Origin of the sequence: Polymorphum gilvum SL003B-26A1 (assembly GCF_000192745.1) — a bacterium.
In the GTDB taxonomy this organism is placed as follows: domain Bacteria; phylum Pseudomonadota; class Alphaproteobacteria; order Rhizobiales; family Stappiaceae; genus Polymorphum; species Polymorphum gilvum.
In genome coordinates this window covers 3,970,085-4,026,251 of the sequence record NC_015259.1, presented here as the reverse complement: position 1 = coordinate 4,026,251, position 56,167 = coordinate 3,970,085, and the positions used below count along the sequence as shown (strand labels likewise).

Below are 56,167 nucleotides of genomic sequence, written 5' to 3'. Positions count from 1 at the left end.
GACGGGCCGCTCGCGGCGGGCCTTTGCGGCGATCCGGATCTTGTCGCCGACCCAGTCCCAATGCGGCGCCTGCTCGGGAAAAACCCCGACATGGCGGAACGACATGAAGCGACCGAGATAGCGCACCGGGCCGTAGGTCATCTCCCAGGTTTCGGGCACCGATCCGGAAAAGCGCCAGCGTCCGGGCCCTTCCTCTTCGACATCGCCGGTGAAGACCGCATCCGCGCGATCCCAGGCCGCTGGCGTCAGACGCGGGCTTCCCATCGCCTGCGGTTCGGGGCGAATGATCGTGAAGCGGCCGTAGCGTTCCAGTTTCCGCCCGCGTCCCATGTCGAGCAGCGCGTAGTCCTTCCAGCCGCAGGTTTCGAGAATGAGCGGCCAGCGTGCGGCCGGGGCGCGGCCGGGCGGGGTGAGGTCCGGCGCGATAGGCATCTCGGCCAAGGTTCGTTCTCGCTTCGAATGCTGAGTCTCCATTTCCAAGCCATTAGGCAAGGTTATGCCGGCGGTCAATGGAAGGCCGCGACCGGCTTGCGGTTGGGCGGTTGCGGCGCAGCGGAGACAGCGACGGGACCGCCACGCGCCAGCCGGGCTCGGTCGGCAATTGGTCCCGGGATCTGCGAAACTCTTTGACAAGGCGCCCGCGTTTTGGTCGGCTTGAACAATAAGGTATGAGTAGGCATTCATGTATTGGGAGGAATAGATGATGCTGACGGCTCATACGACCGGTTTGCGCCACGCCGACAGGGTCGCCGCGACGGTCCAGGAAAGCGCCAGCGCTGCTCGCTCCGTCGTCGCCGCGTCCTGGCGTCGGTCGATGATGTACCACGGCCTTGACCCGAGCATCCGCCGCACGCCGCTGCGCGTCGAGGCGCCGGAACTGCACCGGGCGCGCGAGCGCAATGGCCGGCTGCTGGAGATCGCCGAGCCGACGCTCGAGCGGTTGTTCGCCACCGCCGCCAGCGCCGGCTGCTGCGTCGTTCTCACCGATGTCGAAGGGCTCATCCTCACGTCCAATAGCGCGCCCGGCGACGAGGGGGATTTCGACGCCTGGGGCCTGAGTGCCGGCGCCATCTGGAGCGAGGCGAGCGAAGGCACCAACGGCATCGGCACCTGCGTTGCCGAGAAGCGTCCGGTGATCATCCATCAGGACCAGCATTTCCGGACCCAGAACACCGCCATGAGCTGCATGGGCGCGCCCGTCTTCGACCACGCTGGGCGGATGGTCGCGGTCCTCGACGTATCGAGCTGTCGGCGTGATCTGACCCTGTCTTTCGCGCAGGTGCTCGGTCTCGTCGTGACCGAGAGCGCCCGGGCCGTCGAGAGCGATCTGTTCCGGACCGCTTACACGGGTTCGAAGATCGTCGTCGCGGAAGGACACGGTGCCGGAGGTGTCTCGCTATTGGCGGTGGACGGCGACGACCTTGTCGTCGGCGCCACGCGACAGGCGCGCAAGACCCTCGGCCTGTCCGAGGAGGCACTCAGCCTGTCGCCGTCGCTTCACGAGGTGCTCGGGGCGCCCGCTGCGGTGCGCAATCCGCACGGCACGGAGCGCTCGGCGATTCGCCGCGCGCTCGCCCGCGCGCGCGGTAATGTCTCGGCCGCGGCCCGTGATCTCGGCGTCGGCCGGGCGACCATGTACCGCAAGATGGCCCGATACGGGATCGAAGCCTGACCTGCCACGCGGTCCTGCTGGCCCCGCGGGTGTCTCACGCGTGAGACAGTTTCGCCCGACGGTTTTGCGCCGCCCCTTCTGATCGTCATCCGGATTTGGCACGCTCGGGATCGGGCTTTCCCGGACGCGGAGGCGTCTCGTGAGGCCTGAGGGAGGAAAAGGTGTCGGCACGAGGCCGAGACGTCGGTGCGTGGGGCTCTGAGAGCCTGCTGCGGGCAGGTCGCGTCCTCGGCATCGAGCGTCCGCTTCGGTGACAATTCTTTTTCTTCCTGAACCTTGTCAGGCGTCGGGCACTCCGACAATCTACGTACCGGGAGATCGGGCGATCGCCGGTCCGTCCGCGCCATACACAAGAGGAATAAAGAGGTCGAGACAGCCATGGATATGACAGGGGAATACCGGATTCTGGCGCCAAGAAATGACGTCTGGAATGCCCTCAACGATCCTGAAGTGTTGAAGGCGTGCATCCCCGGCTGCGAAGAGTTGGAGATGACGTCTCCGACCGAGATGAATGCCACGGTGACGTCGAAGATCGGTCCGGTGAAGGCGAAGTTCAAGGGCGCGGTGACGCTCGAGAACATGAACCCGCCGGAGAGCTACACCATTGTCGGCGAGGGCAAGGGCGGCGTCGCCGGCTTCGCGAAGGGGTCGGCGGACGTGCATCTGGCCGAGGACGGCACCGGCACGATCCTCACCTACACGGCCAAGGCCCAGGTCGGCGGCAAGCTGGCCCAACTCGGCAGCCGGCTGATCGATTCCACCGCCCGCAAGATGGCAGACGACTTCTTCGGCAAGTTCTCCGAAATGGTCGGAGGAGCGGCAGTCGCGGCCGACGTGGATGTGGCCGTGGTCGAAGAGGCCAAGACGATCGCCATGCAGCAGGCGGGCGAAGCGGCACTGCATGCCGTGGAAGAGGTCGAGCATCGGATAGAGGAAGTCGTCCACGAAACCGAGGAGAAGGTCGAACAGGCGGCGGCACGCGGCGCATTCGGCGGACCGATGGTCTGGGGCCTGGTCGTCCTGGCGGCGATCATCGCCGTGCTGGCGGTTCTCAGTTCTTGACGCAACGCACCATCCGGGCGACGCGGCCCAGAGGGATGGATCCATGAGGGAGGTAACACGATGGCGAAAGTAACCATGACGGTGAACGGCAGGAAGGTCTCGGCCACGGTCGAAGACCGCACCTTGCTCGTTCATTTCCTGCGCGAGGCGCAGAACCTGACCGGCACCCACGTCGGCTGCGACACTTCGCAGTGCGGTGCCTGCGTGGTTCACGTCAACGGCAAAGCGGTCAAATCCTGCACCATGCTGGCCGCCCAGGCCGACGGCGCGTCGGTGACGACGATCGAGGGCCTTGCCAATGGCAACGAACTGCACCCGGTGCAGGCAGCGTTCCGCGAGCATCACGGTCTGCAATGCGGCTTCTGCACGCCGGGCATGATCATGGCCGCGGTCGACATGATTGAGCGCTACGGCGCCCGGCTCGACGAAAAGACAATCCGGCACGAGCTGGAAGGCAACATCTGCCGCTGCACCGGCTATCACAACATCGTCAAGGCGATCAAGGCGGCCGCCGACCAGATGGCGGCGATGAAGACCGCGGCGGAATAAGCCCGGCGCATCGCCACATAACGCCACATAACGCCACTGCAAGACCGTTCAGGGATTGGAAGCTGTCCGAGGGAGACACGCCATGGGAGTTCAAGGCATTGGGGCGAGGGCCCTGCGCAAGGAAGACAAGCGCTTCATCACCGGCAAGGGCCGCTATACCGACGACATGACGCTGCCGCGCATGACCTATGCGGCCTTCGTGCGCTCGCCGCACGCCCACGCGAAGGTGAAGGGCATCGACGCCAGCGCCGCGCTCGACATGCCCGGCGTCGAGGCCGTTCTGACCGGCGAGCAACTGGTCGGTGACGGTGTCGGCAACCTCATCTGCGGCTGGATGATCCATTCCAAGGACGGCACGCCGATGAAGATGGGCGCCTGGCGGGCGCTCGAGCCGGAAACCGTCCGCTTCGCCGGCCAGGCCGTTGCCGTGGTCATCGCCGAGACGCAGGCTCAGGCGCGGGACGCCGCCGATGCCGTTGTGGTGGACTATGAGGAACTGCCGGCCGTCGTCGATCCGATCGCGGCCATGGCCGACGGCGCGCCGCAGCTGCATCCGGAGGCGCCGGGCAACCTGATCTACGACTGGGAGATCGGCGACGAGGCCGCCGCCAATGCCGCCTTCGCCTCCGCCGCCCATGTCACCCGGCTGGTCGTGTCCAACAACCGCCTCGTGCCGAACCCGATGGAGCCGCGCGCCGCCCTGGCGGATTACGACACGGCCGAGGAGCATTTCACGCTCTATACCACCTCGCAGAATCCGCATGTGGCGCGCCTCGTGCTCTCTGCCTTCTACAACATCGCGCCAGAACACAAGCTGCGCGTGATCGCGCCCGACGTCGGCGGCGGCTTCGGCTCCAAGATCTACATCTATCCGGAGGAAATGGTCTGCCTGTGGGCGTCCAAGCGGGTCGGCCGGCCGGTGAAGTGGGTCTGCGACCGCACCGAAGCGTTCCTGACCGATGCACACGGCCGCGACCATCGCACCGAGGCCGAACTGGCCCTCGACGCCAACCACAAGGTCACCGGCTTCCGGGTCAGGACCGTGGCGAATCTCGGCGCCTACATGTCGCTGTTCTCGTCCTCGGTGCCGACCTACCTCTATGCGACTCTGCTGTCGGGCCAGTACGACATCCCGGCGATCCACTGCAACGTCAAGACGGTCTACACCAACACCACGCCGGTCGACGCCTATCGCGGCGCCGGGCGTCCGGAAGCGACCTATCTCGTCGAGCGGATCATGGAGACGGCCGCGCGCGAGGTCGGGCTCTCCCCCGCCGAGTTCCGGCGCCGCAACTTCATCCGCACCTTCCCGCACCAGACGCCGGTCATCATGTGCTACGATGCCGGCGATTATGACGCCACCCTCGACGCGGCGCTGAAGGCCATCGACTACGACGGCTTCCCTGCGCGCAAGGCGGAAGCCGCGAGCCGGGGCAAGCTGCGCGGCATCGGGCTGTCCTGCTACATCGAGGCCTGCGGCATCGCGCCTTCGGCCGCGGTCGGCTCGCTCGGCGCCGGCGTCGGCCTGTGGGAATCGGCGGAGGTCCGCGTCAATCCCGTCGGCACCATCGAGGTGCTGACCGGCGCGCACAGCCACGGTCAGGGACACGAGACGACCTTCGCCCAGCTGATCTCCGAACGCTTCGGCGTCGACACCGAGGCGGTCTCCATCGTCCACGGCGATACCGACAAGGTGCAGTTCGGCATGGGCACCTACGGCTCGCGTTCCGGTGCAGTCGGCATGTCCGCGGTCGTCAAGGCGCTCGACAAGGTCGAGGCTAAGGCGAAGAAGATCGCCGCCCACCTGATGGAAGCCGCCGAGGGCGACATCGTGTTCGAGGGCGGCGAGCTGAAGGTTGCCGGCACCGACAAGTCGATGCCGTTCTTCCAGGTCGCGCTTGCCGCCTACACGGCCCACAACCTGCCGGCAGGCATGGAGCCGGGTCTTAAGGAGGGTGCCTTCTACGACCCGACCAACTTCACCTTCCCTGCCGGCACTTATGTCTGCGAGGTGGAGATCGATCCCGACACCGGCAAGACGGAGATCGTCAACTTCGTGGCTGCCGACGATTTCGGCAAGATCATCAACCCGATGATCGTCGAGGGGCAGGTCCATGGCGGCCTCACTCAGGGCATCGGTCAGGCGCTGTTGGAGAACGCGTCCTACAGCGACAGCGGCCAGCTTCTGACCGGATCGTTCATGGACTACGCCATGCCGCGCGCCGACGACGTGCCGTCCTACACGCTGATGACCACCGAGACCATCTGCCCCGGCAATCCGCTCGGCATGAAGGGCTGCGGCGAGGCCGGCGCGATCGGCTCGCCGCCGGCGGTCATGAACGCGATCACGGACGCCATCGGCACCAACGACCTGTCGATGCCGGCGACGCCGGAAAAGGTCTGGCTGGCGATCCAGGCATCCAGGATGCCGGTCGCAGCCGAGTGAACGGACAAGCAAGGCCGGGCGCCGCGTCCCAAGGACGACGGTGCGCCCGGCTCCCCCGCTGCGACAGCGGCGCCGGAGAATTGAGGGAGAACGATCGACATGTATGAAACGACCTATCGCAGGGCGGGTTCGGTGGCCGAAGCGGCCCAGTTCATCGCCAAGGCCGAGGACGGCAAGTTGCTTGCCGGCGGCCAGACCCTGATCCCGACCATGAAGCAGCGCCTTGCGGCGCCGAGCGACCTGGTCGACATCGGCGGCATCGCGGACCTGAAAGGCATTTCCGAAAGCGGAGGCGCAGTGCGTATCGGCGCCGGCACCAGGCATTCCGACGTCGCCGGCTCCGACGTTGTCAAGCGGCTGTTTCCCGGCCTCGCGAAGCTTGCCGGCGGCATCGGCGATCCGCACGTGCGCCACATGGGAACGATCGGCGGCTCGGTCGCCAACAACGACCCGGCGGCAGACTATCCCTCGGCGCTCGTCGCCTTGCGCGCCACCGTGATTACGAACAAGCGTGAGATCGCCGCGGACGACTTCTTCACCGGGATGTTCGAGACGGCGCTTGAGGACAACGAGATCATCATCGCGGTCAGCTTCCCGGTGCCGGAAAAATCGTCCTACGCGAAATATCCGAACCCTGCCTCGCGTTACGCCATGACTGGCGTCTTTGTCGCCAGACACAAGGACGGCTCCGTCCGGGTCGCCGTCACAGGGGCCGGCCAGGGCGGCGTCTTCCGCGTCGAGGCGATGGAGCGGGCCCTTGCCGCCCATTGGGATCCGTCTGCGGTAGAGGGTATCCCGGTGGATCCGAACGATCTGTTGTCGGACATCCACGGATCGGCGGTCTACAGGGCGAACCTGATCACGGTGATGGCCAAGCGTGCGGTCGCAGCGGCTTGAGCCGGTTGACGAAGTCCGATCCGGTTGGTCGATAGAAGAAGGGCGGAGCCTTTGCTCCGCCCTTTGTCGGTGACAAGTTGCCGTGCCTCAGGCGGCCGCCACGGTCGCGACGAAACGGTCGAACGCGGCGCGCAGGCGGTCGGTTTGTTCGGACACCCGTGAGGATGCCGTCAGGACCATAGAGGCCGCCTCGCTGGTCTGGTTGACGGAGGACGACAGGCTGTGGATGTCCTGCGAGACGTCCTGGGTGCCTCTGGTCGCCTGCTGGACGTTGTGGCTGATCTCGTTGGTCGCCGCGCCCTGCTGCTCGACCGCCGCGGCGATTTCCGCCGTGTAGCCGTCGACCTTCTGCATGGTCGCCGCAATATCCTGGATCGCCTTGACCGCTTCGCCGGTCGAGGCCTGGATCGCCGAAATCTGCGAACCGATCTCTTCCGTTGCCTTCGAGGTCTGGTTGGCCAGTTCTTTGACCTCGGCGGCGACGACCGCGAAGCCCTTGCCGGCCTCGCCGGCACGCGCTGCCTCGATGGTCGCGTTCAGCGCCAGAAGGTTGGTCTGCTCTGCAATCGCCTGGATCAGCGTGACGACCTCGCCGATCTTGTTGGCCGCTTCCGCCAGCGAGGACACCTTCGCGTTGGTTGCCTGCGTGTTCTGGGTCGCCTGGGCGACGATGTCGCTGGTCCGGGCGACCTGGCTGCTGATTTCGGAAATCGAGGCGGACAGTTCCTCCGCCGCGCTGGCGACGGACTGGACGTTGTTCGATGCCTCGGTCGACGCACTGGCCGCGGTGGTCGTGCGCTCCGAGGACTCACGGGCGATGTTGGATAGTGTTCCGGCCGTGGCGTTCATTTCGTTCGCGCTCTCCGACACGGCGCCGAGCAGCTGCTGCACCGTAACGCGGAAATCGGCGACCGCGGCCTCGACGCGCTGCTGGCGTTCGAGCTGGGCGCTCTGTTCGCGCGTCTGAGCCGCCTCGAGCTTGCTGCGTTCGACGGCGTTGTCGCGGAACACCTGGACCGTCCGGCTCATGTCTCCGATCTCGTCGCCCCGCTCGATGCCCGGGATGGCGATGTCGTGTTCGCCGTCGGCCAGCGCCTGCATGGTGTTCTGCAGGCTGCGCAGCGGGCGCGTGATGCTGCGCACGACGAAGAAGGCGGCGACCGCCAGCAGGGCGAGCAGGGCGAAGTCCATGATCAGGCGCGCCGTGAAATCGGACCAGAAGATCGCCGATAGGTCGTCGGTATAGACGCCGGTCAGAATCAGGACGTTCCAGGGCTTGAAGCCCTCGAAATAGGAGATCTTGCCGACCGGCGCGTCGCTGCCCGGCTTGGGCCAGACGTAGTCGATGTAGCCCTTGCCGTCGCGCCGCGCGATGTCGCCCATCATCTTGGCGAACGGCTTGCCGTTAGCGTCCTTGAGATTGCGCTGGTCCTTGCCGACCAGTTCCATGCGGACCGGGTGCATGACGACGGCCAGGCTTTCGTCCATGAGCTGGACGACGAAGTAGTTGTTGCCACCGTAGCGCATGCTGCCGATGGCCTGATAGGCGCGTGCTTGCGCTTCCTCGAGGGACAGCGTGCCGTTGTCGACCATCTTCTGGTGATCGGCCATGACCGCCACGGCTGATTCGGTCAGGCTGCGCAACTCCGCGAGCTTCTGCGTGTGGAGACTCTCGTACTGTTTCCAGGATTCGACAGCCATCAGGGCCGCGAGGCCGAGGGCGAAAAGGGCGAGCAGGCTATAAAGACGAAAACCGATGGAAAGTTTGGTGCCAGTAGGATTCATGATGTTCACCCCAAGGAAATGCGGCACTGCAATAAATGCCGGAGCGAAGTTAACGGGTCTCTAATTTGCGATCTATTTTCGAAAATAAATAACAAAAGAAGATGAACGGGAATGGAGGTCGCTTCGCAATGCAACTCTGAGAGTGCGAACCAGCCCGAACGCGGCGGAGCCCCTGACGTCGGATCGATGAGGTGACGTCGGGATTTGCCCCCGAGGCGGTCGCCCCACGTCGGAGGCGCCGTCTCGGCGTATCCGACGCGGGCTGCAGGCCGGGCGCCTTATGCCGCCGCGACCTCGTCGAGGAAGCTGTCGATTTCGCCGTGCAACTCGCCGGTCCTCTCGGCCAGTGCCCCGGACGCCGTCAGCAGGGTTTCGGCGGACTGGGCCGTATGATCGACCGCATTCGACAGGTCCGACATGTTGTGTGACACGGAAGTGGTGCCCTGCGCCGCGCGCTGAACATTCACCGAGATCTCGGTTGTTGCCGCACCTTGCTGTTCGACGGCCGCGGCGATGGTGGCGGTGTAGGTATTGACCTCTTCCATCGTTCTCGTGATGCCCGCGATTGCCTCGACGGAGGCACGGGTTGCACCCTGGATCGCGGCGATCTGGGCGCCAATCTCCTCGGTCGCCTTGGAGGTCTGGTTCGCGAGTTCCTTCACTTCCGCCGCGACGACCGCGAAGCCGCGTCCCGCGTCGCCGGCGCGCGCCGCCTCGATTGTGGCGTTCAGCGCCAGAAGGTTGGTCTGCTCGGCGATCGCCTGGATCAGCGTCACCACTTCGCCGATCTTGGCTGCCGAAGCCGCCAGGCCTTCGACCTTCTCGTTGGTCATGCGAGTGCCTTCCGTCGCGCGGTTCACGACCTCGCTTGTCTGGGCCACCTGCCGGCTGATTTCCGCGATCGAGGCGGCCAGTTCCTCCGCCGCGCTTGCGACGGTCTGTACGTTGCTGGTCGCTTCGTCGGAGGCGTTCAGCGTATCGCTCGCCCGGCCCGAACTGTCGCGTGCGATCTGGGTCAGCGACCGGGCCGTGTCGTCCAGCCCCTGGGCCGTCTCGCCGACGGAGGCGAGCAGCGTCTGCACGGTGGCTCGGAACGACTGGATCAGTTGTTCGATGCGTTGCTGGCGTGCGGTGCGCGCGCTTTCCTCGCGCGCGCTGGCTTCCTGAAGCCGCAGGCGCTCGATCGCATTGTCCTTGAAGATCTGGACGGTCCGGCTCATGGCGCCGATCTCGTCGCCGCGCTCGATGCCCGGGATATCGACGTTCAGGTCGCCTGTTGCCAGGCGCGACATGACGTCGGTCGTCTGGCGGATCGGCCGGGTCACCATCAGGCTCAATCCGAAGGCAAGGGCGGTGCCCGCCAGCACTGCGGCTAGAACCGCCACGCCGATGGTGCCGAGCGCCGTCCGGCTCGACTGGCTCGCCGACGCGGCCTGTTCGGTCGCCAAGTCGGAAATGAGGCTGCGTACGGTGTCCGATAGCCCGTTCAGTTCCTGGACCTTTGCATCCAGCAGCGCCCGGCCCTCGGCCATGTCGGCGAAGGCGGTCTCGAGCGTGCCGATCGAGGTGGTGATCGAGTCCGCCTGGCTTGCCACGACGGCGAAGCCGACGGAGTTCCTCTTCAGCGTGTCATCGTGGGCGCGCAGTTCGCTCAGGCGCGACGCTACGGTAGAACGCTTCTTGGTACTCGGGTCGGCGAGGAAGTCGAGCACCGCTGCCTGGACGGCAAGGGCCCGGATCCGGATCGCCGCCGTGTCGGTGGCAATGGTCTCGATGGCGGAAAGCTGGGAGTTGGCCTGCGCAGTCTTCGCGTCGACGTTCTCGACTGCGGAGAAGGTCTGGTTGCGCACGTCGCGCGCCTGCGCCGCGAGGGCATCGAGCAGCGTCTGCGTTTCCGTCCGCAGGGTGTAGGCCTCGCCGAAGCCCGACGCGCTCGTCAGGCGTCCCAGCCTATCGGCGAGGTCGCTTGCTTGGGTTGCAAGCGCGTCGATCCCGCCCGGATCGATTCCCTCGATGATGGCGTCCTTCATGCCCGCGGCGGCCGGCACGAGGGCCTCAGCCAGCTTCCAGGCCTCGATCATCTTGTCGTTATCGAAGGTTTCTTCGGCTTCCTTGAACAGGTCGCGGATTGCCAGTGTCTCCTCCTGCAGGGTCGCCGCGGTACGGCCGATCCGGTTGGCTGAGAGCAAGGTGTTGCGGGCGGTCGTCGCAGCCTCTCCGGCGCTGCCGCGCAGCTTCCCGACGCTGGCGTCGATGGCGCGCGCAAGGACATCGAGTTCGGAAAGGGCGCCGTCGAGAATCATGCGCTGACGGGCTTGGTCGCCGAACAGGTGCCGGACGTCGTCGAACGTGGACCCGAAGCGGGTCACCGCGTCACTGGCCTCGGCAACCCCGGCTTCGCCGGCGGCATTTCCCGCGAGCCGCGTCTTGAGTTCCTCAAGGCCCACACTGAGCGCATCGAGGGCTTCCGCCGTCTGCTGCGCCAAGTCGCGTTCGCCGCGCACCATGAACGCTTGCCGCTTGGCGTCGGCGTCCTGCAGCATCGCCATCACGGCGGTGGATTGTTCGGCCACGTGGAAGCGGCCGGACAGGTTGAGCACCGAGTAGGCGCCGACGGCACCGACGGTCGCCGTCAGCAGCAGCACGGCGGCAAAACCGCCGCCGACTTTCACACCGAACTTGAGGTTTGCAATCCAGCCTGTGGCACGTTTCATCGTCTAGTCCACCCCGTTGACGCGAGTTCCAAGATCGAAGGCGCTCGCCAGCCCCACGCCACAGTGTCTAGCGTGCAAGCGTGAAGGGGGGGTAAACCGCTGCGTGTCGATTCGATCGAGCGGGCACGTCAGACGTGCTGGCCGCCGTTGATGTGGATCTCCGCGCCGGTGACGTAGGACGACGGCGACGTGCAGAGGAAGAAGATCGTGTCGGCGACCTCGTCCGGCCTCCCCAGGCGACGGAGCGGGATGTCCTCGATGAGCTTCTCGGTGCCGGGCGAGAGGATGGACGTGTCGATCTCGCCCGGTGCGATCGCGTTCACCCGGATGCCATGCGGCCCGAAGTCCGCGGCCATCTCACGGCTCAGCGAGGCCAGCGCCGCCTTGGACGTGGCATAGGCGGTTCCAGCGAAGGGATGCACGCGCATGCCGGCGATGGAGGTCACGTTGACGATCGATCCTCCGGCGTTCTTCAGTTCCTTGAACAGTCCCCGGGCGAGCATGATCGGGGCGAAGAAATTGACCTGGAACACATGGCGCCACACATGCATCGGGGTGGTGAGCGAATCGAGGCGCTGTCCGGCATCGTCCTTCGGGCTGATGCCGGCGTTGTTGACGAGCGCATGCAGCTTGGAGCCGTTGGCTTCCAGCCGCTTGCGCATCTCCTGGACCGCGTAGCCGAGGTTCTCAGGATCGGACAGGTCGACCTGGATATGGTCTTCCGGGCCAGATGGCCAGGGACATTTGTCGGAGAAAGCGTGCCGGGAACAGCTGATCACCCGCCAGCCGGCGGCCGAGAACCGCTTGACCGTTGCATGGCCGATGCCCCTGCTGGCGCCAGTCAGGACGATTGTCTGGCGTTCGTCGAGCGGAGGTGTGTCGGTCATGGACTGGAGGCCTCGGTCGGATGGCGCGGAAAGGAGAAAAGTTGACTCTTGTTTGGAACTTTAGTTTATGCCCACGACCATTGTATGCCAGAATTGAGCGGCGAAACGAACCGCCAAAACTGTAACCGGCGCCCAAGACCGTCGAATGATCATCTGCTCGTGTAACGTGTTGTCCGACAGCCAGCTCCGCAAGGCGGCTGAAGAGATGCGGCAAGACCCGGACGGCAAGCTGCCGACGCCCGGGTCGGTGTTCCGCAAGCTCGGTTGCCGCCCGCGTTGCGGCGGATGTTTCCCTTCCGTCATCGACCTGATCCACGAAAAGCCGGAGGAGGCCGCAGGCCGCTCTGGATATGGCGGCAAAAGCGCTGTAGATCGGGACGAGGCCGGGACGAGGGAGACGGTTGGATGAAGGGCGAAGACAAGGTCATCGAGTATCTCAACAAGGCGCTGCGCCACGAGTTGACGGCCATCAACCAGTACTGGTTGCACTATCGCCTGCTGTCCGACTGGGGCTTCACGAAGCTGGCCAGTAAGGAGCGCGAGGAATCGATTGAAGAGATGCAGCACGCCGACAAGCTGATCGAGCGCATCATTTTCCTTGAAGGGCTGCCGAACCTGCAGAGCCTCGATCCCCTGCGCATCGGCCAGTCGCTCAAGGAATGCGTGGAGTGCGATCTCGCCGGCGAATATTCCGCCCGCGCCCTGTACCAGGAAGCCCGTGAGGTTTGCCGCGAACATGGTGACTATGTGACCATGCACCTGTTCGAAGAGCTCATGGCCGATGAGGAAGGGCATATCGATTTCCTCGAGACCCAGTTGCAGCTAATCGAGCAGATCGGCATCGAGCGCTACGGCCTTCTGCAGGCAGAACCGGCCGACGCAGCCGGCTAGGTCGGAACGGCGACCTAGACCTGGCGGCGGCCCGCGCTCGACCTAGGTGCCGAGGTCGACGATCCGCCCGCCGGCCGCTCGGGCATCCTCCGGATCGTGGGTCACGAGCAGCACCGGCAGGCCCCGCTCGCGCGCCTTGGCGAAAACGACCTGGCGCATCTGTTCCTTGAGCGCGGCGTCGAGGCTGGAGAACGGTTCGTCGAGCAGCAGGGCCCGCGGCTTCGACAGCAGCACGCGCATCAGCGCGACGCGCGCCTGCTGGCCGCCGGAAAGAGCTGCCGGATCCCGGTCTCCGAGGCCGTCCAGCCCCGCCTCTTCCAGCGCCGCTTCGGCCAGGGCCATGCGCTCCTGCCGGGAGCCGGCCCCGGACGGAATGGCAAACAGCAGGTTGCCGCGCACCGAAAGGTGGGGAAACAGCAGCGGCGCCTGGAACAGCAGGCCGACCCGCCGGGCATTCGGCGGCTTTCTCGTCACCGTTTCGCCGTCCAGCCGCACCGTCCCGCTGGCCGTGAACGCCGGATCGAGGAAGCCGGCGACGAAGGCGAGCAGGCTCGACTTGCCGCTCCCGCTCGGCCCCATCACGGTCAGGGCGGTTCCCGGTGCGACAGCGGCAGACAGCCGCAGCAGCATTCGCGTGCCGAGGCGGATCTCGACGTCGTTCAAGGTCAGGCCGGCCTCGGCCGCCGCTGGGTGGTTGGTCACGAGACAGCCTTCAGGGTTTGGCGGTTGCGGAACAGCAGCGCTGGAATGGCGGTCGCCGCCATGAACCCGGCAAGGGGCAGCAGCATCTGCAGAACCGCGTGGACGGCGATCAGCGGGCGGCTGCCGCCGCTGGCCAGGGCTACGCTTTCCGTCGTGACGGTCGGAAAGCGTCCGCCGCCGATCAGCACGGTCGGCAGGTATTGCGCGACCGACACGGCAAATCCGATGGCCGCCGCCGTCAGCACGGCCCGCAGCAGCAGCGGCAGGCGCACCAGCCAGAACGTCCGGGATTCCGATGCTCCGAGCGTCAAAGCGACCTGACGGTAGCGCGGGTCGAGGGCGTCCCATGGATCTGCCAGCGACAGGAACACGTAGGGCAGCACGAACACGAGATGGGCGACCGCCACCGCGCCGAAGCTCGCGTCGAGGCGGAGGGTCAGGAACAGGACCTGTAACCCGAGCAGGAAGGCGATCTGCGGCACCAACAGCGGCATGAACAGAAGAACGCGGGCGCGCGACGGACCGCGCCGGCCGGACCGCGTGCGCATGTCGAGCACCGCGGCCGACAGGGCAGCCGCGGTGAGGCAGACCGGGCCGCCGATCAGCAGGGTGGTCAGCAGAGGCAGTGCGACCAGCGGTGCGGCCGCCGTCCAGTGGCCCACCGTCAGGCTGCCGGGAAGGGCGTCGGGAAAGCGCCACGGGCCGGCGACGGACCACAGGGCGAGCAGCGCCAGTGCCGTCACCGCCGTGCCCGCGACGAGGGCCATGGCCGCAAGGCCGGCAAGCCGGACGCCACGGTCACGGGCGCCGCGCGCCCCGGCGGTCGCCCACGCCGCACCGCTGCGCTGCAGGACCCGCTCCATCACGATCCACAGGCCGATCGCCGCGCCGCTCAGCGCCAGTTGCACCAGCGCTCCGGCGGCGGCCTTGAGTCTCAGCGACAGGTCCGGGTCGCCCATCCAGGCGAGGATGCGCGGCGCGAGGGGCGCAGGCGTTGTCGGCCCGAGAATGAGAGCGACGTCGACCACCGAGGTTGAATAGGCGAGCACAGCCAGCACCGGCAGCCGAATCTGGGCGTAGACCAGTGGGAACACGGCCTTCAGCCAGGCCGTCGTCTTGCCGTAGCCGAGGTTCTCCGCGACCCGCGACAGCCGTGCCCCGTCCGTTTGAGGCAAGGCGGCGAGGGTCATCAGGAACAGAAACGGCACTTCCTTGACGACCAGCCCGGCGGTCATGGCCAGACCGTAGGGATCGTTGACCACCAGCAGGTCCGGCGGTCGGTCGAAGCCGGTCGCCCAGGGCGAGACAAGACGCATCAGGAAGCCGGAGGGAGCAATGAGAAACGCGAGCCCGAAGGCCGCAGCCGCATGCGGCACGGCAAGCAGCGGAGAGATCAGCCGCCGCAGTCGGGCAAAGGCGCGCGTGTCGTGCCATGCCGCGGTGAAGGCGATCACGATCGCAAGAGACAGCGCGGTGGCGGCCAGCCCCGTCCCAAGGCTGAGCCCTATCGATTGCACGATGCCCGGGGTGGCTAGAACGCTACGCAGAGGGGCGAGCGACAGATGCTCGGCACCGAGCGCCGGGAGGTAGCCGAATGCCGGCAGCAGCGTCCCCGCCAGTCCGAGCGCCACCGGTCCAGTCAGCAGCAGGACCACGAGCAGGAGCGGGAGTCGCCGCATCGTTGGGCCGGCGTCCCGATCACGGCGCGCCGTAGCGCGCGATCCAGGCATCTTCCAGCCGGGTCATCCAGGACGGATGCGGTTCGGGGAGCGTCGGACCGAGGTCCGCCGGCGAAAGCGTCGCCACGCCGAGATCGAGCGCGTCGAAGCGGGCGCGATCCTCTGCAGACAGGCCAGCGACGTCGAGCACGGTCGGATCGCCCCAGACCGCTGGATCCTGCTTGCGCGCCTGGGCTTCTGGCGACAGCAGGAAGTCGGCGAACACGAGCGCGCCGGCCTTGGCCTTGGCGTTGAACGGGATGGCGACGAAATGGGTGTTGCCGATCGTGCCCTCCTCGAACACGAAGGTGCGGACCGTGTCGGGCAGTTCTCCCGCCGCGATGGCGCCGGATGCATCGTTCGGGTTGAAGCTGAACGAGATGTCGATCTCGCCGTCCGCGAGCATCTGGCGCATCGCCGCCGCGTTCTGCGGGAACGCGCGCCCCTGGCGCCACAGGTTCGGATGCAGCGCGTCGAGGAAGGCGAACAGCGGTGCCGTGTCGGCGTCGAAGCGTGCCTCGTCGACCGGCATCTGGAGCTTCTGCGGGTCGTCGATCAGCGTTGTGAGCGCCTGCTTGAGGAACGTAGAGCCGTGGAAGTTGGGTGGCTGGGGATAGGTGAACCGGCCGGGATGGGCGGCCGCATGGTCGGCGAGGTCCTTCAGCGACCGCGGCGGCCTGGTCATGATCGCGGTGTCGTACAGGAACACCAGCTTGGCCATGCCCCAGGGGCTTTCCAGGCCGTCGGTCGGCACCGTGAAATCGGTGACGACGGTCGGCTTGCCGGAGACGTCGACGTGTTTCCAGTTCGGCAGCGTGTCGGCCCAGCCCTCCGCGGCAAGCAGGTTCTGGCGTTTGAGCGCCTGGAAATTCTCGCCGTTGATCCAGACCAGATCGACCGCTCCCTCCTCGGTCTTGCCGACGCTCTTTTCCGCGATGATGCGGCTGACCACGGTCGCCGTGTCGTCGACCTTGACGTGCCGGACGGTCACGCCGTAGCGCTCCGACACCTGTCCGGCCGCCCAGTCGATATAGGCATTGATGCGCGGCTCGCCGCCCCAGGCATGAAAATAGACGGTCTGCCCCTTGGCTTCCTCGATCACGGCCGTCCAGTTTGTCGGATCGGCTGCGATGGCGGAGCCGGCAAGGGCGAACGTCGTCGCGGCCGCCGCGGTCAGTCTGGTCAGTCGTCTCATCGGCTTCCCCCAGAAAATGAGCGTTCGAGTCTGTCGATCCGGTCGTGCCGTGTCCGGTCCCTGACGGTCAAGACAAGCGTTCGTGACGGTGTCGGAACCTGCGGCTCAGGCCCAGAGCGGCAGCACGTGCGTGTCCTTGACGTCCTCCATGACCGCATAGGTATGGGTCTCGCGCACCCCCGGCAGATTGAGGATAACGTCGGCAAGGAAGCGCCGGTAGTGGGTCATGTCCCGTACCCGGCTCTTGATCAGGTAGTCGAAGCCGCCCGCCACCATATGGCATTCGAGCACTTCCGGAGACCGGCCGACGGCGGTGGCGAAGGCGTCGAACACGTCCGCGGTGGTCTTGTCCAGCTTGACCTCGACGAACACCAGCAGCCCGAGCCCGAGTTTCTGCGGATTGAGCTCGGCGGTGAAGCCCAGGATGTAGCCTTCGCGGATCAGCCGCTTCATCCGCTCCGCCGTTGCCGTCGTCGACAGGCCGACCCGCTCGGCCAGGTCGGTGGTCGTGATCCGGCCGTCGCCCTGCAGCGCGTGGAGGATCTTTCGGTCGATCCTGTCAAGGTCAGTGGAAGTCTCCAAAGAATGGCCTTTCTAATTCGAATTCAAAGGAATATTACTAAAAATCGATAAAAAAGGAAGAAGGGAGCTTGTTACACTTCGGATTGCAAGGCCGTCCCCTGGTTCGGCGGCCAGTCCTCAAGGAGGCTCCGACGTGTCCGCATCCGCGCCGAATCCCGAGATCGCAGCCGTGCCCCCGTTCCGGGCCGCCTATGCGCCCGACGACGAAGGCCTCGTGCGCCAGCTTCTCGCCGAAACCGGGCTTCCGGCCGACGCGGAAGCGCGCATCGACGCCCGTGCCGCCGGCTACATCCAGGATATGCGGTCTGCGCGTTCGGGGCTTGGCGGCGTCGAGGACTTCATGCGCGAGTTCGGCCTGACCACCCGCGAAGGCCTGGCGATGATGGTGCTTGCCGAGGCCCTGCTGCGCGTGCCGGACGCCGCCACCGCCGACCGACTGATCGAGGACAAGCTGGCCGCCGCCCGCTTCGACCAGGCGGCTGGGCACAAATCCGACACCTGGCTGGTGTCCGCCTCGTCCTGGGCGCTGGGGGTGACCGCCCGCCTGCTGCATCCGGGCGACACGCCCGACACGATCCTCGCCGCGCTGGTCAAGCGGCTCGGCATGCCGGCGGTGCGCACGGCGACCCGCCAGGCCATGCGCCTGCTCGGTCACCAGTTCGTTCTGGGCGAGACGATCGGACAGGCGCTCGAACGCGCCAGCGGCCAGGAGGCGAAGGGTTACCGCTATTCCTACGACATGCTCGGCGAAGGCGCGCGTACGGCGGCGGACGCGCAGCGATATTTCCAGGCCTATGCCGCCGCCATCGAGGCGATCGGTACGGCGGCGGGCAATCGTCCGCTGCCGGCCCGGCCCGGCATCTCGGTCAAGCTGTCGGCCCTGCATCCGCGCTACGAGGCGGTCAAGGCGGACCGCGTCCAGGCCGAACTGCTGCCTCGCCTCCTGGAACTCGTGCGCATGGCGCGCCGGTACGATCTGAACTTCACCATCGATGCCGAGGAGGCGGACCGGTTGGAGATCTCCCTCGACCTCGTCGCCGCCGTTGTGGCCGATCCGGTGACGGCGGGCTGGGACGGTTTCGGCCTGGCCGTCCAGGCCTATCAGAAGCGCGGCGTGGAGGTTGTCGACTGGCTGGTCGAGCTTGCCCGCGCCGGCAATCGCTGCCTGATGGTCCGTCTGGTCAAGGGCGCGTACTGGGACACGGAGATCAAGCGCGCCCAGGAGCGCGGCCTTGCTGACTATCCCGTGTTCAGTCGCAAGGCGGCGACGGACCTGTCCTATCTCGCCTGCGCGAGGCGCCTGCTTGCCGCCCGCGACATCCTTTATCCGCAATTCGCCACCCACAACGCGCTGACCGTCGCGCAGATACAGGAGTTGGCGGGACCGGACGGCGGTTACGAATTCCAGCGCCTGCACGGCATGGGCGAGAGCCTGTACAGGGCGGTGGCCGAACGTCACGGCTATCCCTGCCGCATCTATGCGCCGGTCGGCGGCCACAAGGACCTGCTCGCCTATCTGGTCAGGCGTCTGCTGGAGAACGGCGCCAATTCGTCCTTCGTATCGGTCGTCGGCGATGCGGCCGTGCCGGTCGACCGTCTGCTGCTGCGCCCCGCCGACATCCTCGACGGCGGCGGCCGGGTCCGCAACGCGGCCATCCCGCTTCCCTCGGATCTTTATGGCGACAGCCGGCGCAATTCCGCCGGCGTGGAACTCGGCCATGCCGAGGAACGAGCGCGGCTCGTCGACGGCATGACCGCGGCGGTGCTCTCGGTGGCCGCCGCCACTGTGCTCGCACCCGGCCTGGCGCCCGTCGGCCGGCCGAAGCCGGTGCATTCGCCGGCAGACGGACGCACGCTCGTCGGCGAGGTCGTCGAGGCGGATCCGGAAGACGCGGCCCGGGCGGTCGGATCTGCCGCTTGCGGCTTCGAGGTCTGGTCGCGCTGCCCGGTCGAAAGCCGCGCTGCGGCGCTGGAGCGGGCGGCCGATCTGATCGAAGCGAACCGCGACCGGCTGATGGCGCTGCTCGCCCTGGAGGCCGGCAAGACGCTGCCCGACGGCATCGCCGAGATCCGAGAAGCCGTCGACTTCTGCCGCTATTACGCCGCCGAGGCGCGCATGCGGTTCGGTGAGGGATGCCTGATGCCCGGCCCGACCGGCGAGGAGAACCGCTACCGGCTGCGCGGCCGCGGCGTCTTCGTCTGCATCTCGCCGTGGAATTTCCCGCTGGCGATCTTCGTCGGTCAGGTTGCCGCCGCGCTGGTTGCCGGCAACGCCGTCGTCGCCAAGCCGGCCGAGCAGACGCCGCTGATCGCCCGCGAGGCCGTGACGCTGTTGCACCGGGCCGGCGTTCCCGAGGACGCCCTGCTCTTTATGCCCGGAGACGGCCGCGTCGGGGCGGCGCTGACCGCCGATCCGCGTATCGCCGGGGTCGCCTTCACCGGCTCGACGGAGACGGCCTGGGCGATCAATGCCAGCCTGGCGGCAAAGCGCGGCCCCATCGTGCCGTTGATTGCCGAGACCGGCGGTATCAACGCCATGCTGGTCGATGCCACGGCGTTGCCGGAGCAGGTCTGCGACGACGTTGTCACCTCCGCCTTCCGCTCCGCCGGCCAGCGCTGTTCGGCGCTGCGCCTGCTCTACCTGCAGGACGACATCGCCGACGGGCTGCTGGAGATGATCGAAGGCGCGGCCGCCGAACTGACGCTCGGCGACCCGCGAGATCAGGCCACCGACATCGGCCCGGTGATCGACGCCGACGCCCGCGACGGCATTCTCGCCCACATCGAGGCGATGGCCGCGGCGGACCGGCTGCGCTTTGCCGGGACCGTGCCCGGGGGTGACCTAGCCGGCGGGTTCTGGGTCGCGCCGCACATCGTGACCCTCGACCGGCCCTCGGACCTGACGCGCGAGGTGTTCGGCCCGGTCCTGCATGTGGTCCGCTATAGGGCGAAGGAGCTGGACGCCATGCTGGAGGCGATAGCGGCCACCGGCTACGGTCTGACGCTTGGCGTGCACAGCCGCATCGACGCCACGGTCAAGCAGGTGGTCGACCGGTTGTCGGTCGGCAATGTCTACGTCAACCGCAACACCATCGGCGCCGTCGTCGGTACCCAGCCCTTCGGCGGTTCCGGCCTGTCCGGCACCGGTCCGAAGGCGGGCGGACCGGCCTATCTGCAGCGCTTCGCTCTCGAGCAGGTGGTGTCGATCAACACCGCCGCTTCCGGCGGCAACGCCAGCCTGCTCGCCCATTCGGAGGAGTAGCGGACTACTTCGTCGCCCGGCCCGGGTCGGCTCACTGCAGGCAGCACTTCTTGTACTTCTTGCCGCTGCCGCAGGGGCAGGGGTCGTTGCGGCCGACGCTCTTGAACGGATTGTGGACGGGCTCGCCCGGCAGGAACGGATAGTCGCCTTCCGCGGCCTTGAGATAGGCGGGGTCGAGCGACGACAGATAGTCATCGTCTGCGGCCACGTCCTCGTCGTCAGCCCCCCAGTCCAGCAGCGTCCCGATCGTGTCCTCGAACGGCCAGTAGCGGCTCGCCCGCATCCAGGCTTTGCGGTCGGTCGCCTTCCTGGCCTCGGAAAGATGGTAGTCGTAGTCGCTCATCTCGGTCGGCCACAGGCCGAATTCGTCCACGGAGATCAGCCCATCCCGAAACGTCTGCTCGATCAGCGGCTTGAGATCCTCGTACTGCAGGTCGGCGATGGTCGCGATCCAGGACCCCCACAGGAAGCTGTCGGGCTCGGGAGCAACGGCACGCGGGAAGGCTTCCAGGAACGCCCGGGCATGGACTTCCGGCGTCGTTCCGGTCAGCACCGTGTAGGTCCAGGCGGAAAAGAACGCGTCCCGGATGAAGGCCTCGACGTACCGGTTGGCGATGCCGCGTTCGAGCGTGGCGAGGTCACCGTCGTAGACGGCGATGAGGATCTGTCCAATCGTTTCTGTGACCGCATCGCCGAACACGTCCGCCACATCGTCGTCGCCGGACTGTAGCAGCGTCATCAGCGGTGCGAAGGCGCGCTTTTCCTGGACTTCTCCCAGGATGTGCGCTCCATAGAACAAGGCTGCCTTCGTTTCCTCCGTCAGGTCCTTTCCGGCGGCATTCGCCGTCAGCAGGTCCAGCAGGACCGGAATGGCCTCGTCGGGATGGTCCAGGCAATGCTGGATCGTGTCCTCGGGGAACCCGTCGTTCGAAGCGAGGCGGCTGATGATGTCTGCGGCAGGCATGACCATGATCCGTGCTCGATGTGGAATGGCACCGTCCTACCACAAGCGGATGGCGAGGGCACGGAAGATGCGCTATGTGCCGCGCGGTTTCGCGCGCCGCGTCGCCTCTGCGCCGGCCGGGTCGTCCGGCCAGGGATGCTTTGGATAGCGGCCCTTCATGTCGCCCTTCACGTCCGCCCACGAGCCCTTCCAGAAGCCCGGCAGGTCGCGCGTGATCTGGATCGGCCGGTGGGCCGGAGACAGCAGTTCCAGCGTCAGCGGGATCCGCCCGTCGGCGACGGAGGGATGCTTCACCAGACCGAACAGTTCCTGCACCCGGATCGAGATCGTCGGCCCGGCTTCGGCGCCGTAATCGATCGGCACTCTGGATCCCGTTGGCGCGGTGAAGTGCGACGGCGCCTGACGATCCACCTCGGCGGCCAGCGCATGAGGCAGGAGCGTGGCCAGCGCGTCGCCGAGACACGACTCGTCGATCGCCGCGATCGCGGTCTTGCCGAAAAGGAACGGGCCGAGCCAGTCGTCCAGGCTGTCGGCGAGTCCTGCGTCCGAAAGATCGGGCAGGGCCGCGCCGCCGGCCTTGCGGACAAACTCCGCCCGTGCCCGCAGGCGCAACTGATCCTTGGTCCAGGGCAGCCGGTCGATGCCGCGTCGGCGCACCTCGGCGACCAGTGCCATGCGGATCGCCTCCGGATCGGGGCTGGCGACCGGCCGGCTGGCCAGTTCGAGTGCCGCCAGTCGGCGTACCCGGCGTGCCCGCACCGTGCCGTTCGCCTCTAGGCGGACCTCGTCCTCCTCTATGATGTCGTCAGCGAACAGCGCTTCGATCTCGCCGGGCGTCAGCGGCGCCGCCAACAGGATGCGGCCGCTCGCCGCCCGGCCTTGGATCTCGGCGATGGCCAGGAAGGTCTCGCCCGCCAGCGCCTGCTCCTCGGCGATCTCTGCGCCGCGGCCGTTGGCGAGGCGGAAGCGACCGCGCTGGCCGCGCGCCTGGGCGACGCGTTCGGGATAGGCCAGCGCCAGGACTTCGCCGCAGCGTTCGGGGGCGTCGTCGGTTTTCGCGCTGGCTCGAGGTCTGGCGAGGCGGTGCCAGCGGGCCGCGAGGGCGCGAGCGTCCTTGGCCCGCCTGCCGCCGTCGCGGCGTAGCCGACGCACCCGCTCGCGCAGGTCCGGATCGGAGCCGCCAAGGCCTGGTTCCGTCAGGATCACCGCGACGTCGGCGGCCAGCGCTCCGAGCCCCCGCCCTTCGGCGTCGACCAGCATGTGGGCGAGGCGCGGAGCCAGCGGCAGGCGCGCCAGCGTCCGGCCGTGGTCGGTGATCCGGCCTCCCCCGTCGAACGCGTGCAGGGCCTTCAGCAACGTGACCGCCTCGGCCCAGGCGGCCATAGGCGGCAGGTCGGGAAAGGCAAGGCTTGTCGGATCGCTCGTGCCCCACAGGGCGAGGTCGAGCGCGAGGCCGGAAAGGTCGGCCTCCAGGATTTCCGGTCGGTCGGCAGCGGCGAGGGCCTGCGTCTGCGCCTCATCCCACAGCCGGTAGCACACGCCCGGTTCCGTCCGGCCGGCGCGCCCGCGCCGCTGGTCGGCGGCGGCGCGGGACACGCGCACTGTCTCCAGCCGCGTCAGTCCGGTCTGCGGCTCGTAGCGCGGCACGCGCGCCAGGCCGCTGTCGACGACGACGCGCACGCCCTCGATGGTGAGCGAGGTCTGGGCGATGGAGGTCGCCAGCACGATCTTGCGCGTCCCGGCCGGTGCCGGGCGGATAGCCGCGTCCTGGGCGCGGGCGTCGAGCGCGCCGTAGAGCGGTGCCACGACGCAGTCTGCGGGCAGTTGCCCGGCCATTTGCCCGGCAAGTTGCCCGGGCAGTTGCTCGGGCAGTTGCCCGGTCAGTTGCTCGGCCACGCGCAGGATCTCGCCCTGACCCGGCAGGAAGGCGAGGATCGATCCCGTCTCCTCTGCCAGCGCCTTGCGGATGGCGCGGGTAACCTGCGGTTCGATCCGTTCCTCCGCCCGTCGGCCGAGATAGCGCGTCTCGACCGGGAAGCTGCGTCCCTTGCTCTCGACGACGGGCGCATCGCCGAGCAGTCGCGCCACCGCGGCGGCGTCGATCGTCGCGGACATCGGGACGAGGCGCAGGTCGTCGCGCAGCGCGCCCTGAACCTCCAGCGCCAGCGCAAGCCCCAGGTCGCCGTCGAGGGAGCGCTCGTGGAACTCGTCGAACAGCACGCAGGCGACGCCGCGCAGTTCCGGATCGTCCAGGATCAGTCGGGTGAACACACCCTCGGTAACCACCTCGATCCGCGTCCGCGGGCTGACCCTGGTCTCCATGCGGACGCGAAAGCCAACGGTGTCGCCGACCGCCTCGCCGAGCGTCTCGGCCATGCGGCGCGCCGCCGCACGCGCCGCCAACCGGCGCGGCTCCAGCACCAGGATGCGGCCGTCGCCGCGCCAGGGCGCGTCGAGCAGCGCCAGCGGCACGCGGGTCGTCTTGCCGGCGCCTGGTTCGGCGACGAGGACGGCGCTGGTATGGCTCTCCAGCGCAGCCAGAAGCTCCGGCAGCACGGCGTCGATCGGCAGCGGCTCGGTCGCGTCGGAACGGCGGGGCATGGTGGTATCCGGCTCAGGCGGTGTCGCCGTCCGCCGCGGTTGTCCAGCGGCGTCCCGCCGTTTCGACCGCGAACAGGGACGGCGCGCGCGCAAAGGCGGCCAGACCCGCCAGCGCAGGATTGGGGTGGCGGACCAGGAAGGTCGGGATCGCCCTGACCAGCGCCTCGTGCGGCGCTTTGGCCTCGAACGCGGCGCGGAATTCCCCGGTTCTCAGGAACGACGCCACATAGGCAGAGACGCCGCCGGCGATGTAGACCCCGCCGCGAGCGAGCACAGTCAGGGCGAAGTCGCCTGCCACCCGTCCCAGCGCACGGGCGAAGACCTGCAGAGTCTTGGCGGCCACCGGATCTCCCTGTTCTGCCGCAGCGGTCACGTCGGCCGCCGTCGCGAAGCCTCGCGCCAGGCCTTCCGCCGCCGCCACGGCATGCGCGAGCCGCGGCAGGCCGGTGCCGCTCAGGACCTGTTCGGCACCGATGCGTCCGCCCAGCCGTTCGACATGCGGCCAAACTCGGTAGTCTTCGTCGCTGACCGGTCCAAGTTCGACATGGCCGCCCTCGCCGGGCACCGGCACCCAGGTGCCTGCGGCATGGATCATGGCTGCTGCGCCGAGGCCGGTGCCAGGACCGAGCACGAACTTCGAGCCGCCTTCGAGCGGCGACCCGCCGCCGATCTGCTCCACGTCGTCGCCGACAAGCCCCGGCAGCGCCAGCGCTTGGGCCTCGAAGTCGTTCAGGACGACGACCTCGTCCAGTCCGAGGTCCGCGATCATCCGCAGCGGCTCGACCACCCAGGAGGCATTGGTCAGCGGGATCCGGTCGCCGGTCACCGGCCCGGCCACCGCGATGATGGCCGTACGCGGCATGAGCGAGGTCGTATCGAGAACGCAGTCGCGGATCGCCGCGACGATGTCCGGATAGGCCTCGGTCTCGCGCGGATCGATCATCTGCGCGCGCGCATGGGTGTCCGAAACCAGGGCGAAGCGCACGTTGGTTCCGCCGACGTCGGCGACGAGGACCGGAAAGCGGAAGGCACGCGGACGAGCGGGAAGCTGGCTCGTCATCGGGGCACGCTGATTTCCGGGGTCGCGGAGGTGGTCCGCAACCCGGTCAGCCGTGCCGAGCGCAGCAGGATCTCTGCCGTCGACAGGTTCAGCGCCATCGGGATGTCGTAGACCAGCGCCAGCCGCATCAGCGCCTTGACGTCGACGTCGTGCGGCATTGGCGACAACGGGTCAGCGAAGAAGAAGAGCCCGTCCAGCCTGCCTTCGGCTATCATCGCGCCGATCTGCTGGTCGCCACCGAGCGGGCCGCTCTTCAGCTGCATCAGGTTGAGCTCCGGGCAGGCGTCGAGGATGCGCCCGCCCGTCGTGCCGGTCGCCACCAGGCGGAAGACCGACAGTTTCTCGGCGTTGCGCCGGACGAAGGCGACCATCGCGTCCTTCTTGGCGTCATGGGCGACAAGCGCCAGAACGGGGCGATCCGTCATCGTTCGCGTTTCCTGCACGTGACCTGGCTGTTTGAAGCGGGTTCGCACCAGCTTTAGCCGGTCGCGGCTGAAAGGCAAAGGCCGGCCCGGGTCGGAAAGGACCGGCCGGGGCTGCAGTATCGGGGGAGACGGCGTACGATGCGCTCAGGGATCCAGGTTGCGCATGCGCTGCTGCCATAGCCGCTCGCCGATCAGGCAGAACGGATCGATGCCGTCGGCGGCACGCCAGATCCGCACGGGTTCGTCCCCGGGAACGACCTCGGGAACGACCTCGGGAACGACGCCGGCGATCTCCAGCACCAGCTTGCGGCGGATCGATTCGGCAAAGGCGTCCTCGCTGCGGATCGGGATGACGAAGGAGCCGGCGCCGCCGGTGACGCAGTCGCGGTAGTAGCGGTCGAGGTCGACGATGTCGAACAGGCTGTAGCCGCGTTCCTTCATCACGAGCGGCAGGCCGTTGATGACGATACCGTCCCTGATGACCATGTCGCGGGCGAGCGGCGCGAGCGTGCCCTGATTGTTCGGGCCGTCGCCCGAAATGTCGATGACGCGGCGCATGGCGTCGTGCGGCAGGCGCTCGAACTGGGCAGCGGAATACAGCAACGCGTCGCCGATTGCCGTTCGGTAGGCGCGTCGGATCGGCGCTTCGGCCAGGGCCGAGGCGAAGGTCTCCGCGGACGCCGCGTCATCGACGACGTGCCAGTCGATCAGGGTGGCCTGCGACAGCGCGCCCGCCCATTCCACATAGGCGAGGGCAATCCGGCCGACCAGCCCGCCGCGGATGGCCGCCAGCACCTCGCCCGAGGTGACCGCGTCGATATAGCCGCTGCGCTGCAGACGAAGTTCGTCCTCGTCCATCGAATAGGAAATGTCGACTGCCAGAACGATGGCGACATCGACTTCGTCGGCTTTGGCGCCATCGAGCGCTGCGGGCGCCAGCATGGCGACCAGGACGACGGCGACAGCCGCGGCGGCGCGGCCGGGCAGGCCGAAGAGAGCGAATGGGCGGACGAGGGTGTCTGCCCGGCTGCGTTCGCAAGACGGCATGCGCAGTCGAACCTCCCTGCGCGAGCGCTTCGGGGCGCCGGGACCGCCTGCACGGGCCCGGCGCGATGGTCTGACAGTGTGCCGAAAACCGGCCCGGACGCAAAGTCGCGATTGCGTGACCGGCGGCGCCGGGCCGGTGCGTCAGTCGAACAGGTTGCAGCGGATCGGTTGGCGCGAGGACGCCAGCATGACCTTCGGCTGATCCTGCACCAGGCCGGCAATCTCCAGCACCAGTTTCATCCGGATCGCATCCGCGAAGGACTCCTTGGACCGGACGGGTATCGAGAACGACCCCGGCCCGCCGATCACGCAGTCCTCGTAATAGTGGTCGAGGTGCAGCATCGCCTGCCAGGCCGTGGTCTCCGCTTTCATCATCAGCGGCAGGCCGTTGATCGTGATTCCGGCGGCGAGTACCCGGTCGCGCATTTCCGTCACCGAGCCGCCCTGGTTGTTGGGCCCGTCGCCGGAAATGTCGATCACCTTGCGCAGGCCTTGGTAGGGATTGGACCGCATCATCTCGACCGCCCGGTCGAGAGCGGAGACGATCGACGTCCGCTGCACCTGGCGCAGGGGCGCTTCGGCGATTCTGGCGGCGAAGGCGGAGGCCGACGCCCGGTCCTCGATCAGGGTCCAGTCCGCCACGGTGAAATGCTCGCCGACGCCACCCCATTCCACATAGGTGACGGCGATGCGGCCGGTCGGTCCGAAGCGGATCGCGTCGAGCACTTCGTCGGATGTCAGGGCCGCGACATAGCCCGCGCGCTGGACCTCCTGTTCGTCGGTATCCATGGATTGCGAAATGTCGACAGCGAGAACGAGTTCCACGTCGACTTCGGTTGCCGGGGACAGGGAACTGAAGGCGGATGGCGGCCGGAAATCCCGCGCGAGGGCGGGAGCGGCCGAGAGGAGGCCGCACAGCAGCGCTGCGGCCGAAAGGGCAGAGCCCCCGAGGAAGCATGTGCACGCACTGAGACGCATGGTCTTCTCCTTGTTAGGCCGAGGCCGAGAATCCACGTCTCCCTGGGCGATTTTGTTGTTGCGGCTAAGCGCCGGATGGATGCGTGACCCATCGGGAAAACAGCGGATATCTGACGATTTTGATGAGCCGACGCATGAATGTCGCACAGCAATAGGCGTGCCAGACTCAGCCGGGCTCGAAATTCGTCGGCAAATCAAAGGCGCACAATGTGCGCACTTTTGCCTGCGCAGGGCTGGGTCGATTTTTGCCCGGCAATTTTTGCCGGGTGTCGGTTTTCTCGCCGTTTCGATGGGCAGGAATTGCCCAGTGGTTGATCTGCCTGCCCACACGTTACGCAGATCCGATCGCGACAGGGATACAGGCTGGACGACAAACGAAAATCAGGCCCGAATCGACCTTCGGACGCTTGACGAAGCTCGAATGGAAAGGCAAGTTTCCTGAAATAATTCTCATCAGCTGAAGAAATTTTCGCCAGGGGCCCTTCCCGGGGCCGACGGCGGAAGCGAAGCGGCGGGCAACGACGACGGGTGGCGCGGGTGCAGGACGAGGACTGGACGACTTACCTCTCGGTACGGGCCGCGTGGCTGTCCTTCGTGGGCGGCTGCACGCAGGGCGAGATCGCCAGCCGTCTCGGCGTTTCGCCTGCCAAGGTGCATCGGCTCATCGCCCACGCCCAGAAGGAAGGGCTGGTACGCTTCCAGATCGAGGGCCGGCCGATCGAATGCCTCAAGCTGGAAGATGAGTTCGCCCGCCTGTTCGGGCTGTCCACCTGCATCATCGCGCCTGACCTCGGCGGCGGCGATCAGGACACGGCGATCCGGGGCGTGGCGGCCGCTGCCGGCAATTTCCTGTCCAACGTGCTGTCATCACCGGACGTGACCCGGGTCGGCGTCGGCATGGGTCGGACCCTGAAGGCCTCGGTCGAGGCCATGCCGCGCATGATGCGGCCCGATCTGGCGATCATGTCGATATCCGGGTCGCTGATGCGCAAGCTGTCGGCCAACCCCTATGACGTCGTCCAGCGCATGCTCGAGCGCACCGGCGGCGAGGGCTATTATCTGCCGGTTCCCTATTTCGCCGAGAACCTCGAGGAACGGGACATGTTTCTCGGTCAGCGCAGTGTCCAGGACCTTCTGGAACGCGCGCGCCAGTCGGATGTGTTCGTTGTCGGCATCGGCTCGATCAACGACGAGGGGCATCTCGTCCAGCGCGGCCTGATCAAGAAGGCAGAGCAGGAAGAGCTGAAACGGGCCGGCGCGGTCAGCGATCTCATGGGCAAGTTCCTGACCATCGACGGCAGCATCGCGCCGGTGCCGCTCGGCGATTGCGCCGTCGGTCTGCATTTCGAGGAAGTGCGCGGCGCACGCGTGATTGCGCTGGTAGGCGGGGAAGGCAAGGCTGAAGCGACGCTTGCCGCGCTGCGCACCGGCGTCATTACCGATCTGATCGCGGACGAGACCCTGGCACGGGCGCTCCGCGGGATGGTTGGTTCGCAACTGGCGGAGTCGGCCTGACGGCCGGTTCGGTCTCAGAGGGAAGCAGAAGGGGATCCGGCCGTCGTGGCGGATCCGAATGTCGGAGGACAGACGAGTGAAGAAGCTCTTGACGATCAGCGCCGCTTTCGCCGGCCTGGCTATGGCCGCCTCCGCCCAGGCGGCGGACATCCAGCCCGCCGTCCTGTATGATATGGGCGGCAAGTTCGACAAGTCGTTCAACGAGGCCGCCTATGCCGGCGCCGAGGAGTTCAAGAAGGCCAGCGGCATCGACTACCGCGACTTCGAGATCCAGAACGACAGCCAGCGCGAGCAGGCGCTGCGCAACTTCGCCAAGCGCGGCCAGAGCCCGATCGTCGCCATCGGTTTCTCCCAGGCCAATGCCGTGGAGAAGATTGCCAAGGAATTCCCGGACATCCAGTTCGCCATCGTCGACATGGTCGTCGATCTGCCCAACGTGCGGTCCGTCGTGTTCAAGGAACACGAGGGCTCCTACATGGTCGGCATGCTCGCGGCCATGGCGTCACAGACCGGCAAGGTCGGCTTCGTCGGCGGCATGGACATTCCGCTGATCCGCAAGTTCGCCTGCGGCTACAAGCAGGGGGTTCTGGCGGCCAAGCCCGACGCGGAAGTGTTCGAGAACATGACCGGCGACACCGGGGCAGCGTGGAACGATCCGGTCAAGGGTGGTGAACTGGCCAAGTCGCAGTTCGCCCGTGGCGCCGACGTAGTCTATCACGCCGCCGGCGGCACCGGCATCGGCGTGCTGCAGGCGGCTGCCGACGCCGGGAAGCTCGGCATCGGCGTCGACAGCAACCAGAACGCCCTGCACCCAGGCTCGGTGCTGACCTCGATGCTGAAGCGCGTCGACGTCGCCGTCTATGACGCCTTCGAGGATGCCCGCAACGGCAGGTGGACGTCCGGCGTCACCGTTCTCGGCCTCGCCGAGGGCGGCGTCGACTGGGCTCTCGACGAGCACAACGAGAAACTGATCACCGCGGAGATGAAGGCGGCCGTCGACAAGGCCAGGGAAGACATCGTCTCCGGCACGGTCAAGGTCCACGACTACATGGCCGACCAGACCTGCCCGTTCTGAGCGGGAACTGCACCGCGCCGCACGGCCCGCTTTGGTTGCCGTGCGGCGTCTCCGTGTTTTGCCCGGCGCCGCGGCAGCGGTCCGGTGCTAGGATCCCGAGGCGCCGGTCGCCGCCGGTTCGCGCGCGAGCACGACCGCCGGGGACACCGGCGGGGTCGTGAGGGGGTAACAGGGGGAGCGCGATGACGCCTGCCATCGAGTTGCGCAAGATCAACAAGCGCTTCGGCTCGGTCCACGCCAACAGGGACATCGATCTCGTCGTCCGGAAGGGCTCGATCCACGGCATCGTCGGCGAGAACGGCGCCGGCAAGTCAACCCTCATGTCGATCCTCTACGGCTTCTACCACGCCGACAGCGGCGAGATCCTGGTCAGCGGCAAGACGGCGGTGATCGCCGATTCCCGCGCTGCCATCAGGCTCGGCATCGGCATGGTCCATCAGCATTTCATGCTGGTCGACACCTTCACCGTGCTGGAAAACGTCCTGCTCGGCGCGGAGGAGGGGTTGTTTCTGGGCGGCGGCGCCGACCGTGCGCGCGCCGAACTCCGGCGCCTGGACGCCGAATACAACCTCAAGGTCGACCCGGACGCCGTGGTCGAGGACCTGCCCGTCGGCCTCCAGCAACGCGTCGAAATCCTCAAGGTCCTGCTGCGCGGCGCCGAGATCCTGATCCTCGACGAGCCGACCGGCGTGCTCACCCCGGCGGAGGCCGACCATCTGTTCCGCATCCTCCAGGTGCTGAGGGATCAGGGCAAGACGGTCTTGCTCATCACCCACAAGCTGCGCGAGATCATGGCCGTCACCGACACCGTCTCGGTGATGCGCCGCGGCGAGATGGTCGCCACCCGCGCCACCGCCGAGACAACGATGGAGGAACTCGCCGAACTGATGGTCGGTCGCAGCGTGCTGCTTCGGGTCGACAAGACGCCAGCCCAGCCGAAGGAGAAGGTGCTCGTCGTCGACCACCTGACGGTGACCGACAGCCGCGGCGTCGACGTGGTCAGGAACGTGTCCTTCGACGTCCGCGCCGGCGAGATCGTCGGCATCGCCGGCGTGTCCGGCAACGGCCAGTCGGAACTTCTGGAAGCGATCGCCGGCATTCGCCGCGCCCGCAAGGGCAGCATCTGGATCGCCGGCGAGGCCGTGGACATCGCGGCCACCCCGCTCGATCCGGCCGAGATGCGGCGAAGGGGCCTGTGCCACGTGCCCGAGGATCGCCACCGCATGGGCCTGGTAACCGGGTTCGCCGAATACGAGAACGCCATCCTCGGCTATCAGGACAATCCGCAATACGGCCGCGGCCCTTTCCTGGACATCAGGGCTATCCGCAACGAGGCGCGCGCCGAGATCGAGAAATATGACATCCGTCCGCCCGACTGCCAGCTCAAGACGGCCAGCTTCTCCGGTGGCAACCAGCAGAAGATTGTGCTCGCGCGCGAGATTGAGCGCGACCCGACCGTGCTTCTGGTCGGCCAGCCGACCCGCGGCGTCGACATCGGGGCCATCGAGTTCATCCACAGGCGCCTGATCGAGATGCGCGATGCCGGCAAGGGCATCCTGCTCGTCTCCGTCGAGCTCGACGAGATCCGCTCGCTGGCCGACAGGGTGCTGGTCATGTTCGACGGCAGCATCGTCGGCGAGCGCCCGGCCGAGACGGGCGAGGCCGAACTGGGCCTGCTGATGGCCGGCGTCCATGACGGAACCGTTCACGGAGCGCACCCATGAGTGCTGGTCAATTGCCGCGCTGGGTCGACTTCGGCCTCATCCCGCTGCTCAACCTTGCCGCCGCCTTCCTTGTGTCGGGCCTGGTCGTGCTGCTGATCGGGGAAAGCCCGCTTGAAGCCGTCGGGATCCTTGTCTGGGGCTCGCTCGGCTTCGGCGAGGGCATCGGTTTCACTCTGTTCTACGCCACCAACTTCATCTTCACCGGCCTGGCCGTCGCCGTCGCCTTCCATGCCGGACTGTTCAACATCGGTGGCGAGGGCCAGGCCTATATCGGCGGGCTCGGTGTCGCCTGGGCCTGCCTTGCGCTCGACCGCATCGTGCCCTGGTGGGTGACCATGCCCGTCGCCGTTCTCGGCGCGGCGGCCGCCGGCGCCGCCTGGGCCTTCGTGCCGGCCTGGCTGCAGGCGCGGCGCGGCAGTCACGTCGTCATCACCACGATCATGTTCAACTTCATTGCCGCCTCGCTGATGGTCTACCTGCTGGTCAACGTCATGGCCAAGCCGGGCTCCATGCAGCCGGAGACGCGCACCTTCGAGGCCGGCGGTCGTCTGCCGATGCTGAACGACCTGCTGCCCTTCGCCTCCTTCGGCACCGCACCCGTCAATCTGGCGCTGGTGCTCGCGCTCGTCGCGGCTCTCGCCGTCTGGGTCCTGGTCTGGCGCACGCGTCTCGGCTACGCCATCCGCACCCTCGGCGCCAACCCGACCGCCGCGGTCTATGCCGGCATCTCGCCGGCGCGCACCATTGTCGTCGCTATGCTGATCTCCGGCGGTCTCGCCGGCATGATGGCGATCAACGAGATCATGGGGTCCCAGCACCGGCTGCTGATCGAGTTCGTCTCCGGCTACGGCTTCGTCGGCATCGCCGTAGCGCTGATGGGCCGCGCCCATCCGCTCGGCATCGTGCTCGCGGCGATCCTGTTCGGCATGCTCTACCAGGGTGGCGCCGAACTCTCCTTCGAGAAGCCGGCGATCACCCGCGACATGATCGTGGTCATTCAGGGCCTGGTGATCCTGTTCGCCGGTGCGCTGGAACACATGTTCCGGCCGACGCTGGTGCGGATCTTTACCTTCGCCCGCGCGCCGTCGGCGACGGTCGGTTGAGGAGACGGCGATGTTCGAAACCCTCATCCTCATCCTCGACTCCACGCTGCGCCTGTCGACGCCGCTGCTGCTTGCCTGCCTGGCCGGCCTCTATTCCGAACGCTCCGGCGTGGTCGACATCGGCCTCGAGGGCAAGATGCTGGGTGCAGCCTTCGGCGCCGGCGCGGTCGCCTATCTGACCGCCAGCGCCTGGGCGGGCCTCGCCGCCGGCATCGCCGTCGCCGTCGGCCTCGCGCTCGTCCACGGCTTCGCCTCGATCACCAACCGCGGCAACCAGATCGTCTCGGGCGTCGCCATCAACTTCCTCGCCGCCGGCCTGACCGCGCTGCTCGGCCAGGCCTGGTTCCGCCAGGGCGGCCGCACGCCGCCGCTGCCCGAGGGCGGTCGCTTCCTCGACATCGTCTTTCCCTTCGCCGAGGAACTGCGGGCCGTTCCGGTCGTCGGGCCGATCTATGCCGAGCTTCTCTCGGGTCACAACGTGCTGGTCTATGCCGCCTTCCTGGCCGTGCCGCTGACCTGGTGGGCGCTCTATCGCACCCGCTTCGGCCTGCGCCTGCGCGCCGTCGGCGAGAACCCGGCAGCCGTCGACACCGCCGGCATTTCGGTCGTGCTGCTGCGCTACCGGGCGGTGATCCTGTGCGGCGTGCTGTGCGGCATCGCCGGCGCCTATTTGTCGATCGCCCAGTCCTCCGGCTTCATCAAGGACATGACCGCCGGCAAGGGCTTCATCGCGCTGGCCGCGCTCATCTTCGCCAAGTGGCGTCCGCTCAACGCCATGTTCGCCTGTCTGCTGTTCGGCTTCCTCGATGCGGTCGCCATCCGCCTGCAGGGCCAGCCGCTGCCCGGCATCGGCGAGGTGCCGGTGCAGGTGTTCCAGGCGCTTCCCTACATCCTTACCGTCATCCTGCTCGCCGGGTTCATCGGCAAGGCGATCCCGCCGCGAGCGAGCGGCATCCCCTATCTGAAGGAACGCACATGAGTCGGTTCGACGCCTTGTTTAAGGCTGCGAAGGCCGCGCGTGACAACGCCCACGCGCCCTATTCGGGCTTCAGGGTCGGCGCCGCGCTGCTGACCGAGGGCGGCCATATTGTCGCCGGCTGCAACGTCGAGAATGCCGCCTATCCGGAAGGCACCTGCGCCGAGGCCGGCGCCATCGCCGCCATGGTCTGCGCCGGCGAGACGCGGATCCTGGAGGCGCTGGTGGTCGCCGATGCCGCCCTGTGCACGCCCTGCGGCGGCTGCCGGCAGAAACTGAAGGAATTTGCCGACGGCGGCGTCAAGGTCCATATCGCCGATCTGCAGGGCCTCAGGCGCACCTTCACCCTCGAAGAACTGCTGCCCTTCGGGTTCGAATTTCAGGAAAGGGACTGATCGTCCATGAGCGGCTTTGGCCACGAATGCGCGGAAATCGTCCGCGCCGCCCGTCCGGGCAGCTACCGTATCGGCATGATCCTCGGCTCCGGCCTCGGCGCTCTCGCCGAGGAACTGGAAGAGGCTGTGCGCATCCCCTACACCCACCTGCCCGAGTTTCCCGTCTCCACCGTGTCGTCCCATGGCAGCGAACTGGTCGCCGGCAAGCTCGCCGGCGTGCCGGTCGTCATCCTGTCGGGCCGCGCGCACTACTACGAGAGCGGCAATCCGGCCGTCATGCGCACGCCGGTGGAAACGCTCAAGGCGCTCGGCTGCGACATCCTCGTCGCCACCAACGCTGCCGGCTCCCTGCGCCAGGACGTCGTGCCCGGCAGCCCGATGGTGATCAGCGACCATATCAACTGGTCGGGCATGAACCCGCTCATCGGCGAGGAGGACGAGCGCCGCTTCCTCGACATGAGCGCCGCCTACGACCCCGACCTGCGGTCGATCCTCGCGCAGGTCGCCGAGGCCGACGGCGCGCCGGTCGCCGAGGGCGTCTACATGTGGTTTTCCGGTCCCTCCTTCGAGACGCCGGCCGAGATCCGCATGGCGCGCGCGCTCGGCGCCGATGCGGTCGGCATGTCGACGGTGCCCGAGGTCATCCTGGCCCGCTTCCTCGGCCTGCGCGTCGCCGCCGTCTCGGTCATCACCAACTACGGCACCGGCCTGCAGGACCACGCCCTGTCGCACGACGAGACCAAGGCCGTCGCGAAAACCGGCACCGAGCGCATGAAGCGGCTGCTGCGCGGCCTGGTGAAGGAGGTTGGACGATGACCGCCACGCCGGCCGAGATCGCCGCCCGCGCCCTGCCGCTGGTCGACCTCACCAACCTGAACGACGACTGCGCGCCGGCCGACATCGAGGAGCTGTGCCGGCGTGCCGTCACGCCTCACGGCCCTGTCGCCGCCGTCTGCATCTGGCCGCGCTTCGTCGCCCAGGCCGTCCGCCTCCTGGGCGGGACCGGCGTCAGGGTCGCCACTGTGGTCAATTTCCCCGCCGGCGGCGAGGACACGCTGGCCGTCGTCCGGGAAACCGAACGGGCCCTTGCCGACGGTGCCGACGAAATCGACCTGGTCATGCCCTACCGCGCCTTCGTCGCCGGCCGGCGCGGCTTCGCGGAGGAGCAGATCGTGCGCGTGCGCGCCGCGGCCCCGCAGCCGGCGCTGCTCAAGGTGATCCTCGAGACCGGCGAGATCGGCGACCCGTTGCTGATCCACCTCGCGTCCGAGGTCGCCATCGACGCCGGCGCCGACTTCATCAAGACCTCCACCGGCAAGGTACCGGTCAATGCCACGCTCGAGGCGGCCGAGATCATGCTCAACCTGATCGAGGCGATCCGCCGCGAAGGCGGTCGCGAGATCGGCTTCAAGCCTGCCGGCGGTATCCGCAGCCTCGACGACGTAGCCGCCTACCTCGCGCTCGCCGACCGGATCGTCGGCGCCAACTGGGTCTCGGCCGCCACCTTCCGCTTCGGCGCCAGCGGCCTGCTCGATGCGCTTCTCGCCGCCATCGACGGTGGAACGGGCGAGGCCGGGGAAGGCTACTGACCATGCTCGCCCAGGAACTCATCCGCAGGAAGCGCGACGGCGGCACGCTCGGCGCAGAGGAGATCGCCTTCTTCGTCAGGGGCCTTGCCGACGGCTCGGTGACCGAGGGCCAGGTCGCAGCCCTCGCCATGGCTGTGTTCTTCCGCGGTCTGACGCTCGACGAGCGCGTCGCGCTGACGCTCGCCATGCGCGACAGCGGCACTGTGCTCGACTGGTCCGACATTGACGCCCCGGTACTCGACAAACATTCCACCGGCGGCGTCGGCGACAACGTCTCGCTGATGCTCGCTCCCGCGCTGGCCGCCTGCGGCGCCGCGGTGCCGATGATCTCCGGCCGCGGCCTCGGCCACACCGGCGGCACGCTCGACAAGTTCGACAGCATCCCCGGCTACCGGACCCAGCCCGACAACGCCTTGTTCCGAAAGGTGGTCAGGGAGGTCGGCTGCGCCGTCATCGGCCAGACCGGCGATCTCGCTCCCGCCGACAGGCGCTTCTACGCCATCCGCGACGTCACCGGCACGGTCGAGAGCCTCGACCTCATCACCGCCTCGATCCTGTCCAAGAAGCTCGCGGCCGGTCTGCAGGGCCTTGTCCTCGACGTCAAGTGGGGCTCCGGTGCCTTCATGGCGGGCCTGGACGAGGCGCGTGCGCTCGCCGACAGCCTGGTCAGGGTTGCCAACGGCGCCGGCCTCAAGACCACCGCACTGCTGACCGACATGAACGAGCCGCTCGCCTCGGCCGCCGGCAACGCGGTGGAGATGCGCAACGCCGTCGACTTCCTGAAGGGCGCCGCCGTCGACGGCCGCCTGTGGGACGTCACGGTGGCGCTCGGTGGCGAGCTGCTCGTCACCGGCGGTCTTGTTGGTACCGCCGATGAGGGCTGCGCGCGCATGCGCGACGCCTTCGAGAGCGGGCGTGCGGCGGAGGTCTTCGCCCGCATGGTTGCCGCGCTCGGCGGTCCTGCGGATTTTCTGGATCGGCCGGACGCCTATCTGGCCAGCGCGCCGGTCCAGGTGCCGGTCTATCCGGTCCAGCCTGGCACGGTCGTCGCCGTCGACACCCGTGCGGTCGGCGTCGCCGTGGTCGAGTTGGGGGGCGGCCGGCGAACCGCCGAAGACCGGATCGATCCGGCCGTCGGCTTCACCGATCTGGCCGGAATCGGGCACGGTGTCGATGCCGACGCGCCGATTGCCATCGTGCATGCCGCGACCCCGGATGCTGCCCGCCGGGCGGGCGAGGCCCTGCGGGCGGCCTACTCGATCAGCGCGGCGCGAGACGTGCCGGACCGCCCCATCGTCGCGGGACGTGTCGCGCCCTGAGCGCAGCAACATCGCCCGCAGCCGTCCCGGGCGCGGGCCAGGGAAATAAAGAGGAACGCTCATGCCTCGCGCAATCCTGTGCGTCTTGGACAGTTTCGGCATCGGCGGCGCGGAGGATGCCGCCCGCTTCGGCGATGCGGGGTCGGATACGCTCGGCCATATCGCGCAAGCCTGTGCCGCGGGAGGCGGCGATCGGCCCGGCTTGCGGTCGGGTCTGTTGCGCCTGCCCAACATGGACCGGCTCGGCCTCGGCGCCGCCGCGCGCCTGTCGACCGGCAGGGAGGTTCCCGGCCTGAATTTCTCAGGACCGCCCGAAGGCCTGTGGGGCTATGCGACGGAAACCTCCAAGGGCAAGGACACGCCGTCCGGCCACTGGGAGATCGCCGGCGTTCCGGTTCGCTTCGACTGGGGCTATTTCCCCGAAACGATCCCGACGTTCCCGAAGGACCTGATCGTCGCCATTGTCGCCGAGGCGGGCCTGCCCGGCATCCTCGGCGACAAGCACGCCTCGGGCACGGAGATCATCGCCGAACTGGGCGAGGAACACATCCGCACCGGCAGGCCGATCTTCTACACCTCGGCGGACTCTGTCCTGCAGATCGCCGCACACGAGGTCCATTTCGGCCTCGATCGGCTTTACGACCTCTGTGCCGTCGCGCGTCGCCATGTCGATGCGCTCAACATCGGCCGAGTCATCGCCCGCCCCTTCGTCGGCGAGACGGCCGCCGGGTTCGTGCGCACCGCCAACCGGCGGGACTATTCTGTTCTGCCGCCCGAGCCGACCCTGCTCGACCGGCTGACCGCCGTCGGCCGCAGCGTCATCGGCGTCGGTAAGATCGGCGATATCTTCGCCCATCAGGGCGTCACGACCGTGCTCAAGGGCGCCGGCAACGACGAACTGTTCGACGCCATGCTGCGGGCGATGGACCAGGTCGGCGACGGTGATCTGGTCTTCACCAACCTGATTGACTTCGACAGCCTCTACGGCCATCGCCGGGACGTGCCCGGCTATGCCGCAGCACTGGAGCGCTTCGACGCGCGTCTGCCCGAACTGCTGGGGCGTCTCAAGGACGGCGATCTCTTGATCCTCACCGCCGACCACGGCTGTGACCCGACTTGGCGCGGCACGGACCACACTCGCGAGCACGTGCCGGTGCTCGGAACCGGGCCGGGCATCGCCGGCCGCGGCATCGGCGGCCGGCAAACCTATGCCGACATCGGCGAGACCGTCGCCCAGCATCTCGGAATCGAGCCGGGCCCGCACGGCACCAGCTTTCTGGCCGCCTGAGCGCGGTCGCATCGGCAGAAAGGGAAGCGACATGAAGGCCCGCAGTTTCACGGCCCCCGGCGACGGCCGTCTGACCGAGGCGATGAAGGTCGCCTGGCAGGAGGACGGCTTTCTCGTCCTGGAAGGCTACAAGACCCCCGGCGAATGCGACGCGCTGAAGGAACGCATGACCGCGCTGATCGACGCCTTCGATCCGTCGAGCGTCGCCTCGGTGTTCGAGACCGGCGCCCAGAGCCACGCCCGCGACGCCTATTTCCGCGAAAGCGGCGATCGGATCCGCTTCTTCTTCGAGGCGGAGGCCTTCGACGCCGACGGCCGCCTGATCAAGGACAAGCATGTCGCGCTCAACAAGGTCGGCCACGCCCTGCACGATCTCGATCCGGTGTTCGATGCCTTCTCGCGCGATCCGAAACTCGCCGCCACGGCGCACGACTGCGGCCTGGTCGAGCCTTTGCTGGCCCAGTCCATGTACATCTTCAAGCCGCCGCACATCGGCGGCGAGGTGAACTGCCACCAGGATTCGACCTTCCTGCATACCACGCCGCTGTCCTGCACCGGCTTCTGGTTCGCGCTCGAGGATGCCGACGACAGCAACGGCGGCCTCTATGGCGTTCCGGGCGGCCACAAGGGGCGGCTGCGCAGCCGTTTCCGCTACCGGGGCGACGATCTGGTCATGGAGACTCTTGACGAAACGCCCTTTGAGCCGGAAGAACGCCACGCACCGCTGGTCGCGCCCAGGGGAACGCTGGTCGTCTTGCATGGCAGCGTGCCGCACAAGTCGGCGCCCAACCGCTCGGCACGCTCCAGGCATGCTTATGCGGTCCATATGGTCGACGGTCGTGCGGTCTGGTCGGCGGACAACTGGCTGCGCCGGTCGGACGGCAATCCGATGCGCGGATTCTGAAGCCGGTTCCCGGCATGGCACTGAAGGCGGAAAGGCGATCGAGCGGATGGTGGGGCAGGACAACGTGCCGAAGGCGGAACTGCACTGTCACATCGAGGGGGCGGCGCCGCCAAGCCTGGTGCAGAAGATCGCTCGGCGCGAGAACATCGACGTCTCGACCATCATCGACGCCAAGGGGCGTTATGTCTGGTCCGATTTCACCAGCTTCCTGCAGGCTTACGACCTCGCCAGTTCCGTGTTCCGCCGCCCCGGCGACTACGCCCAGCTGAGCGAGAGCTACTTCCGCATGCTTGCCGCCGAGGGCGCCATCTACGGCGAGGTGTTCATCTCGCTCGACCACGCCACCGCCGCCGGCCTGTCCTACCGCTCCTACGTCGAGGGTCTTGCCGCAGGCATCGAGCGGGCCAAGGCGGAGACCGGCATCGAGGGACGCATGATCGCCGTGGGCGTGCGCCATTTCGGCGCCGCCGCGGTCGAGCGGGTGGTCCGGGACGTGCTGGCATATCCTCATCCGCTGGTCACCGGCTTCGGCCTTGCCGGCGACGAGCGCGAGGGCCATCCGGCCAATTTCGCCCGCGCGTTCCGCATGGCCGGCGAGGCTGGTCTTGGACTGACCGCCCATGCCGGCGAGTTCGGCGGTCCGGAGAGCGTCACCGCCGCGCTCGACTTCCTGCGCGTCAAACGCATCGGCCACGGCGTGCGCGCCATCGAGGACCGCGCGCTGGTCGAGCGCCTCGCCGAGGAGCGGGTCGTGCTGGAGGTCTGCCCCGGTTCCAACCTTGCACTCGGCCTCTATCCGGTGCTGCGTTTTCACCCGGTCAACCTGCTGCGCCGCGCCGGCGTGCGCATCACGCTGAATTCGGACGACCCACCCTTCTTCCACACCACGCTTGGACGCGAATACGGCCAAGTCGCGCGCACCTTCGGCTGGAGCGCGGACGACCTGATGGCGGTGACGCGTACCGCCATCGAGGCCGCCTTCTGCGACCGGGCGACCAGGGAACGCCTGCTGGCAAAGCTCGACAAGGCGCGCGCCGGCTGAGGCGGCCTCAGGCCGCGTCCTCTTCCTGCGCCTCCTCGGCGCGCGGATCGAGCACGGCCGATTCCGGGGTGGCGTAGCGCGCCGTCGAGATGACCGGCACGAACTCCGACTTGTCCTCGGTATCGACCGGCCGCCGCTGGGTCATCCGCCAGACCGTGAACGCCACCATCAGCACATGCGCGGCCGCCGTGACGTGGAACAGCGCCGCTGGATAGGTCGCCGCCATCAGCAGCGAGGCTGCCGGCGGACCGATCATGGTGCCGGCACCGAAGATCAGCAGCAGCCCGCCGCTGGTCTTGAGGAAATCTCCCGGTGCGGCGTGGTCGCTGGCATGGGCGAGGATCACCGGATACATCGAGTAGATCATGCCGCCGAAGGCCGACACCAGCATGATCACTGTCCACGGACCAAAGCCGCCGGCAAAGGCGAGCGTTGTGCCGATGCTCATGGCCGCCACCGCCATGCCGACCAGCACGCCGCGTCGGTCGACCCGGTCCGAGATCAGCCCGACCGGCACCTGGATAACCGCCCCGAACAGCAGCGCCAGGCTCATCATGATCGCGATGTCGCTGACTTCCAGCCCGATCCGCCGCCCGTAGACCGCCCCCAGCGTGCCGAACGTACCGTTGGAGACGCCGACCAGCAGGATCGCGACCACCGCCACCGGCGAGTTGCGCCACAATTGGCGGAGGTCGAGCCGCGCCTGGGTCAGCGGCGCCGGCGTCGCCGCCGTCGACAGCGCGGTCGGCAGCAGCGACAGCGAATAGATGATCGAACCGATCACGAAGAAGGCGAAGCCGGCCGGGTCGCCGAGGGTGAGCAGCATCTGCCCGATCGTCGTCGCGCCCAGGTTGATCATCGTGTAGATGCCGAAGATGCGCCCGCGTGTCTGGTTGGTCGCCCGCTCGTTGAGCCAGCTCTCGACGATCATCGCCGCCCCGGCGAAGCAGAAGCCGGACACCGCGCGCAGCGGGATCCACACCTCCGGCCGCATGAACAGGAGATTGAGCAAAACGGCGATCGCCGCCAGCGAGGCGAGCACGCCGAACGAGCGGATGTGTCCGACGCGCTTGACGATCACCGGCACCGCCAGGCAGCCGGCGACGTAGCCGGCCGCCCAGCCGGCGCCGAGCAGGCCGAGCGAGGCGTCGGAGAAGCCCTCCGCCAGCCCGCGCACCGGCAGAAGCAGCCCGTGCAGCCCGCCCGCCATCAGCAGCAGAGCGGAGCCGGTCAGCAGCGCGGCGATGGACAGGACGGACGACATCGGAAGGACCGGCGGATCTGGCAGGCAGGAACAGAGCGGGGCAGCCGGCGCGGCCGACCCCAATGCCAACGCAATGCTGCACCAACTGGTTCCCCGCCGGCAAGGCCGGCGCCTCTCCGGGGCGGCTTTTCAACCGCGAACTGCCCGTCGCGGAGGCGAATCCGGCGTGCCGGACTGTTCTTCGCCGCCCATCCGGGGCATAGGGAAAGAAGGTGTCCGGACCAGGGCCGGCCGCCGGCCGGAAGAACAGGAGACCCCAGGCCATGCCCGGAGCCATCGTCATCGATCACCCGCTGGTCCAGCACAAGCTGACCATCATGCGCGACAAGTCCACCTCGACCCAGGGCTTCCGTCGGCTGCTGCGCGAGATCTCCCTCCTGCTGTGCTACGAGGTCACCCGCGACCTGCCGCTCACCAACATCACCATCGAGACGCCGCTGGCCGAGATGCAGGCGCCGACGCTCGCCGGCAAGAAGCTGGTCTTCGCCTCGATCCTGCGCGCCGGCAACGGCCTGCTCGAAGGCATGCTCGACCTGGTGCCGTCGGCCCGCGTCGCCCACATCGGCCTCTACCGCGATCCCGAGACGCTGACGCCGGTCGAATACTACTTCAAGGCGCCCGAGGATCTCAGCGAGCGTATGGTCATCGTCGTCGACCCGATGCTGGCGACCGCCAACTCGGCCATCGCCGCCATCGAGAAGCTGCAGCAGCGCGGCGCCAACAACGTCCGCTTCGTCTGTCTGCTTGCGGCCCCCGAGGGCATCGCCCGCTTCAAGAACGCCCATCCGGAGGTGTCGATCTACACCGCCGCCATCGACGAGCGCCTCAACGACCACGGCTACATCGTGCCCGGCCTCGGCGACGCCGGCGACCGCATGTACGGCACCAAGTGAGGCCGGCGTGTCGTCCGGCGCCGTCTATCCCTCGCTGAACGACCGGGTCGTCCTCGTCACCGGCGGCGGCAGCGGCATCGGCGCCGAGATCGTCCGCCGCTTCGCCGCCCAGGGCTCGAAGGTGGGCTTTCTCGACATCGCCGAGGCCCCGTCTCGCGCTCTGGTGCAGGAGCTTTCCGCCGCCGGCGCCACCGTGCGCTACGAGCCCTGCGACCTGACCGACATACCCGCCCTGCAGGCCGCCGTTGCGCGCCTGCGCGCGGCGCTCGGGCCCGTGACGGTGCTGGTCAACAACGCCGCCCACGACGAGCGCCACGCCTGGCAGGACGTCACGCCCGCCTACTGGGACGAACGCATCGCGGTCAACCTCAAGCACCAGTTCTTCGCCGCCCAGGCGGTCGTCCCGGACATGCAGGCAGCCGGCGGCGGCGCCATCGTCAACATGGGCTCGATCGCCTGGATGATCGGCGCCGGTGGCATGGCCGGCTACACGGCGGCGAAATCCGCCGTCGTCGGCCTGACCCGCTCGCTCGCCCGCGACCTCGGCCCCGACAACATCCGCGTCAACTGCGTCGCCCCCGGCTGGATCATGACGCAGCGCCAGCTCGACCTGTGGGTCACCGAGGCGGCCGAGCGCGAGATCCTCGAGCGCCAGTGCCTGAAGCGCAAGCTGGTGCCGGCCGACGTCGCCCGTGTCGTCGTCTTCTTCGCCTCCGACGAGGCGGCGGCCTGCACCGCCCAGACCTACATCGTCGACGGCGGCTGGGTGTGAGCCGGAGGCGGCCGGCACGGGGAGGGAGCCTGCCATGATCGTCGTGTTCGGATCGGTCAACCTCGACCTCGTCGTCGCCGTGCCGCGCCTGCCGGCCGCCGGCGAGACCGTCGTCGGCCCCGATCACCAGAGCTTCCCGGGCGGCAAGGGCGCCAACCAGGCGCTCGCCGCGTGCCGCGCCGGCGCCGAGGTCGCGCTCGTCGGCGCCGTCGGCACCGATGCCTTCGCCGCCCCCGCGCTCGCCGGCCTGAAGGCCGTCGGCGTCGACCTGTCCGCCGTACGGGTGCTCGACGGCGCGACCGGTCTGGCCATGATCGGCGTCGACGCCGCCGGCGAGAACCTCATCCTCGTCGCCAGCGGCGTCAATGCCCGGGTGGACGCTGCCTGGCTCGACGGCCGGCTCGGGCCGGTCTCGACCCTGCTGATGCAGGTCGAGCTGCCGCTTCCCGCCCTGCAGGCGGCGACGGCCCGCGCCCGGGCCGCCGGCAGCCGGATCGTCCTCAACGCCGCGCCGGTCGCCGGCCCCGGCGTCGGCGACCTCGCCGCCGCCGCGGATGTGGTCGTCGTCAACGAGAGCGAGACCGCCGACCTCGGCGCGGTTCTCGGCCTGCCGACCGATCCCGAGGGCTTCGCCCGCACCCTTGCCGCCGCGGGGCGGGCCGCCGTCGTCACCCTCGGCGCCGGCGGCGTGCTGGCCCATGACGGCAGCCGGCCCTGGCGGCTTCGCCCGCCGCCGACGGCGGTCGTCGATACCACAGGCGCGGGCGACGCCTTCTGCGGCGCGCTGGCCGCGGCGCTCGACCGTGGTGCCGGTCTCGGCCGCGCGCTTGCCGAGGGCGTCGCCGCCGGCAGCCTCGCCTGCATGGCGACCGGCGCCCAGTCCAGCGCCCCCGATGCCGCGCGCATCGCGGCGCTCGCCGACACCCTCGAAGCCTGCTGAGCGGGCGGCGATTCACCGGGCGCTAAGGCGGAGCTGCTAGCATCCGGGCAGAGGTGAGGCTTCGGAGAGTTCCGATGGTGCGGTATCTGGTGATCCTGGTCGTGCTGGTCGCCCTGGCGCCGTTCGCGCCCGGGCTGCTCCAGGACTGGGTCGAGACCGCCCAGACCACGGCGGCGGAGCAGGAGCGGAACCAGAAGGCCGGCCGGCGCGTTCACCGCATAGCCATGGCCGACAACGGTCACTATCTCGCCCAGGCGGAACTCAACGGCAAGGACGTCACCCTGCTCGTCGACACCGGCGCCTCGGTCGTCGCCCTGCCCGAGGCCGTTGCCAGGCGCATCGGCATCCATCCCCGACGCGACGACTACACCGTCGGCGTCAGCACGGCCAACGGCAGCATCGCGGCCGCCCCGGTCACGGTGCGCGAGCTGAAGCTCGGCGCGATCCGCCTCAAGGACGTCTCGGCGGTGGTGATCCGCGACGACGCGCTGTCCGTCCCGCTGCTCGGCATGTCGGTGCTCGGCCGGCTTCAGCGCTTCGACATTTCGGGTGACACGATGGTGCTGGTTCAATAAGGTCCGGCCATCGTCGATCCCTCCATTCCTTCAGAAATTCGGTCTTTCGACGTCGAGAGGTTGTCCATGTTTCCCAAGCCTGAGTCCGCCCTCAAGCCCAATACCTATGCCTTCGAATCCCGGCCCATGGTGAAGCCGACCGGCTTCCGCGAATACGACGCGCGCTGGCTGTTCGAGAAGGAAATCAACCTGATGGGCATGCAGGCGCTCGGCATGGGCATCGGCACCTTGATGCACGAGCGCGGCATCCGCCCCGACATCGTCGTCGGTCACGATTTCCGCAGCTATTCGGCCTCGATCAAGATGGCCGTCGTCAACGGTCTGATGGCGGCCGGCATCAACGTCCACGACATCGGCCTTGCCCTGTCGCCGATGGCCTATTTCGCCCAGTTCGCCCTCGACGTGCCGGCGGTGGCGATGATCACGGCCTCGCACAACGACAACGGCTGGACCGGCGTCAAGATGGGCATCGACCGGCCGCTGACCTTCGGTCCGGACGAGATGGGCCGCCTCAAGCAGATCGTGCTGTCCGCCGCCTTCACCACGAAATCCGGCGGCAGCTATCGTTTCGTCGACGGCTTCCCGGACGTCTATTTCCGCGACCTGACCGACCGGCCGAAGCTGGCCCGGCCGATCAAGATCGTCGCCGCCTGTGGCAACGGCACCGCCGGCGCCTTCGCGCCGCGCATTCTCGAGGCGCTCGGCGCCGAGGTGATCCCCCTCGACACCGAGCTTGACTACACCTTCCCGCGCTACAACCCGAACCCGGAGGACATGAAGATGCTTCATGCCCTGCGCGACAAGGTGCTGGAGACCGGCGCCGAGGTCGGCCTCGGCTTCGACGGCGACGGCGACCGCTGCGGCGTGGTCGACAACGAGGGCGAGGAGATCTTTGCCGACAAGGTCGGCGTCATGCTGGCGCGCGACATCTCGAGCCTGCATCCGGGCTCGAAGTTCGTCGTCGACGTCAAGTCGACCGGCCTGTTCAACACCGACCCGGTCCTGCAGGCGAACGGCGCTACCACCGACTACTTCAAGACCGGCCATTCCTACATCAAGCGCCGCGTCACCGAGCTCGGCGCCATCGTCGGCTTCGAGAAGTCCGGCCACTACTTCTTCAACGCGCCGATCGGCCGCGGCTACGACGACGGCCTCGTCTCCGCCATCGCCATCCTCGACATGCTCGACCGCAACCCGGACAAGACCATGGCCGACCTGCGTCGCGACCTGCCCAAGACCTGGGGCTCGCCGACCATGTCGCCGCATTGTGACGACGAGATCAAGTACGACGTCGTCGACCGCGTCGTCGCCCGCTTCAAGGCGATGAAGGACGTCGGCGAGACCATCGCCGGCCACTCGATCACCGACCTGATCACCGTCAACGGCGTGCGCGTCGTCACCGACGATGGCACCTGGGGCCTGGTGCGTGCCTCTTCCAACAAGCCGGAACTGGTCGTCGTGGTCGAGAGCCCGGCGTCCGAGGAACGTCTGCACGCCATGTTCAAGGCCGTCGACGCGTTGCTGCGCGAAAACCCGGAAGTCGGCGAATACAACCAGACGCTCTGAATCCCTGGGCGTCCTGCCGGGAGGGGCAGCGCGATGATCCGGTCCTTCGGCACCATGGATGACGGCACGGTCGTGGAGGAGATCCGCCTCCGCGCCGACCGTCTCGAGGCGAAGATCCTGACCTTCGGCGCGACCGTCCGTGACCTGCGCCTCGGCGGCCGTCCGCTGGTCCTCGGTTTCGACAGCCTGGCCGATTACATCGCCCATGGTCAGCACTTCGGCTCGATCGCTGGCCGCTGCGCCAACCGCATCGCCGGCGGCCGCTTCAGCCTCGACGGAACGGATTACCAGTTGAGCCGTAACCTGCCGGGCGGCGACCACCTGCACGGTGGCGTGACCGGCTTCGGCACCCGGGTCTGGACGATCAAGGAGACCCGGGCGGAGTCCGTCCTGCTCGGCCTCGTCTCGCCGGACGGCGAGGAGGGCTATCCCGGCCGGGTCGAGGTGTTCTGCCGCTACACGCTCACGCAGGCAGGCGCACTCGTGGTCGAACTCACCGGCACCACCGACCGGCCGACCCTGCTCAACCTCGCCCATCACAGCTACTTCAACCTCGACGAATCTGCCGACATCCTCGACCACCGGCTCCACATCGTTGCCGACCGCTACCTGCCGATGAGCCCGGCCGCCCTGCCGGCCGGCGAGGTTGCCGAGGTCGCCGGCACGCCGTTCGACTTCCGCAATGCGAGACCCGTCCGGATGCTGTTCGACGACGGCGCGCGGGTGATCTACGACCACAACTTCTGTCTCGCCGACGCCCCGCGCGCGGAGCCGCACCTGGCCGCCGTCCTGGAAGGGCCGAGATCGGGCATCGCGATGGACCTGTGGACCACCGAGCCTGGGCTTCAGCTCTACGACGCCTACAAGCTCGACCTGCCCTATCAGGGTCTCGACGGGCGCCGCTACGGTCCCAACGCCGGCCTGTGCCTCGAGCCGCAGCGCTGGCCGGATAGCCCGAACCATCCGGACTTCGCCGGCGCCGTCCTGCGGCCGGGCGAGACCTATCGCCAGGTCACCGAGTTCCGCTTCCACCCGGGGGTCTGACCGGCGATGAAGACCGTCTTCTCGCCCGTGCAACTGGCGCATAGACCCCAGCGCGAAATCGCCGACGGCGAACTTGTGCCCGCGGTCGAGATCCCATCCCGGGCCGAGATCGTGCTGGACGAGGTGAAGCGGCGCCGCCTTGGCGACGTGCTCTCCCCCGACGCCTTCGGCCGTGCGCCGCTCGAACGCGTCCACACGCCCGCCTATCTCGATTTCCTCGACGGCTTCTGGAATCGTTGGACGGCCGCCGGCCGCAGCGGCGAGGCGTTTCCCTACGTCTGGCCGGTTCGTGGCCTGCGTGCCGATCCGGTGCCCGAATCCGTCGACGGACTGCTCGGCCGCTATTCCTTCGATGCCGGCACGCCGCTCGGCGCCGGCACGGCCGAAGCCGCAAGGGCGAGCGCCGACACCGCGCTGACGGCGGCCCGGTTGATCCGCGACGGCGCCGGCTCCGCCTTCGCGCTGTGCCGCCCGCCCGGCCATCATGCCGGCGCCGACTATTACGGCGGCTACTGCTTTCTCAACAACGCCGCCATCGCCGCCCAGTGGCTGCGCGACCACGGCGCGGCCCGCGTCGCCGTGCTCGACGTCGACTACCACCACGGCAACGGCACCCAGGCGATCTTTTACGACCGTCCCGACGTCCTGTTCCTGTCGATCCACGCCGATCCGCGTGTCGAGTATCCGTTCTTCCTCGGTCACGCCGAGGAGGCCGGCGCGAAAGCCGGCACTGGCTACACCCGCAACTGGCCGCTGCCGCTCGGCACCGACTGGCCCGCCTATGCCCGGGCGCTGGAGGAGGCCTGCCGCTGGCTCGGCGTCTTCAGCCCCGAGGTCGTGGTCGTCTCCCTCGGCCTCGACTGTTTCGAGCGCGACCCGATCTCGAAGTTCGGCCTGACCGGTGACGACTTCCTCCGCCTCGGCCAGCGCCTCGGCCGTCTGGGTCTGCCGACGCTCTTCGTCCTTGAAGGCGGCTATGCCGTCGATGCTCTCGGCCGCAACTGCGTCAACGTCCTTGAGGGCTTCGCCGGGGGCTGACCCGGGTCAGCGCAGCGGCAGTCCGAGCGCCTTCATGTCGGCGCGCAGCCGGTCCGCCGTGGTGAAATGGACCGCCTGCATGCCGACGGTCCGCGCGCCCTCCACGTTTCGCAGCGAGTCGTCGACGAATAGGCAGGTTTCCGGCGCCAATCCGGCGCTTTTTAGCAGGACCTCGTAGATGCTGCGATCTGGCTTCAGCAGCCCTTGATGAGCCGACACGACGACACTGCGAAACGCCGTTTTCAGAAAGGCAAATCTCTCCTGGGCCTCGGCGAATTTCTCCGACGAGAAGTTGGTGATGGCATGGAGCGGTACCCCAGCGTTCTGAAGTTCATAAAGAATTTCAACGGTTTCCGCAATCGCGCCGGGCACCATCTCGTGCCAGCGCAGGTCGTAGGCGCGGATAAGCTCGGCGTGATCGGGGAACAGGGCGATGCGTTCGGCGACAGCCTCGGCCCAGCTTCGACCGCGATCCTGCTCCAGGTTCCAGGCCGGCGTGCAGATCTCGCTCAGGAACCGCCGCCGGTCCTCGGGATCCGGAATGAGCTTGCGGTAGAGATGCTCCGGATCCCATTCGATCAGCACGTTGCCGATGTCGAAGACGACCGTGGTGATGCGACTGTCCATGGAGGATATCCCGTGGCGAAGGAAGGTGGAGCGATCGCGGGAGCGCGAATCCGGCTAGGCTTAGACGGACGGAATCATGGAGCTGTGTCAATCGGATGACGTGGCGCGCGGCGTGGATGGCGGTGCTGGTGTTGGTCGGCGGGCTCGGTTCGGCGGTGGCGGATTGGCGCGACGACCTGCGCCGCCTGCGCGTCGGCATCGCGATCGGCCGCGAGGAGGACATGCGCGAGCGCCTCGAGCCGTTCCGGGAGGAACTGGAATACCGCATCGGCGTTCCGGTCGACCTGTTCCTGATCGACAGCCTGGCCGGCCTGGTCGACGCGCTGGTGCGTGGCGAGGTCGACTATGCCCGTCTGTCGGCTTCCGCTTATGCAGCCGCATCAACGCTTTGCGCCTGTGTCGAGCCTCTGGTATCCCCGCGTGCGACCGATCTGTCGGCGGGCTTCCACGCGGTGCTCGTCACCCGCGCCGTCGACGGGCTTGTCACCCTCGACGCCCTGAAAGGCCGTTCCCTCGCCGTCTCGGATCCGCAATCGGTTGCCGGATACCGTGTCCCGCTTGCTGGTCTCTATGCGCAGGGCATTGATCCATCGGAGCATTTTTCGACACTTGTGCATGTCGCCGGCCCGCGCGACGCCCTGCGCGCGCTGATCGACCGGCGCGTCGACGCCGCTCTCGTCTGGTCCAGTCTCGACGGCAACCCCGCCTTCGGCTACTCGCTCGGCACGCTCAACGAGGCCTACGTCGAGACACGCCTCGACGTCTCGCGCCTCTCCGTGGTCTGGAAATCCCCGCGCATCCCCTATGGCGCGCATGCGGTTCGCACGGATTTATCGAAGGAGTTCCGGGGCTTGCTCCGCGAACGGCTGGTTGCCCTGCAGGACGATGCCCCCGCCGCCTATTTCGCCGTCGAGCCGGACATGGGCGGCGGCTTCGCGCCGGTCACTCATGACGACTACGAGGCCGTCCTCGAAACCTTCCGTCCGCAGTGGCGCCGCGCGCTCGGCCGCTAGGGTCTGGCGCCGGCCTGGCCGAACAGCCTTGCGGTATGCCGGCGGATCATTGCCTCCTCGTTGGTTCGCATGACAAGAACTTGAACTTTCGAGTTATTTGTCGAGATGAGGCTTTCGCCTGCGGCATTGCGCCCGGCGTCGAAGCGGATGCCGAGCCATTCGAGACCCTCGCACACCCGCGCCCGCACCGTGGTCGAATTTTCGCCGATGCCGCCGGTGAACACCAGGGTGTCCAGCCCGCCGACCACCGCCGCCATGGCGCCGAGCTCGCGCCGGATGCGAAACACGAAATAGTCGATCGCCTGCCTGGCCTCCGGCGTGTCGCTGGCCTCCAGTTCGCGCATGTCGTGGCTCAGTCCGGACAGGCCCCTCAGCCCGGAGCGCTTGTAGAGCAGGTCCGAAATATCGTTTGCGCTCAAACCCTTCTCGGTCATCAGATAGAGCACGACGCCGGGATCAAGCTGGCCGCAGCGGGTGCCCATCGGCAGTCCGTCGAGGGCGGTGAAGCCCATGGTCGAGCCGATGCTGCGCCCCTCTCGGATCGCGCACATCGAGGCCCCGTTGCCCAGATGCGCCACGACCAGCCTGCCGCTCGCGGCCTCCGGCATCCGCTCGCGTAGCGTCTCGGTGATGTATTCATAGGACAGCCCGTGGAATCCGTAGCGTCGTACGCCTTCGTCGTAGAACTCCCGCGGCAACGCAAAGGTATCGTTCACCCAGGGATGCCTGCGGTGGAACGCCGTGTCGAAACAGGCCACCTGCAGCGCGTCGGGAAACGCCTGGCGCGCTGCCAGGATGCCGGCGAGATTGTGCGGCTGGTGCAGTGGCGCAAGCGGATTGAACCGCTTCAGGTGCGCGAGAATGGCATCGTCGAGCACGACTGGTTCGGCATAGTCGACGCCGCCATGCACGACCCTGTGGCCGACCGCTTGAACCGTTCGGCCTGGAGCCGTTTCTTCAAGTAATTTCAGAGGGATGGCAAGAGCGGCTTGGTGATCGTGCGCTTCGTCTGCAGAGAGCGGACGATCAGTGCTGAGACCGCTCCGCAAGACCTTGGCCTGCAGCCGCGGCGTCGCGCCAAGGCCTTCGATCTGGCCACGCACCAGTTCCTCTTCGCCGGCATAGAGGTCGAACTTGATCGACGACGATCCCGCGTTGAGGATCAGGATCGTCGGATCGTCCTTGCCGCTTACCGCCGCCGTCATTCGGCTGCCTCCTCCGGCGCCGGCACGGCGGAGGATCCGGTTCGCTTCCAGTGGCCGTAGAGCAGCGCCAGGGCGCAGGAGGCAAGACGCGCCCTGTCGTCGTCGGCACGGCTGGTCAGCATTACCGGTACCTTGGCCCCAACCACAAGCCCGGCTGCTTCGGCATGGGCGATGAAGGTCAGTTCCTTGGCAAGCATGTTGCCGGACTCGAGGTTTGGAACGATCAGCACCTCGGCATGACCCGCGACAAGCGACGTTATGCCCTTGGTGCGCGCGGCCTGGACGTCGATGGCATTGTCCATTGCCAGCGGGCCGTCGACCAGCCCGCCCGTGATCTGGCCGCGTTCGGCCATCTTCGACAGGATCGCCGCGTCGAGGCTCGACGGGATTGCCGGATTGACGGTCTCGATCGCCGATAGGATGCCGACCTTGGGCATCTTCATGCCGATCGCCAGTCCGGCATCGATCGCGTTCTGGACGATGTCAACCTTGGTGTTGAGATCGGGTGCGATGTTGATCGCCGCATCCGAAATGATCACCGGCGTATCGCGTCCGGGGATGTCCATCACGAAGATGTGACTGATCCGACGCCTGGTGCGCAATCCGCCCTCCCGCTTGACGATGTGGTGCAGCAGGTCGTCGGTGTGCAGATGGCCTTTCATGATCGCTCCGACGGTGCCCTCGTGCACCATGGCGACGGCGCGGGCCGCCGCCTCCGGCTCGGACTCGATGTCGAGGATCTCGCCGTCTGCCAGGGAGGTTCCGAGCTGGTCCGCGGCTGCAAGGATACGGTCTCGCGCGCCGATCAGGATCGGCCGGATCAGGCCTTCGCGCGCCGCCAGTAGGGCTCCACCGAGCGAATTGGCGTCGTCCGGCGCGACGACCGCCGTCGCCAGGGCCGGCAGCGTCTTGGCCGCAGCGATCAGCCGGTCGAAATGTTGATGCCTCTCGATGAGCAGGGCGGGCAGGTCCGTGCTGTCGAACACGATGGTCTGATCGGGTGCGGTCACTTCCGCGATCCCGTCAGCGACCGGAGAGCCGTCCGTGCGCGTGACCGTCGTCGCCAGCCGCACCAGGCGGCCGGCTTCCTTGGCCAGGACCTTGACCGTCACGGTCAGGTGATCGTCGAGATTGACGCGGCTGTAGAAGGCAAAGCTCTGGGTGCGGTAGACGGTGCCGGGTCCGGGCAGGATGTTACCGAGCACCGCCGAGATGAGGGCACCTATCCACATCGACGGTGCGAAGGGCGGATCGATTTTGCCGTCGCCGGTCCAGTCGGTGTTCGGCAGATGCAGCGGATTCGTGTTCCCCGACACATGGGCAAAGACGTAGAGATCATTGGCGGTGCAGGTGCGCGTGATAGTTGCGCTGTCTCCCACCGCGATCTGGTCGTAGGTCCTGTTCGTGGGCATGATGCCGGTTCTCTCGGTTCCGTTCGCCAATCCGTCGTCCGCTCCGCGACCCTGCCGGTGAGGAGCGCATCGCCGTCTGGTTGGGCGCTCTTGTTTTGCAGGATATTCGAATCGGGCCAATGACACCGGTCAAAGGCTATGGCCAAGAATATGCCCCACTTGATCCATGCGCCTCCTGATTGGATCGATCGGCGCGACCATCGCAAGGTGAGTGTGACCGGTCGGCTGTGGTCGGCGTCAATTGTAGGAGACGGACTCGCTCAGCCGCGGACGCAGGAAATAGGTGTCCTCGAGGTCGATCGAGGCCGCTCTCGGGAAGATGTTCTGCAACATCGATGCGAAGGTGGGCACGTAAGTATAGCTGGAAAATCCGACCACGAGATAGGTGTTGGCCAGCTTCAGGGCGTCGGGGATCGCGATGGGTGGCACGGACCCTTTGGCCCAGGGTGTTCCCTTGTTCTCGTCGACGCTCCATACGACCTGGGGGTTGCCGTCCTTGTCGAAGGCGATGCTGGCGACGATCACCTGCAGGCCGGACGTGCTGTAGGGCTCCATGATGGCTTCGGTCGCCTTTATGATGTCGGACATTTCGCTGGAATTGACTTTCTCCGTCTGCGCGACCAGATCGGCGAGCGAACTGGCGATCTGACTGATCTTGCGCTTGTAGTTCAGGCCGGTCGTCGTCTCGGCGATGCCGATCATCAGGACCAGCAGGAACGGCAGGATGAGGGCGAATTCCACGGCGGCCACGCCTCGCCGGTCCGACCCGAAGAAGGGCAGTCGATAAAGAAAGCGAAATCGAGAGGGACGCCGCATGATCTCGCTCACCAAGGAAACGGTTCGTTACGGAAGACGGCGGTCGAAACGAGCAGGCGTTCCATGTTCCCTGTGTCGGCCGGATCGGTCTGCAGCAGGGATGTGAACATCGGCCATCGGTAGATCACGCGGGCCACAACGATGTCGCCTGCCTTGCTGTTCACATAGGCCAAGTTGTTGGAGAAGTTGCCGTCCGCGTCGACAAGGTCGGGCAGGGTGCCGATCGACGAGAAGGTGCTGAAGGTCCTGACATCGACGTCGAAGCGGGCGTTGTCGCACAGGAAATCGGTCAGATGCGTGCAGACCTCGGCCTTGAAGGCCGCCTTGTCGAAATTCGCCTTCTGGGCCTGGCCGGTCCGGATGAGGCGCGTGGATTCCATCACGGCGTGATCGAGGATGCGGTTCACGAAAAAGGCGAGGCCGAACTCGATGATGCCGAACATGAGGACGAGGAAGGGCCCCGCGATGATGGCGAATTCGATCGCGGTCGTGCCGCGCCGATTTCTGGAGAAGCTCCCGAACAGTCCCCTTCGCCCGGCCGGCGCATTGGCTGACCGGTTCGCGATGTCCAGCGCAGGCCTGAACAGTCGGCGGATCATCGCAGCCCCATGTTATCTCGTTGCGCCGGCGGCGCTGACGGCCATTTCGTTACGCGCTGCGGCCTGATTGACGGTGAGTTCGAAGGCGTCCTTGGCGTCGCCGACGCGGACGGTCGGTTCGCAGGTCGGCGAGCACGAATAACTGTATCGGTTGAGGTTCCTGGTTACCGTTACGACGTCCGTTTCCGGAGGTCTGACGACGATCACTTCGTCGATGATCGGCTGCGAATCCTTGTCGAGGATGACCAGGTTCGTGGTGCCGAATGTCTTGCCGGTGACGACGACGGTGAAGCGGTCGTGCATGGTCACGTCGGCGATCGACGGGTTGCCGACGATCACCGTGTCGGCCGGGGCTTCGATTCGAAAGACTTTGGCGCGATCCACGGTCACCGCGACCGGTTCCGTCTCTGCGGCGGCGGCGCCGCACAGGAGGGTTGCGAAGACGGCAGCGCTGAGCGTGAAACGCGGTCGGAAGGCGCCGGTCATGGGTTGCTCCGAAATCGATGGCACTGCCGACAATCTGCCGAAGTTTGGTGAATGAAGCCCTAACGGTCGTGTTCTCGGGTACTGAGTACAGTCCTGCAAGCTGATGGCAAGCTTAAGTGATAAATAGGTTGAGAGTAAATAGAGGAATTCAGCCTATATTTATTGAAGTAAACATTAATTAATGAATATATAATAATTAAATTATTAGTAAAAATATTAAACGAAACATTAACCATAACGACCAGAGCTACAAAAGTTGATGCGAATTCTTGATGCTTTAACTGAAAAGCAAGGAGTGCTTCTTACAGTGCAAGCATGTTCGATCGACCGGAAACAAGGTCGACGGACGAAGCTGTCAAAACATGTGGTACTAGGAGCAAACCATGAAGAATCTTTTCGCGCGCTTTGCCAAGGACGAGTCCGGCGCCACCGCAATCGAATACGGCCTGATCGCCGGCCTGATCTCGGTCGTGATCGTCGGCACCGTGGTCACCATCGGCACCGACCTGAGCTCGGTCTTTACCAAGATCAGCACCGAGCTGGCCAAGGCCAAGCCGGCGTCCTGACCGGCCCCGCGCCAAACGTTTGCGGCCCGCTTGGAACGCCACCAAGCGGGCCCGCTTTTTTACCGACATTCGGACATGATCGAACCGGTTGATCGGAGTCTTGACCCATGTTGGAAGCTGCTCTGCTCGTAGTCTTTCCCGTTCTGGTTGCTTTTGCAGCCGCATCCGACCTGCTCACCATGACAATTCCGAACCGCGTGTCTCTCCTGCTCGCCGGCGCTTTTGTCGTCCTGGCGGTCGCGACGGGCATGTCGGTCGCGGAGATCGCTCTGCACGCCGTGGCCGGAGGCACCGTATTGGCGGTATGCTTCTTCTTGTTCGCAATGGGTTGGATGGGCGGCGGCGATGCCAAGATCGCCAGCGCGATCGGTCTTTGGCTCGGCTTGTCGTCTCACCTGGTCGCCTTTTTGATGCTCACGACCATCTACGGCATGGTTCTGACCATCGTACTACTGAGTTTCCGCCGCCTGCCGTATCTGCCCGGTGGTCTCGGCCGGCAGGAGTGGATGCTGAGACTCCACGATACCCGGACCGGCATCCCTTACGGTATCGCCATTGCCGCAGCGGCCCTGCAGACCTATCCGACGACGCACTGGTTCGCGCTAGCGGCGCTTGGCTGAGCGTCAGCTTATGATCTGTATTGAGGGTGCCGGATCATCGAATTGCGGGCGGTGAGGTCACTGAAGATTTATAAATACTTGCTTAACAAAAACTAAAAGAAGTTAACCAATTTCAATCACCTCTGGTTAACCATGTTTTGACGATTTGCCGTCCACACTGCCGCCAAGGAGCCCCCTTGGCGTCGCGCGTATCGTGGATGGTTTGCAATGAAATATGCACGTTTGATGATCCTGGGCGTTGCCATGGGCGCAGGTCTCCTCGCAGCCCGCATGGTGATGACGACCAAGGCCCCCGAAGTGCCGCAGACCGTCGAGCGGGTTGAGCCGGAGAAGCAGACTGTCGCGGTTCTGGTTGCCACGCGAG

52 protein-coding genes (2 of these 52 cut by a window edge) are annotated in these 56,167 nt (G+C 67.1%); 31 read left to right on the top strand and 21 right to left on the bottom strand.

Features of this window, described 5'->3' with window-relative positions; all coding sequences use genetic code 11:
* Positions 1–432, bottom strand: the 5' portion of a protein-coding gene (locus SL003B_RS18740; RefSeq protein WP_049792687.1) for a class I SAM-dependent methyltransferase. 513 nt of this gene lie to the left of the window's left edge; 432 of the gene's 945 nt are visible here — the first part of the coding sequence; the start codon lies at positions 430–432; its stop codon lies beyond the left edge, outside the window.
* Positions 433–700: 268 nt separating this feature from the next.
* Here SL003B_RS18740 and SL003B_RS18735 point away from each other — a divergent pair, with 268 nt between their 5' ends.
* The 5 genes from SL003B_RS18735 (at position 701) to SL003B_RS18715 (ending at position 6,626) form a co-directional block, all read left to right on the top strand.
* The gene (locus SL003B_RS18735) at positions 701–1,672 is read left to right on the top strand and encodes a GAF domain-containing protein (RefSeq protein ID WP_013654445.1); all 972 of its coding nucleotides are present in this window, start codon (positions 701–703) and stop codon (positions 1,670–1,672) included.
* Positions 1,673–2,050: 378 nt separating this feature from the next.
* Positions 2,051–2,734, top strand: coding sequence for an SRPBCC family protein (locus SL003B_RS24060; protein ID WP_013654444.1), 684 nt, complete (start codon positions 2,051–2,053; stop codon positions 2,732–2,734).
* A gap of 60 nt (positions 2,735–2,794) precedes the next feature.
* Positions 2,795–3,283, top strand: a complete 489-nt coding sequence (locus tag SL003B_RS18725) for a (2Fe-2S)-binding protein (RefSeq protein WP_013654443.1) — start codon at positions 2,795–2,797, stop codon at positions 3,281–3,283.
* Between the two features lie 82 nt (positions 3,284–3,365).
* The gene (locus tag SL003B_RS18720) at positions 3,366–5,729 is read left to right on the top strand and encodes a xanthine dehydrogenase family protein molybdopterin-binding subunit (protein WP_013654442.1); all 2,364 of its coding nucleotides are present in this window, start codon (positions 3,366–3,368) and stop codon (positions 5,727–5,729) included.
* A gap of 99 nt (positions 5,730–5,828) precedes the next feature.
* Entirely contained in the window at positions 5,829–6,626 is a 798-nt protein-coding gene (locus SL003B_RS18715; RefSeq protein ID WP_013654441.1) for an FAD binding domain-containing protein, read from the top strand.
* 87 nt (positions 6,627–6,713) lie between these two features.
* Here the strand turns inward: SL003B_RS18715 and SL003B_RS18710 are convergent, their stop codons facing one another.
* The 3 genes from SL003B_RS18710 to SL003B_RS18700 form a co-directional block, all read right to left on the bottom strand.
* A complete protein-coding gene (locus tag SL003B_RS18710) occupies positions 6,714–8,411 on the bottom strand; it encodes a methyl-accepting chemotaxis protein (protein ID WP_041375637.1) in 1,698 nt (565 codons plus the stop codon).
* A 278-nt stretch (positions 8,412–8,689) separates the two neighbouring features.
* A complete protein-coding gene (locus tag SL003B_RS23870; protein ID WP_013654439.1) occupies positions 8,690–11,125 on the bottom strand; it encodes a methyl-accepting chemotaxis protein in 2,436 nt (811 codons plus the stop codon).
* Positions 11,126–11,253: 128 nt separating this feature from the next.
* A complete protein-coding gene (locus SL003B_RS18700; protein WP_013654438.1) occupies positions 11,254–12,012 on the bottom strand; it encodes an SDR family NAD(P)-dependent oxidoreductase in 759 nt (252 codons plus the stop codon).
* Positions 12,013–12,157: 145 nt separating this feature from the next.
* Here SL003B_RS18700 and SL003B_RS18695 point away from each other — a divergent pair, with 145 nt between their 5' ends.
* Positions 12,158–12,421 carry a (2Fe-2S)-binding protein gene (locus SL003B_RS18695; protein ID WP_041375636.1) on the top strand — a complete coding sequence of 88 codons (264 nt, stop codon included), beginning with the start codon at positions 12,158–12,160 and terminating at the stop codon, positions 12,419–12,421.
* Positions 12,418–12,903 carry a bacterioferritin gene (gene bfr / locus SL003B_RS18690; protein WP_013654436.1) on the top strand — a complete coding sequence of 162 codons (486 nt, stop codon included), beginning with the start codon at positions 12,418–12,420 and terminating at the stop codon, positions 12,901–12,903. The genes SL003B_RS18695 and bfr overlap by 4 nt, the downstream gene beginning before the upstream one ends.
* 42 nt (positions 12,904–12,945) lie before the next feature.
* Here the strand turns inward: bfr and SL003B_RS18685 are convergent, their stop codons facing one another.
* The 4 genes from SL003B_RS18685 to SL003B_RS18670 all read right to left on the bottom strand — a co-directional run bounded on the left by SL003B_RS18685 (position 12,946) and on the right by SL003B_RS18670 (position 17,100).
* Positions 12,946–13,605, bottom strand: coding sequence for an ATP-binding cassette domain-containing protein (locus tag SL003B_RS18685; RefSeq protein WP_013654435.1), 660 nt, complete (start codon positions 13,603–13,605; stop codon positions 12,946–12,948).
* The gene (locus SL003B_RS18680; protein ID WP_041375635.1) at positions 13,602–15,284 is read right to left on the bottom strand and encodes an ABC transporter permease; all 1,683 of its coding nucleotides are present in this window, start codon (positions 15,282–15,284) and stop codon (positions 13,602–13,604) included. Before SL003B_RS18680 ends, SL003B_RS18685 begins: the two co-directional genes overlap by 4 nt.
* Positions 15,285–15,303: 19 nt before the next feature.
* Entirely contained in the window at positions 15,304–16,518 is a 1,215-nt protein-coding gene (locus tag SL003B_RS18675) for an ABC transporter substrate-binding protein (RefSeq protein ID WP_013654433.1), read from the bottom strand.
* 105 nt (positions 16,519–16,623) lie between these two features.
* Positions 16,624–17,100: an Lrp/AsnC ligand binding domain-containing protein gene (locus SL003B_RS18670; protein WP_013654432.1), complete on the bottom strand. Its 477-nt coding sequence runs from the start codon at positions 17,098–17,100 to the stop codon at positions 16,624–16,626.
* A 133-nt stretch (positions 17,101–17,233) separates the two neighbouring features.
* Here SL003B_RS18670 and putA point away from each other — a divergent pair, with 133 nt between their 5' ends.
* Positions 17,234–20,362 (top strand): bifunctional proline dehydrogenase/L-glutamate gamma-semialdehyde dehydrogenase PutA, encoded by a 3,129-nt coding sequence (gene putA / locus SL003B_RS18665; RefSeq protein ID WP_013654431.1) that lies wholly within the window; start codon positions 17,234–17,236, stop codon positions 20,360–20,362.
* 31 nt (positions 20,363–20,393) lie between these two features.
* Here the strand turns inward: putA and SL003B_RS24170 are convergent, their stop codons facing one another.
* The 6 genes from SL003B_RS24170 to SL003B_RS18635 all read right to left on the bottom strand — a co-directional run bounded on the left by SL003B_RS24170 (position 20,394) and on the right by SL003B_RS18635 (position 27,437).
* Positions 20,394–21,326: a DUF1186 domain-containing protein gene (locus tag SL003B_RS24170; protein WP_158306646.1), complete on the bottom strand. Its 933-nt coding sequence runs from the start codon at positions 21,324–21,326 to the stop codon at positions 20,394–20,396.
* Positions 21,327–21,398: 72 nt separating this feature from the next.
* Complete coding sequence (hrpB, locus tag SL003B_RS18655; protein ID WP_013654429.1) at positions 21,399–23,927, bottom strand: ATP-dependent helicase HrpB; 2,529 nt, start codon at positions 23,925–23,927, stop codon at positions 21,399–21,401.
* A gap of 13 nt (positions 23,928–23,940) precedes the next feature.
* The gene (gene glk / locus SL003B_RS18650) at positions 23,941–24,987 is read right to left on the bottom strand and encodes a glucokinase (RefSeq protein WP_013654428.1); all 1,047 of its coding nucleotides are present in this window, start codon (positions 24,985–24,987) and stop codon (positions 23,941–23,943) included.
* A complete protein-coding gene (locus tag SL003B_RS18645) occupies positions 24,984–25,412 on the bottom strand; it encodes a methylglyoxal synthase (RefSeq protein ID WP_013654427.1) in 429 nt (142 codons plus the stop codon). Before SL003B_RS18645 ends, glk begins: the two co-directional genes overlap by 4 nt.
* 144 nt (positions 25,413–25,556) lie before the next feature.
* Positions 25,557–26,459 carry a DUF1194 domain-containing protein gene (locus SL003B_RS18640; protein WP_013654426.1) on the bottom strand — a complete coding sequence of 301 codons (903 nt, stop codon included), beginning with the start codon at positions 26,457–26,459 and terminating at the stop codon, positions 25,557–25,559.
* A gap of 141 nt (positions 26,460–26,600) precedes the next feature.
* The gene (locus tag SL003B_RS18635; protein WP_083812127.1) at positions 26,601–27,437 is read right to left on the bottom strand and encodes a DUF1194 domain-containing protein; all 837 of its coding nucleotides are present in this window, start codon (positions 27,435–27,437) and stop codon (positions 26,601–26,603) included.
* A 528-nt stretch (positions 27,438–27,965) separates the two neighbouring features.
* On the opposite strand from SL003B_RS18635, the gene SL003B_RS18630 reads away from it, so the two are divergent.
* From SL003B_RS18630 to SL003B_RS18575, 12 genes are all read left to right on the top strand, one after another.
* The gene (locus SL003B_RS18630) at positions 27,966–28,952 is read left to right on the top strand and encodes a sugar-binding transcriptional regulator (protein ID WP_013654423.1); all 987 of its coding nucleotides are present in this window, start codon (positions 27,966–27,968) and stop codon (positions 28,950–28,952) included.
* 76 nt (positions 28,953–29,028) lie between these two features.
* Positions 29,029–30,027 carry a BMP family lipoprotein gene (locus SL003B_RS18625; protein WP_013654422.1) on the top strand — a complete coding sequence of 333 codons (999 nt, stop codon included), beginning with the start codon at positions 29,029–29,031 and terminating at the stop codon, positions 30,025–30,027.
* A 182-nt stretch (positions 30,028–30,209) separates the two neighbouring features.
* A complete protein-coding gene (locus SL003B_RS18620) occupies positions 30,210–31,751 on the top strand; it encodes an ABC transporter ATP-binding protein (RefSeq protein WP_013654421.1) in 1,542 nt (513 codons plus the stop codon).
* Positions 31,748–32,854, top strand: coding sequence for an ABC transporter permease (locus SL003B_RS18615; RefSeq protein ID WP_013654420.1), 1,107 nt, complete (start codon positions 31,748–31,750; stop codon positions 32,852–32,854). Before SL003B_RS18620 ends, SL003B_RS18615 begins: the two co-directional genes overlap by 4 nt.
* Before the next feature lie 10 nt (positions 32,855–32,864).
* Positions 32,865–33,833, top strand: a complete 969-nt coding sequence (locus SL003B_RS18610) for an ABC transporter permease (RefSeq protein ID WP_013654419.1) — start codon at positions 32,865–32,867, stop codon at positions 33,831–33,833.
* A complete protein-coding gene (gene cdd, locus SL003B_RS18605) occupies positions 33,830–34,225 on the top strand; it encodes a cytidine deaminase (protein ID WP_013654418.1) in 396 nt (131 codons plus the stop codon). Before SL003B_RS18610 ends, cdd begins: the two co-directional genes overlap by 4 nt.
* 6 nt (positions 34,226–34,231) lie before the next feature.
* Positions 34,232–35,041 carry a purine-nucleoside phosphorylase gene (locus SL003B_RS18600; protein WP_013654417.1) on the top strand — a complete coding sequence of 270 codons (810 nt, stop codon included), beginning with the start codon at positions 34,232–34,234 and terminating at the stop codon, positions 35,039–35,041.
* The gene (gene deoC / locus SL003B_RS18595) at positions 35,038–35,814 is read left to right on the top strand and encodes a deoxyribose-phosphate aldolase (RefSeq protein WP_013654416.1); all 777 of its coding nucleotides are present in this window, start codon (positions 35,038–35,040) and stop codon (positions 35,812–35,814) included. Before SL003B_RS18600 ends, deoC begins: the two co-directional genes overlap by 4 nt.
* Positions 35,815–35,816: 2 nt before the next feature.
* Positions 35,817–37,133 carry a thymidine phosphorylase gene (deoA, locus tag SL003B_RS18590; RefSeq protein ID WP_013654415.1) on the top strand — a complete coding sequence of 439 codons (1,317 nt, stop codon included), beginning with the start codon at positions 35,817–35,819 and terminating at the stop codon, positions 37,131–37,133.
* Between the two features lie 61 nt (positions 37,134–37,194).
* Positions 37,195–38,421, top strand: coding sequence for a phosphopentomutase (locus SL003B_RS18585; protein ID WP_013654414.1), 1,227 nt, complete (start codon positions 37,195–37,197; stop codon positions 38,419–38,421).
* Positions 38,422–38,452: 31 nt separating this feature from the next.
* On the top strand, positions 38,453–39,325 hold the full coding sequence (locus tag SL003B_RS18580; protein ID WP_013654413.1) for a phytanoyl-CoA dioxygenase family protein: 873 nt from the start codon (positions 38,453–38,455) through the stop codon (positions 39,323–39,325).
* Positions 39,326–39,371: 46 nt separating this feature from the next.
* Positions 39,372–40,367, top strand: a complete 996-nt coding sequence (locus SL003B_RS18575) for an adenosine deaminase (RefSeq protein WP_013654412.1) — start codon at positions 39,372–39,374, stop codon at positions 40,365–40,367.
* 7 nt (positions 40,368–40,374) lie between these two features.
* Here SL003B_RS18575 and SL003B_RS18570 read toward each other — a convergent pair whose 3' ends face one another.
* On the bottom strand, positions 40,375–41,631 hold the full coding sequence (locus SL003B_RS18570; protein ID WP_013654411.1) for an MFS transporter: 1,257 nt from the start codon (positions 41,629–41,631) through the stop codon (positions 40,375–40,377).
* Between the two features lie 263 nt (positions 41,632–41,894).
* Here SL003B_RS18570 and upp point away from each other — a divergent pair, with 263 nt between their 5' ends.
* The 7 genes from upp (at position 41,895) to SL003B_RS18535 (ending at position 48,459) form a co-directional block, all read left to right on the top strand.
* On the top strand, positions 41,895–42,524 hold the full coding sequence (gene upp / locus SL003B_RS18565) for a uracil phosphoribosyltransferase (protein WP_013654410.1): 630 nt from the start codon (positions 41,895–41,897) through the stop codon (positions 42,522–42,524).
* Positions 42,525–42,531: 7 nt separating this feature from the next.
* The gene (locus tag SL003B_RS18560; protein WP_013654409.1) at positions 42,532–43,296 is read left to right on the top strand and encodes an SDR family NAD(P)-dependent oxidoreductase; all 765 of its coding nucleotides are present in this window, start codon (positions 42,532–42,534) and stop codon (positions 43,294–43,296) included.
* Positions 43,297–43,330: 34 nt separating this feature from the next.
* The gene (locus SL003B_RS18555) at positions 43,331–44,236 is read left to right on the top strand and encodes a ribokinase (protein WP_013654408.1); all 906 of its coding nucleotides are present in this window, start codon (positions 43,331–43,333) and stop codon (positions 44,234–44,236) included.
* A gap of 74 nt (positions 44,237–44,310) precedes the next feature.
* Entirely contained in the window at positions 44,311–44,811 is a 501-nt protein-coding gene (locus SL003B_RS18550; protein WP_013654407.1) for a retropepsin-like aspartic protease family protein, read from the top strand.
* 66 nt (positions 44,812–44,877) lie between these two features.
* The gene (locus tag SL003B_RS18545; RefSeq protein WP_013654406.1) at positions 44,878–46,377 is read left to right on the top strand and encodes a phosphomannomutase/phosphoglucomutase; all 1,500 of its coding nucleotides are present in this window, start codon (positions 44,878–44,880) and stop codon (positions 46,375–46,377) included.
* 33 nt (positions 46,378–46,410) lie between these two features.
* Positions 46,411–47,421 carry an aldose epimerase family protein gene (locus tag SL003B_RS18540; protein WP_013654405.1) on the top strand — a complete coding sequence of 337 codons (1,011 nt, stop codon included), beginning with the start codon at positions 46,411–46,413 and terminating at the stop codon, positions 47,419–47,421.
* Positions 47,422–47,427: 6 nt separating this feature from the next.
* Positions 47,428–48,459, top strand: a complete 1,032-nt coding sequence (locus SL003B_RS18535; protein WP_013654404.1) for a histone deacetylase family protein — start codon at positions 47,428–47,430, stop codon at positions 48,457–48,459.
* A 6-nt stretch (positions 48,460–48,465) separates the two neighbouring features.
* Here SL003B_RS18535 and SL003B_RS18530 read toward each other — a convergent pair whose 3' ends face one another.
* Positions 48,466–49,086 carry an HAD family hydrolase gene (locus SL003B_RS18530; protein ID WP_013654403.1) on the bottom strand — a complete coding sequence of 207 codons (621 nt, stop codon included), beginning with the start codon at positions 49,084–49,086 and terminating at the stop codon, positions 48,466–48,468.
* Positions 49,087–49,181: 95 nt separating this feature from the next.
* Between SL003B_RS18530 and SL003B_RS18525 the strand changes: the two genes are divergently transcribed.
* A complete protein-coding gene (locus SL003B_RS18525) occupies positions 49,182–50,099 on the top strand; it encodes a phosphate/phosphite/phosphonate ABC transporter substrate-binding protein (RefSeq protein WP_013654402.1) in 918 nt (305 codons plus the stop codon).
* Here SL003B_RS18525 and SL003B_RS18520 read toward each other — a convergent pair.
* The 5 genes from SL003B_RS18520 to SL003B_RS18500 all read right to left on the bottom strand — a co-directional run bounded on the left by SL003B_RS18520 (position 50,096) and on the right by SL003B_RS18500 (position 54,617).
* The gene (locus SL003B_RS18520) at positions 50,096–51,304 is read right to left on the bottom strand and encodes an acetate/propionate family kinase (protein WP_013654401.1); all 1,209 of its coding nucleotides are present in this window, start codon (positions 51,302–51,304) and stop codon (positions 50,096–50,098) included. The genes SL003B_RS18525 and SL003B_RS18520 overlap by 4 nt on opposite strands.
* Positions 51,301–52,716, bottom strand: coding sequence for a bifunctional enoyl-CoA hydratase/phosphate acetyltransferase (locus SL003B_RS18515; protein ID WP_013654400.1), 1,416 nt, complete (start codon positions 52,714–52,716; stop codon positions 51,301–51,303). Before SL003B_RS18515 ends, SL003B_RS18520 begins: the two co-directional genes overlap by 4 nt.
* 237 nt (positions 52,717–52,953) lie before the next feature.
* Positions 52,954–53,532, bottom strand: a complete 579-nt coding sequence (locus tag SL003B_RS18510; protein WP_083812187.1) for a TadE/TadG family type IV pilus assembly protein — start codon at positions 53,530–53,532, stop codon at positions 52,954–52,956.
* An 8-nt stretch (positions 53,533–53,540) separates the two neighbouring features.
* Entirely contained in the window at positions 53,541–54,131 is a 591-nt protein-coding gene (locus SL003B_RS18505) for a TadE/TadG family type IV pilus assembly protein (RefSeq protein ID WP_013654398.1), read from the bottom strand.
* A gap of 12 nt (positions 54,132–54,143) precedes the next feature.
* The gene (locus SL003B_RS18500) at positions 54,144–54,617 is read right to left on the bottom strand and encodes a pilus assembly protein N-terminal domain-containing protein (protein WP_013654397.1); all 474 of its coding nucleotides are present in this window, start codon (positions 54,615–54,617) and stop codon (positions 54,144–54,146) included.
* A 383-nt stretch (positions 54,618–55,000) separates the two neighbouring features.
* Here SL003B_RS18500 and SL003B_RS18495 point away from each other — a divergent pair, with 383 nt between their 5' ends.
* The 3 genes from SL003B_RS18495 to cpaB all read left to right on the top strand — a co-directional run.
* A complete protein-coding gene (locus tag SL003B_RS18495; RefSeq protein WP_013654396.1) occupies positions 55,001–55,183 on the top strand; it encodes a Flp family type IVb pilin in 183 nt (60 codons plus the stop codon).
* Positions 55,184–55,290: 107 nt separating this feature from the next.
* Positions 55,291–55,803 (top strand): A24 family peptidase, encoded by a 513-nt coding sequence (locus SL003B_RS18490; protein WP_013654395.1) that lies wholly within the window; start codon positions 55,291–55,293, stop codon positions 55,801–55,803.
* A 207-nt stretch (positions 55,804–56,010) separates the two neighbouring features.
* Positions 56,011–56,167, top strand: partial view of a Flp pilus assembly protein CpaB gene (gene cpaB, locus SL003B_RS18485; RefSeq protein WP_013654394.1) — the 5' portion only. Its footprint extends 620 nt past the window's final position; the window shows 157 of its 777 coding nt (coding positions 1–157); its start codon is at positions 56,011–56,013; its stop codon lies beyond the right edge, outside the window.

Bases quoted from the DNA above. Each gene is read 5' to 3' on its own strand.
- SL003B_RS18710 (WP_041375637.1), bottom strand. From the start codon at position 8,411: ATGAATCCTACTGGCACCAAACTTTCCATCGGTTTTCGTCTTTATAGC.
- upp (WP_013654410.1), top strand. From the start codon at position 41,895: ATGCCCGGAGCCATCGTCATCGATCACCCGCTGGTCCAGCACAAGCTG.
- SL003B_RS18550 (WP_013654407.1), top strand. From the start codon at position 44,311: ATGGTGCGGTATCTGGTGATCCTGGTCGTGCTGGTCGCCCTGGCGCCG.
- SL003B_RS18525 (WP_013654402.1), top strand. From the start codon at position 49,182: ATGACGTGGCGCGCGGCGTGGATGGCGGTGCTGGTGTTGGTCGGCGGG.
- SL003B_RS18725 (WP_013654443.1), top strand. From the start codon at position 2,795: ATGGCGAAAGTAACCATGACGGTGAACGGCAGGAAGGTCTCGGCCACG.
- deoA (WP_013654415.1), top strand. From the start codon at position 35,817: ATGCTCGCCCAGGAACTCATCCGCAGGAAGCGCGACGGCGGCACGCTC.
- SL003B_RS18675 (WP_013654433.1), bottom strand. From the start codon at position 16,518: ATGAGACGACTGACCAGACTGACCGCGGCGGCCGCGACGACGTTCGCC.
- SL003B_RS18530 (WP_013654403.1), bottom strand. From the start codon at position 49,086: ATGGACAGTCGCATCACCACGGTCGTCTTCGACATCGGCAACGTGCTG.
- SL003B_RS18645 (WP_013654427.1), bottom strand. From the start codon at position 25,412: ATGACGGATCGCCCCGTTCTGGCGCTTGTCGCCCATGACGCCAAGAAG.
- SL003B_RS18715 (WP_013654441.1), top strand. From the start codon at position 5,829: ATGTATGAAACGACCTATCGCAGGGCGGGTTCGGTGGCCGAAGCGGCC.
- SL003B_RS18545 (WP_013654406.1), top strand. From the start codon at position 44,878: ATGTTTCCCAAGCCTGAGTCCGCCCTCAAGCCCAATACCTATGCCTTC.
- SL003B_RS18695 (WP_041375636.1), top strand. From the start codon at position 12,158: ATGATCATCTGCTCGTGTAACGTGTTGTCCGACAGCCAGCTCCGCAAG.
- SL003B_RS18615 (WP_013654420.1), top strand. From the start codon at position 31,748: ATGAGTGCTGGTCAATTGCCGCGCTGGGTCGACTTCGGCCTCATCCCG.
- SL003B_RS18495 (WP_013654396.1), top strand. From the start codon at position 55,001: ATGAAGAATCTTTTCGCGCGCTTTGCCAAGGACGAGTCCGGCGCCACC.
- SL003B_RS18500 (WP_013654397.1), bottom strand. From the start codon at position 54,617: ATGACCGGCGCCTTCCGACCGCGTTTCACGCTCAGCGCTGCCGTCTTC.
- SL003B_RS18580 (WP_013654413.1), top strand. From the start codon at position 38,453: ATGAAGGCCCGCAGTTTCACGGCCCCCGGCGACGGCCGTCTGACCGAG.
- SL003B_RS18720 (WP_013654442.1), top strand. From the start codon at position 3,366: ATGGGAGTTCAAGGCATTGGGGCGAGGGCCCTGCGCAAGGAAGACAAG.
- SL003B_RS18600 (WP_013654417.1), top strand. From the start codon at position 34,232: ATGAGCGGCTTTGGCCACGAATGCGCGGAAATCGTCCGCGCCGCCCGT.
- SL003B_RS18515 (WP_013654400.1), bottom strand. From the start codon at position 52,716: ATGCCCACGAACAGGACCTACGACCAGATCGCGGTGGGAGACAGCGCA.
- SL003B_RS18510 (WP_083812187.1), bottom strand. From the start codon at position 53,532: ATGCGGCGTCCCTCTCGATTTCGCTTTCTTTATCGACTGCCCTTCTTC.
- SL003B_RS18635 (WP_083812127.1), bottom strand. From the start codon at position 27,437: ATGCGTCTCAGTGCGTGCACATGCTTCCTCGGGGGCTCTGCCCTTTCG.
- SL003B_RS24170 (WP_158306646.1), bottom strand. From the start codon at position 21,326: ATGCCTGCCGCAGACATCATCAGCCGCCTCGCTTCGAACGACGGGTTC.
- SL003B_RS18620 (WP_013654421.1), top strand. From the start codon at position 30,210: ATGACGCCTGCCATCGAGTTGCGCAAGATCAACAAGCGCTTCGGCTCG.
- SL003B_RS18640 (WP_013654426.1), bottom strand. From the start codon at position 26,459: ATGCCGTCTTGCGAACGCAGCCGGGCAGACACCCTCGTCCGCCCATTC.
- SL003B_RS18555 (WP_013654408.1), top strand. From the start codon at position 43,331: ATGATCGTCGTGTTCGGATCGGTCAACCTCGACCTCGTCGTCGCCGTG.
- SL003B_RS23870 (WP_013654439.1), bottom strand. From the start codon at position 11,125: ATGAAACGTGCCACAGGCTGGATTGCAAACCTCAAGTTCGGTGTGAAA.
- SL003B_RS18680 (WP_041375635.1), bottom strand. From the start codon at position 15,284: ATGCGGCGACTCCCGCTCCTGCTCGTGGTCCTGCTGCTGACTGGACCG.
- SL003B_RS18490 (WP_013654395.1), top strand. From the start codon at position 55,291: ATGTTGGAAGCTGCTCTGCTCGTAGTCTTTCCCGTTCTGGTTGCTTTT.
- SL003B_RS18610 (WP_013654419.1), top strand. From the start codon at position 32,865: ATGTTCGAAACCCTCATCCTCATCCTCGACTCCACGCTGCGCCTGTCG.
- SL003B_RS18520 (WP_013654401.1), bottom strand. From the start codon at position 51,304: ATGACGGCGGCGGTAAGCGGCAAGGACGATCCGACGATCCTGATCCTC.
- SL003B_RS18535 (WP_013654404.1), top strand. From the start codon at position 47,428: ATGAAGACCGTCTTCTCGCCCGTGCAACTGGCGCATAGACCCCAGCGC.
- SL003B_RS18585 (WP_013654414.1), top strand. From the start codon at position 37,195: ATGCCTCGCGCAATCCTGTGCGTCTTGGACAGTTTCGGCATCGGCGGC.
- hrpB (WP_013654429.1), bottom strand. From the start codon at position 23,927: ATGCCCCGCCGTTCCGACGCGACCGAGCCGCTGCCGATCGACGCCGTG.
- SL003B_RS18570 (WP_013654411.1), bottom strand. From the start codon at position 41,631: ATGTCGTCCGTCCTGTCCATCGCCGCGCTGCTGACCGGCTCCGCTCTG.
- SL003B_RS18575 (WP_013654412.1), top strand. From the start codon at position 39,372: ATGGTGGGGCAGGACAACGTGCCGAAGGCGGAACTGCACTGTCACATC.
- bfr (WP_013654436.1), top strand. From the start codon at position 12,418: ATGAAGGGCGAAGACAAGGTCATCGAGTATCTCAACAAGGCGCTGCGC.
- SL003B_RS18735 (WP_013654445.1), top strand. From the start codon at position 701: ATGATGCTGACGGCTCATACGACCGGTTTGCGCCACGCCGACAGGGTC.
- SL003B_RS18540 (WP_013654405.1), top strand. From the start codon at position 46,411: ATGATCCGGTCCTTCGGCACCATGGATGACGGCACGGTCGTGGAGGAG.
- glk (WP_013654428.1), bottom strand. From the start codon at position 24,987: ATGACGAGCCAGCTTCCCGCTCGTCCGCGTGCCTTCCGCTTTCCGGTC.
- SL003B_RS24060 (WP_013654444.1), top strand. From the start codon at position 2,051: ATGGATATGACAGGGGAATACCGGATTCTGGCGCCAAGAAATGACGTC.
- deoC (WP_013654416.1), top strand. From the start codon at position 35,038: ATGACCGCCACGCCGGCCGAGATCGCCGCCCGCGCCCTGCCGCTGGTC.
- SL003B_RS18505 (WP_013654398.1), bottom strand. From the start codon at position 54,131: ATGATCCGCCGACTGTTCAGGCCTGCGCTGGACATCGCGAACCGGTCA.
- cdd (WP_013654418.1), top strand. From the start codon at position 33,830: ATGAGTCGGTTCGACGCCTTGTTTAAGGCTGCGAAGGCCGCGCGTGAC.
- SL003B_RS18700 (WP_013654438.1), bottom strand. From the start codon at position 12,012: ATGACCGACACACCTCCGCTCGACGAACGCCAGACAATCGTCCTGACT.